56 protein-coding genes and 1 riboswitch (1 of these 57 running past the window's edge) are annotated in these 53,945 nt (G+C 62.5%); of the genes, 33 read left to right on the top strand and 23 right to left on the bottom strand.

Translation table 11 applies throughout. The annotated features are described in order from the left end of the window. On the top strand, window positions 1-379 hold the 3' end of the coding sequence (locus ACOZJV_RS22140) for an ATP-binding protein (protein WP_078470828.1). It extends 968 nt beyond the left edge of the window; the window shows 379 of its 1,347 coding nt (coding positions 969-1,347); the start codon falls outside the window, past its left edge; its stop codon occupies window positions 377-379. A gap of 10 nt (window positions 380-389) precedes the next feature. Here ACOZJV_RS22140 and ACOZJV_RS22135 read toward each other — a convergent pair whose 3' ends face one another. Then, a complete protein-coding gene (locus tag ACOZJV_RS22135) occupies window positions 390-1,388 on the bottom strand; it encodes an AraC family transcriptional regulator (protein ID WP_421548510.1) in 999 nt (332 codons plus the stop codon). A 334-nt stretch (window positions 1,389-1,722) separates the two neighbouring features. On the opposite strand from ACOZJV_RS22135, the gene ACOZJV_RS22130 reads away from it, so the two are divergent. Together ACOZJV_RS22130 and ACOZJV_RS22125 are read left to right on the top strand one after the other, a co-directional pair. Further along, complete coding sequence (locus ACOZJV_RS22130) at window positions 1,723-3,057, top strand: dicarboxylate/amino acid:cation symporter (RefSeq protein WP_020295640.1); 1,335 nt, start codon at window positions 1,723-1,725, stop codon at window positions 3,055-3,057. A 150-nt stretch (window positions 3,058-3,207) separates the two neighbouring features. Further along, entirely contained in the window at window positions 3,208-4,389 is a 1,182-nt protein-coding gene (locus ACOZJV_RS22125; RefSeq protein WP_421548509.1) for a CaiB/BaiF CoA transferase family protein, read from the top strand. Between the two features lie 13 nt (window positions 4,390-4,402). Here ACOZJV_RS22125 and ACOZJV_RS22120 read toward each other — a convergent pair whose 3' ends face one another. Both ACOZJV_RS22120 and ACOZJV_RS22115 read right to left on the bottom strand, forming a co-directional pair. Further along, window positions 4,403-4,897 (bottom strand): SprT family zinc-dependent metalloprotease, encoded by a 495-nt coding sequence (locus ACOZJV_RS22120; protein ID WP_020295638.1) that lies wholly within the window; start codon window positions 4,895-4,897, stop codon window positions 4,403-4,405. 162 nt (window positions 4,898-5,059) lie between these two features. Then, the gene (locus tag ACOZJV_RS22115; RefSeq protein WP_020295637.1) at window positions 5,060-5,662 is read right to left on the bottom strand and encodes a Yip1 family protein; all 603 of its coding nucleotides are present in this window, start codon (window positions 5,660-5,662) and stop codon (window positions 5,060-5,062) included. Window positions 5,663-5,933: 271 nt separating this feature from the next. On the opposite strand from ACOZJV_RS22115, the gene ttcA reads away from it, so the two are divergent. After that, window positions 5,934-6,758, top strand: a complete 825-nt coding sequence (gene ttcA / locus ACOZJV_RS22110) for a tRNA 2-thiocytidine(32) synthetase TtcA (RefSeq protein WP_078470824.1) — start codon at window positions 5,934-5,936, stop codon at window positions 6,756-6,758. A gap of 10 nt (window positions 6,759-6,768) precedes the next feature. Here the strand turns inward: ttcA and ACOZJV_RS22105 are convergent, their stop codons facing one another. From ACOZJV_RS22105 to arsC, 7 genes are all read right to left on the bottom strand, one after another. Continuing rightward, a complete protein-coding gene (locus ACOZJV_RS22105) occupies window positions 6,769-8,313 on the bottom strand; it encodes an ArnT family glycosyltransferase (RefSeq protein WP_421548508.1) in 1,545 nt (514 codons plus the stop codon). Window positions 8,314-8,467: 154 nt separating this feature from the next. Then, a complete protein-coding gene (arnT, locus tag ACOZJV_RS22100; protein WP_421548507.1) occupies window positions 8,468-10,120 on the bottom strand; it encodes a lipid IV(A) 4-amino-4-deoxy-L-arabinosyltransferase in 1,653 nt (550 codons plus the stop codon). A 223-nt stretch (window positions 10,121-10,343) separates the two neighbouring features. Beyond that, window positions 10,344-10,976, bottom strand: a complete 633-nt coding sequence (locus ACOZJV_RS22095) for a histidine phosphatase family protein (RefSeq protein ID WP_421548506.1) — start codon at window positions 10,974-10,976, stop codon at window positions 10,344-10,346. A gap of 499 nt (window positions 10,977-11,475) precedes the next feature. Beyond that, window positions 11,476-12,147, bottom strand: a complete 672-nt coding sequence (locus ACOZJV_RS22090; protein ID WP_078470820.1) for a DNA-3-methyladenine glycosylase I — start codon at window positions 12,145-12,147, stop codon at window positions 11,476-11,478. 117 nt (window positions 12,148-12,264) lie between these two features. Next, a complete protein-coding gene (locus ACOZJV_RS22085) occupies window positions 12,265-12,690 on the bottom strand; it encodes a DUF2069 domain-containing protein (protein ID WP_201131989.1) in 426 nt (141 codons plus the stop codon). Further along, on the bottom strand, window positions 12,683-13,288 hold the full coding sequence (gene wrbA / locus ACOZJV_RS22080) for an NAD(P)H:quinone oxidoreductase (protein WP_020295630.1): 606 nt from the start codon (window positions 13,286-13,288) through the stop codon (window positions 12,683-12,685). The genes ACOZJV_RS22085 and wrbA overlap by 8 nt, the downstream gene beginning before the upstream one ends. Next, on the bottom strand, window positions 13,285-13,638 hold the full coding sequence (gene arsC, locus ACOZJV_RS22075) for an arsenate reductase (glutaredoxin) (protein ID WP_078470818.1): 354 nt from the start codon (window positions 13,636-13,638) through the stop codon (window positions 13,285-13,287). Before arsC ends, wrbA begins: the two co-directional genes overlap by 4 nt. Window positions 13,639-13,764: 126 nt before the next feature. On the opposite strand from arsC, the gene ACOZJV_RS22070 reads away from it, so the two are divergent. Beyond that, a complete protein-coding gene (locus ACOZJV_RS22070) occupies window positions 13,765-14,229 on the top strand; it encodes a TlpA family protein disulfide reductase (protein ID WP_078470817.1) in 465 nt (154 codons plus the stop codon). 61 nt (window positions 14,230-14,290) lie between these two features. Here the strand turns inward: ACOZJV_RS22070 and ACOZJV_RS22065 are convergent, their stop codons facing one another. The 4 genes from ACOZJV_RS22065 to ACOZJV_RS22050 form a co-directional block, all read right to left on the bottom strand. Then, complete coding sequence (locus ACOZJV_RS22065; protein WP_421548505.1) at window positions 14,291-14,695, bottom strand: META domain-containing protein; 405 nt, start codon at window positions 14,693-14,695, stop codon at window positions 14,291-14,293. Continuing rightward, window positions 14,692-15,129: a hypothetical protein gene (locus ACOZJV_RS22060; RefSeq protein ID WP_078470815.1), complete on the bottom strand. Its 438-nt coding sequence runs from the start codon at window positions 15,127-15,129 to the stop codon at window positions 14,692-14,694. Before ACOZJV_RS22060 ends, ACOZJV_RS22065 begins: the two co-directional genes overlap by 4 nt. A 78-nt stretch (window positions 15,130-15,207) precedes the next feature. Then, window positions 15,208-16,197, bottom strand: a complete 990-nt coding sequence (locus tag ACOZJV_RS22055) for a 2-hydroxyacid dehydrogenase (protein ID WP_201131986.1) — start codon at window positions 16,195-16,197, stop codon at window positions 15,208-15,210. A 66-nt stretch (window positions 16,198-16,263) separates the two neighbouring features. Beyond that, complete coding sequence (locus tag ACOZJV_RS22050; RefSeq protein ID WP_078470813.1) at window positions 16,264-19,017, bottom strand: response regulator; 2,754 nt, start codon at window positions 19,015-19,017, stop codon at window positions 16,264-16,266. Window positions 19,018-19,234: 217 nt separating this feature from the next. On the opposite strand from ACOZJV_RS22050, the gene ACOZJV_RS22045 reads away from it, so the two are divergent. The 7 genes from ACOZJV_RS22045 to ACOZJV_RS22015 all read left to right on the top strand — a co-directional run bounded on the left by ACOZJV_RS22045 (window position 19,235) and on the right by ACOZJV_RS22015 (window position 27,617). Beyond that, complete coding sequence (locus ACOZJV_RS22045; protein WP_421548504.1) at window positions 19,235-19,957, top strand: response regulator transcription factor; 723 nt, start codon at window positions 19,235-19,237, stop codon at window positions 19,955-19,957. Continuing rightward, window positions 19,944-21,305 carry a histidine kinase sensor domain-containing protein gene (locus tag ACOZJV_RS22040; RefSeq protein ID WP_421548503.1) on the top strand — a complete coding sequence of 454 codons (1,362 nt, stop codon included), beginning with the start codon at window positions 19,944-19,946 and terminating at the stop codon, window positions 21,303-21,305. The genes ACOZJV_RS22045 and ACOZJV_RS22040 overlap by 14 nt, the downstream gene beginning before the upstream one ends. A 130-nt stretch (window positions 21,306-21,435) precedes the next feature. Then, entirely contained in the window at window positions 21,436-22,338 is a 903-nt protein-coding gene (gene cysM / locus ACOZJV_RS22035; RefSeq protein ID WP_078470811.1) for a cysteine synthase CysM, read from the top strand. Beyond that, the gene (rlmD, locus tag ACOZJV_RS22030) at window positions 22,338-23,690 is read left to right on the top strand and encodes a 23S rRNA (uracil(1939)-C(5))-methyltransferase RlmD (protein WP_421548502.1); all 1,353 of its coding nucleotides are present in this window, start codon (window positions 22,338-22,340) and stop codon (window positions 23,688-23,690) included. The genes cysM and rlmD overlap by 1 nt, the downstream gene beginning before the upstream one ends. A 120-nt stretch (window positions 23,691-23,810) precedes the next feature. Continuing rightward, entirely contained in the window at window positions 23,811-26,054 is a 2,244-nt protein-coding gene (gene relA, locus ACOZJV_RS22025) for a GTP diphosphokinase (RefSeq protein ID WP_421548501.1), read from the top strand. A gap of 163 nt (window positions 26,055-26,217) precedes the next feature. Next, window positions 26,218-27,051: a nucleoside triphosphate pyrophosphohydrolase gene (gene mazG / locus ACOZJV_RS22020; protein ID WP_421548500.1), complete on the top strand. Its 834-nt coding sequence runs from the start codon at window positions 26,218-26,220 to the stop codon at window positions 27,049-27,051. Between the two features lie 26 nt (window positions 27,052-27,077). Next, complete coding sequence (locus ACOZJV_RS22015; RefSeq protein ID WP_421548499.1) at window positions 27,078-27,617, top strand: DUF2058 domain-containing protein; 540 nt, start codon at window positions 27,078-27,080, stop codon at window positions 27,615-27,617. 56 nt (window positions 27,618-27,673) lie between these two features. On the opposite strand, the gene ACOZJV_RS22010 is transcribed toward ACOZJV_RS22015, so the two are convergent. The 4 genes from ACOZJV_RS22010 to purM form a co-directional block, all read right to left on the bottom strand. Further along, on the bottom strand, window positions 27,674-27,862 hold the full coding sequence (locus ACOZJV_RS22010; protein WP_020295616.1) for a hypothetical protein: 189 nt from the start codon (window positions 27,860-27,862) through the stop codon (window positions 27,674-27,676). Window positions 27,863-28,149: 287 nt separating this feature from the next. Continuing rightward, a complete protein-coding gene (locus tag ACOZJV_RS22005; protein WP_020295615.1) occupies window positions 28,150-28,863 on the bottom strand; it encodes a DUF3108 domain-containing protein in 714 nt (237 codons plus the stop codon). Between the two features lie 8 nt (window positions 28,864-28,871). Next, window positions 28,872-29,522 carry a phosphoribosylglycinamide formyltransferase gene (gene purN / locus ACOZJV_RS22000; protein ID WP_020295614.1) on the bottom strand — a complete coding sequence of 217 codons (651 nt, stop codon included), beginning with the start codon at window positions 29,520-29,522 and terminating at the stop codon, window positions 28,872-28,874. Next, entirely contained in the window at window positions 29,522-30,580 is a 1,059-nt protein-coding gene (gene purM, locus ACOZJV_RS21995; protein WP_020295613.1) for a phosphoribosylformylglycinamidine cyclo-ligase, read from the bottom strand. Before purM ends, purN begins: the two co-directional genes overlap by 1 nt. 385 nt (window positions 30,581-30,965) lie before the next feature. On the opposite strand from purM, the gene ACOZJV_RS21990 reads away from it, so the two are divergent. From ACOZJV_RS21990 to ACOZJV_RS21965, 6 genes are all read left to right on the top strand, one after another. Continuing rightward, window positions 30,966-31,997 (top strand): DUF2066 domain-containing protein, encoded by a 1,032-nt coding sequence (locus tag ACOZJV_RS21990; RefSeq protein ID WP_421548498.1) that lies wholly within the window; start codon window positions 30,966-30,968, stop codon window positions 31,995-31,997. A 35-nt stretch (window positions 31,998-32,032) separates the two neighbouring features. After that, complete coding sequence (locus ACOZJV_RS21985; RefSeq protein ID WP_078470805.1) at window positions 32,033-33,106, top strand: AI-2E family transporter; 1,074 nt, start codon at window positions 32,033-32,035, stop codon at window positions 33,104-33,106. Between the two features lie 228 nt (window positions 33,107-33,334). Then, window positions 33,335-34,039: a DnaA regulatory inactivator Hda gene (gene hda / locus ACOZJV_RS21980; RefSeq protein WP_078470804.1), complete on the top strand. Its 705-nt coding sequence runs from the start codon at window positions 33,335-33,337 to the stop codon at window positions 34,037-34,039. Window positions 34,040-34,252: 213 nt separating this feature from the next. Continuing rightward, window positions 34,253-34,873 carry a C40 family peptidase gene (locus ACOZJV_RS21975; protein WP_043228701.1) on the top strand — a complete coding sequence of 207 codons (621 nt, stop codon included), beginning with the start codon at window positions 34,253-34,255 and terminating at the stop codon, window positions 34,871-34,873. 165 nt (window positions 34,874-35,038) lie between these two features. Continuing rightward, on the top strand, window positions 35,039-35,572 hold the full coding sequence (locus ACOZJV_RS21970) for a C40 family peptidase (RefSeq protein WP_020295608.1): 534 nt from the start codon (window positions 35,039-35,041) through the stop codon (window positions 35,570-35,572). Between the two features lie 24 nt (window positions 35,573-35,596). After that, complete coding sequence (locus ACOZJV_RS21965; RefSeq protein WP_421548497.1) at window positions 35,597-36,259, top strand: class I SAM-dependent methyltransferase; 663 nt, start codon at window positions 35,597-35,599, stop codon at window positions 36,257-36,259. A 2-nt stretch (window positions 36,260-36,261) separates the two neighbouring features. Here ACOZJV_RS21965 and ACOZJV_RS21960 read toward each other — a convergent pair whose 3' ends face one another. Together ACOZJV_RS21960 and ACOZJV_RS21955 are read right to left on the bottom strand one after the other, a co-directional pair. Then, entirely contained in the window at window positions 36,262-37,581 is a 1,320-nt protein-coding gene (locus tag ACOZJV_RS21960; RefSeq protein WP_421548496.1) for a PQQ-dependent sugar dehydrogenase, read from the bottom strand. A 73-nt stretch (window positions 37,582-37,654) separates the two neighbouring features. Then, entirely contained in the window at window positions 37,655-38,236 is a 582-nt protein-coding gene (locus ACOZJV_RS21955; RefSeq protein WP_078470801.1) for a hypothetical protein, read from the bottom strand. Window positions 38,237-38,404: 168 nt separating this feature from the next. After that, window positions 38,405-38,638: riboswitch (cobalamin riboswitch) on the top strand. A gap of 80 nt (window positions 38,639-38,718) precedes the next feature. Between ACOZJV_RS21955 and cobO the strand changes: the two genes are divergently transcribed. Genes cobO through ACOZJV_RS21885 form a run of 14 tightly spaced genes read left to right on the top strand, consistent with a single transcriptional unit; the run spans window position 38,719 to window position 50,049 of the window. Next, a complete protein-coding gene (cobO, locus tag ACOZJV_RS21950) occupies window positions 38,719-39,330 on the top strand; it encodes a cob(I)yrinic acid a,c-diamide adenosyltransferase (RefSeq protein WP_020295604.1) in 612 nt (203 codons plus the stop codon). A gap of 10 nt (window positions 39,331-39,340) precedes the next feature. Then, window positions 39,341-40,690 (top strand): cobyrinate a,c-diamide synthase, encoded by a 1,350-nt coding sequence (locus ACOZJV_RS21945; protein ID WP_078470800.1) that lies wholly within the window; start codon window positions 39,341-39,343, stop codon window positions 40,688-40,690. Then, window positions 40,687-41,337: a 5,6-dimethylbenzimidazole synthase gene (gene bluB / locus ACOZJV_RS21940; RefSeq protein WP_421548495.1), complete on the top strand. Its 651-nt coding sequence runs from the start codon at window positions 40,687-40,689 to the stop codon at window positions 41,335-41,337. The genes ACOZJV_RS21945 and bluB overlap by 4 nt, the downstream gene beginning before the upstream one ends. Further along, window positions 41,334-42,242 carry an adenosylcobinamide-phosphate synthase CbiB gene (cbiB, locus tag ACOZJV_RS21935; RefSeq protein ID WP_078470798.1) on the top strand — a complete coding sequence of 303 codons (909 nt, stop codon included), beginning with the start codon at window positions 41,334-41,336 and terminating at the stop codon, window positions 42,240-42,242. The genes bluB and cbiB overlap by 4 nt, the downstream gene beginning before the upstream one ends. Continuing rightward, window positions 42,235-43,227 carry a threonine-phosphate decarboxylase CobD gene (cobD, locus tag ACOZJV_RS21930; RefSeq protein WP_421548494.1) on the top strand — a complete coding sequence of 331 codons (993 nt, stop codon included), beginning with the start codon at window positions 42,235-42,237 and terminating at the stop codon, window positions 43,225-43,227. The genes cbiB and cobD overlap by 8 nt, the downstream gene beginning before the upstream one ends. After that, window positions 43,224-44,675: a cobyric acid synthase gene (locus ACOZJV_RS21925; RefSeq protein WP_201131975.1), complete on the top strand. Its 1,452-nt coding sequence runs from the start codon at window positions 43,224-43,226 to the stop codon at window positions 44,673-44,675. The genes cobD and ACOZJV_RS21925 overlap by 4 nt, the downstream gene beginning before the upstream one ends. Before the next feature lie 42 nt (window positions 44,676-44,717). Next, window positions 44,718-45,239 carry a bifunctional adenosylcobinamide kinase/adenosylcobinamide-phosphate guanylyltransferase gene (gene cobU / locus ACOZJV_RS21920; protein ID WP_078470795.1) on the top strand — a complete coding sequence of 174 codons (522 nt, stop codon included), beginning with the start codon at window positions 44,718-44,720 and terminating at the stop codon, window positions 45,237-45,239. Beyond that, window positions 45,236-46,291, top strand: coding sequence for a nicotinate-nucleotide--dimethylbenzimidazole phosphoribosyltransferase (gene cobT, locus ACOZJV_RS21915; RefSeq protein ID WP_421548493.1), 1,056 nt, complete (start codon window positions 45,236-45,238; stop codon window positions 46,289-46,291). Before cobU ends, cobT begins: the two co-directional genes overlap by 4 nt. Continuing rightward, window positions 46,288-46,863 (top strand): alpha-ribazole phosphatase family protein, encoded by a 576-nt coding sequence (gene cobC, locus ACOZJV_RS21910; RefSeq protein WP_421548492.1) that lies wholly within the window; start codon window positions 46,288-46,290, stop codon window positions 46,861-46,863. The genes cobT and cobC overlap by 4 nt, the downstream gene beginning before the upstream one ends. A 2-nt stretch (window positions 46,864-46,865) precedes the next feature. Then, window positions 46,866-47,597, top strand: coding sequence for an adenosylcobinamide-GDP ribazoletransferase (locus ACOZJV_RS21905; RefSeq protein WP_421548491.1), 732 nt, complete (start codon window positions 46,866-46,868; stop codon window positions 47,595-47,597). A gap of 58 nt (window positions 47,598-47,655) precedes the next feature. Next, window positions 47,656-48,060: a MarR family winged helix-turn-helix transcriptional regulator gene (locus ACOZJV_RS21900; RefSeq protein ID WP_078470791.1), complete on the top strand. Its 405-nt coding sequence runs from the start codon at window positions 47,656-47,658 to the stop codon at window positions 48,058-48,060. Window positions 48,061-48,113: 53 nt separating this feature from the next. Then, window positions 48,114-49,322, top strand: coding sequence for an MFS transporter (locus ACOZJV_RS21895; protein WP_078470790.1), 1,209 nt, complete (start codon window positions 48,114-48,116; stop codon window positions 49,320-49,322). Beyond that, on the top strand, window positions 49,319-49,441 hold the full coding sequence (locus ACOZJV_RS21890; protein WP_274522640.1) for a hypothetical protein: 123 nt from the start codon (window positions 49,319-49,321) through the stop codon (window positions 49,439-49,441). The genes ACOZJV_RS21895 and ACOZJV_RS21890 overlap by 4 nt, the downstream gene beginning before the upstream one ends. A 56-nt stretch (window positions 49,442-49,497) precedes the next feature. After that, window positions 49,498-50,049: a glutathione peroxidase gene (locus ACOZJV_RS21885; protein ID WP_421548490.1), complete on the top strand. Its 552-nt coding sequence runs from the start codon at window positions 49,498-49,500 to the stop codon at window positions 50,047-50,049. An 89-nt stretch (window positions 50,050-50,138) separates the two neighbouring features. Here the strand turns inward: ACOZJV_RS21885 and ACOZJV_RS21880 are convergent, their stop codons facing one another. The 3 genes from ACOZJV_RS21880 to ACOZJV_RS21870 form a co-directional block, all read right to left on the bottom strand. After that, window positions 50,139-51,440 carry an OmpP1/FadL family transporter gene (locus ACOZJV_RS21880; RefSeq protein WP_078470788.1) on the bottom strand — a complete coding sequence of 434 codons (1,302 nt, stop codon included), beginning with the start codon at window positions 51,438-51,440 and terminating at the stop codon, window positions 50,139-50,141. Window positions 51,441-51,585: 145 nt separating this feature from the next. Continuing rightward, window positions 51,586-52,068 carry a hypothetical protein gene (locus tag ACOZJV_RS21875; RefSeq protein WP_421548489.1) on the bottom strand — a complete coding sequence of 161 codons (483 nt, stop codon included), beginning with the start codon at window positions 52,066-52,068 and terminating at the stop codon, window positions 51,586-51,588. Between the two features lie 280 nt (window positions 52,069-52,348). Beyond that, entirely contained in the window at window positions 52,349-52,573 is a 225-nt protein-coding gene (locus ACOZJV_RS21870; protein ID WP_008051046.1) for a hypothetical protein, read from the bottom strand. A 919-nt stretch (window positions 52,574-53,492) separates the two neighbouring features. Here ACOZJV_RS21870 and ACOZJV_RS21865 point away from each other — a divergent pair. Next, on the top strand, window positions 53,493-53,816 hold the full coding sequence (locus ACOZJV_RS21865) for a hypothetical protein (RefSeq protein ID WP_043228694.1): 324 nt from the start codon (window positions 53,493-53,495) through the stop codon (window positions 53,814-53,816). The last annotated feature ends 129 nt before the right edge of the window (window positions 53,817-53,945 follow it).

Here is a 53,945-nt window from a genome sequence, read left to right as displayed (position 1 = left end):
GTACCGCGACAAGCAGGTACGGGTCTCTTTCGACCTGCCGGAGCAGTGTTATGTGCCGATCGAGCACGGTGCCCTGCTGGAAATGCTCGGCAACCTGCTGGAGAACGCCTACCGCCTGTGCCTGAGCCAGGTGCGCATCAGCGTGCGCGAAACCCTCGACGGGGCCGAACTCTGTGTCGAGGATGATGGCCCCGGCGTACCACCGGACCAGCGTGCGCGGATTTTGCAACGTGGCGAACGCCTGGACCGCCAGCATCCGGGGCAGGGGATTGGCCTGGCGGTGGTCAAGGACATCATCGACAGCTACGGCGCGCAGCTGACGCTGGGGGATTCCTCCCTGGGGGGCGCGGCATTCCGGATTCACTTCCCGATTATTTGAAGCCGTGGGCTCAATGCTCCTGGGCGCGGTAGGCGCCCGGGGTCAGGCCGGTCCACTTCTTGAAGGCCCGATGAAAGGCCGAGGGCTCGGAAAACCCCAACTGCTCGGCGATCTGTTGCAACGACAGGTCGGCCCGCCCCAGGTGATAGATGGCGATATCGCGCCGCAACTGATCCTTCAACTCCTGAAAACTCGACCCTTCTTCACGCAGGTGCCGGCGCAGGGTCTGTGGGCTGATGTGCAGTTGCCGGGCCACGCTTTCCAGGTCTGGCCAATGCTCGCTGTCGCGACTGAGCAGGCGGCGTAGCTGGCTGTTCAGGCTGTCGCCAGGGTCCGGCCGCGACAGCAGGTCGGCCGGCGAGCGTTCAAGAAAATGCTTGAGGGTCCGTTCGTCCTGCAGCAATGGCAGGTCCAGGTAGCGGCTGTGGAACAGCAGGCTGCTGTGCTCGGCGCCAAACACCAGGGGGCAGGGGAACAACAGGTCGTATTCGGCACCGTGCCCGGGCCGGGGGTAGCTGAAGGTCGCCTGCTCCAGGCGAATCCGTTGGCCGACCAGCCAACTGCCGAGGCGATGCCAGATCACCAGCAGGCTTTCGCTGAGGAAGTGATCCGGGTCCCGCAGTTGACTGTCGTCCAGGCTCAGGCGGGTCATCTCGCCTTCACGACTGAGGCTCAGGCGCGGGGCCTGCGGGAATAGGCTATAAAATAATAAGCCGCGATTGAGCGCCTTCCCCAGGGTCCGGCAATGAATCAGCGCGTGGCACATCATGGCGAAGGTGCCGCGCTTGCTCGGTTCGGGCGCGAACCCCAGGTATTCATCATCCAGCGCTTGCCAGAGCAATTGCAGCAAGCCGCTGAACTGCTCGGGGGCGATGCGTGCCCTGGGCTCGTTGAGCAGTTCGGCGCTGATGCCCACCTGTTGCAGCAGCGCCGAGCAGTCATGGCCACGCCGACGCGCGCCGCCAAGAGCGGCACGGGCGAAATGACTGGCGATGGTGCGTTCGCGCATGCGGGCTGATCCGTCCATTGAGTGGCGGATGGTAGTCAGCGGGCGCAGGTCGGACAAGGCGGATATCCGCCAAATTGTAGGACGAGCGAGGGGCAATGGGCGGAAATCCGCCATGTCGAGCCCCGGCCAAGAATCCGAGTGTTGGGTTGTGACCCTGATGTCTAAAGGCCTCCAGGGCATTTTCAGCAAGGTGGCACGGGCTTTGCGATAAGGCCGATAGAGATGCCTGCGCGCAGCTCGACAAAACAAATCCCTCCAGTGCAGGAGGGTTCGCACTTTAGGCGTCGTGTGCATCGATGGATGATGTTCACCGGGGCTTTTGAGGAACTTTGCAATGACGACTCGTCAGCCACTGTACAAATCCCTGTATTTCCAGGTGATCGTTGCCATCGCCATCGGCATCCTGCTCGGTCACTTCTACCCGCAGACCGGCGTCGCCTTGAAGCCGCTGGGTGACGGGTTCATCAAACTGATCAAAATGGTGATCGCCCCGATCATCTTCTGCACCGTTGTCAGCGGTATCGCCGGCATGCAGAGCATGAAATCGGTCGGCAAGACCGGCGGCTACGCGCTGCTGTACTTCGAGATCGTCTCCACCATCGCGCTGCTGATCGGTCTGGTCGTGGTCAACGTCGTTCAGCCGGGCGCCGGCATGCACATCGACGTCGCTACCCTCGACGCTTCGAAAGTCGCTGCCTACGTGACGGCCGGTGCTGACCAGAGCATCGTCGGCTTCCTGCTCAACGTGATCCCCAACACCATCGTCGGCGCTTTCGCCAATGGCGACATCCTGCAAGTGCTGATGTTCTCGGTGATCTTCGGTTTCGCCCTGCATCGCCTGGGTGCCTACGGCAAGCCGGTGCTGGACTTCATCGATCGCTTCGCCCACGTGATGTTCAACATCATCAACATGATCATGAAGCTCGCGCCAATCGGTGCCCTGGGCGCCATGGCATTCACCATCGGTGCCTACGGTGTTGGCTCGCTGGTGCAGTTGGGTCAACTGATGATCTGCTTCTACATCACCTGCGTGCTGTTCGTGGTGGTGGTACTGGGCGCCATCTGCCGCGCTCACGGTTTCAGCGTGCTGAAACTGATCCGCTACATCCGTGAAGAGCTGCTGATCGTACTCGGTACTTCCTCGTCCGAATCGGCTCTGCCGCGCATGCTGATCAAAATGGAACGCCTGGGTGCCAAGAAGTCGGTAGTCGGCCTGGTGATCCCGACCGGTTATTCCTTCAACCTCGACGGCACGTCGATCTACCTGACCATGGCGGCCGTGTTTATCGCCCAGGCGACCGACACCCACATGGACATCACGCACCAGATCACTCTGCTGCTGGTGCTGCTGCTGTCCTCCAAAGGCGCTGCGGGCGTGACCGGTAGTGGCTTCATCGTGTTGGCGGCCACCTTGTCGGCGGTTGGTCACCTGCCGGTGGCCGGTCTGGCACTGATCCTGGGTATCGACCGCTTCATGTCCGAAGCCCGTGCCCTGACCAACCTGGTGGGTAACGCCGTGGCCACCCTGGTGGTTGCCAAGTGGGTCAAGGAACTGGACGAAGACAAGCTGCAGGTCGAGCTGGCTTCCGGTGGTCGTGGTATCTCCGACACCCGTGAAGAAGATGACCTGGGCGTGGCCGAAGGCCCGGCGCCAAGCATCCTCAAATAAAGCTGTGTGTTAATGAAAAACCCGCTGCGGCGGGTTTTTTATTGCCCGCATTTCGAGCGCAAGCGTCAGCCCGCCTGAGCGTTGCGGTAATTGCCGGGTGGGCATCGGCTGCCTACTCTGTGGGCAGTCGATCTTGAGTCAGGAGGGTTCATGCACGGTCCGTTGGCGACACTCAAAGTTCTGGATTTCTCCACCCTGCTGCCGGGGCCCTTCGCTTCGTTGCTGCTGGCGGACATGGGCGCCGACGTAGTGCGCATCGAGTCACCGACCCGCATGGACCTGCTGCGGGTGCTGCCACCCCATGATCATGGGGTCTCCGCCAGCCACGCTTACCTCAACCGCAACAAGCGCAGCCTGGCCCTGGACCTCAAGCAGCCGGAGGCGCTGGAAGTAGTCAGGCAACTGGTGCTGGATTACGACATCGTCCTCGAACAGTTTCGCCCGGGGGTGATGGAGCGCCTGGGCCTGGGGTATGAGGCATTGAAGGCACTCAACCCGAAGTTGATCTACGTCTCGATTACCGGCTACGGCCAAACCGGCCCCTACCGGGAGCGTGCCGGGCACGATATCAATTACCTGGCCCTGGCCGGTCTGGCCAGCTACACCGGGCGCCAGGACAGCGGGCCATTGCCGCTGGGGATTCAGGCGGCGGATATTGCCGGTGGTTCGCTGCACGGCGTGATCGGTCTGTTGGCGGCGGTGATCGCCCGTCAGCACAGCGGCGTCGGGCAACACCTGGATGTGAGCATGACCGACTGCGCCTTCAGCCTGAATGCCATGGCCGGCGCCGGTTATCTGGCATGTGGCGTCGAGCCGCAGCGCGAGGATCAGATGCTCAATGGCGGCAGCTTTTACGACTACTACCGCAGCCGTGACGGTCGCTGGTTGTCGGTGGGCAGCCTGGAGCCCGGATTTATGCAGGCCCTGTGCGACGCCTTGGGCCGGCCGGAATTGGCAGCTCAGGGCCTGTCGCCCAGGCCTGAGCAGCAGCAAGCCTTGAAACAGGCGCTGCAGATCGAGTTCGAGAAGCGCGACTTTGCCGAGCTCTGCGAGTTGTTTGCCGCCCTGGATGCCTGTGTCGAACCGGTCCTCAGCTTTGCGGAAGCACTGGAGCACCCGCAGTTGCAGGCGCGGCAACTGGTCAGCCAGGTGCCCCGTGGCGATGGCAGCACGCAGGCGCAGATGGCCTGTCCGCTGAAGTTTTCCCAGGGCTTGCCCGAGCCGCGGCATATCGGTGCTGCGGTCGGCGCGCATTCCGAGCAGGTGCTGCGGGAGTTGGGCTACAGCCCTGAGCGTATCGACCAGCTACGCCGGGCCAAGGTGACTCTGTAGCCGCAGCCGGGCCTCATTCCACCCGCATTTCACCGCTAAACACCAGGGTGTGCCGGCAGCGTCGGCACAGGTAGCGCCGGCCCTGGCCGACCAGGCTGTGACGTTGGGCGGAAAACGGGAAGTCGCTGTCGGCACAGGGGCAGCGGTAGATATAACGGGTCACGCGACGCCGCTGGATCTCATAGGTGTGGCAGCGGTTGGGCGGCAGTTCGTACACGCCGCGCATGATCAATTGCCATTCTTCGCCATGGGGCTGAATGCGTTCGCCGAACAATTGATGGGCGATCAGGTGCGCGACCTCATGAGCCACGGTCTGCTTGAGGAAGTCTTCGGTGTTTTCCCGGTACAGCTGCGGGTTGAAGCGCAGCAGGTTCTCGTGCAGGTGCGCCACGCCGGCCTTCTGGCCACGCAACTTGAGGCTGACCACGGGACGTTTGAAAGGTCGTTTGAAAAAGGATTCAGCGAGTTGGAAACAGTCTTCGACGCGGGTATTGAGTTGCTCGGGCATGCTTAACGGCTCTCCAGAGGTGTCGAGTATGCCGCAAAGCCCGGGGTTTCCGAATCGTTCAGGCGCCGAATGGTCATGCCGGCCCACCAATTAGAAGGCCGCCTTGCGGCGGCCTGTGTTGGCAGATCTGGTTTTAGGAAATGAATGGCGTCTGTTACTGCCTCAGTTGGTGTAGACCGGGCCGACACCCAGGCCCCAGACGATCACGGTAAACGCCATGATCGCCACCAGCACGACCAGCCCAACGGCCAGTACCGAGCTGGAAAACAGAAAACCCTCGTCCGATGGAATGTTCATGAAGGTCGGCAACCCCACATACAGCAGGTACACCGTGTAGCAGATAGCCGCCGTGCCGATGATCATGCCCAGCCACATATGCGGGTACAGCGCCGCCAGGCCGCCGACGAACAAGGGCGTCGCGGTGTAGGTGGCAAAGGCGATGCAGCGGGCCAGGCTTGGGTTGGCGTCGTAGGTGCGGGCCATCCAGTGCACGAAGGCGCCCATGACGGCCACGCCGCCGAGCATGGCCAGGTAGGACATGATGGTCATCCACAGTGCGCTTTCCACGGTGAGCATCACCGGGGCTCGACTGCCGATGACCCAACCGACCTGGGTGGTGCCGATAAACGCGGAAACGGCCGGTATGGCCGCGAGAATCAGGGTGTGGGTGAGGTACATGTGGCTGATGCTTTCTTCCTGGTCGCCACGGATTTCTCGCCATTCTTGATCAGGGTGGGTGAAGAGGCCCACGACGTGATGGATCATATTCAGTCACTCCTTTGTTATTGCCATCGCCCCCCAGCGGAGCGCCTACGGGCCAATAGGCCAAGTAAGTAAAGGTCTGTATGTGTGTGCGACCTTATGTCGCAGTATAGGAAGGACTCGCTGGCGTGGCTGCGGGGGGTTAGAGCAAATCGCGCTGTAAAGGGAATGCGTAATCGCCGAAGAGTCTTGGCCGCTGCAGCTCTTCGCCCAGCGCGGATTTTTTGCGTAAAATACCCGGCTTTTCGTCACACACTTCGCGGATTCCAGCGCCATGGGCACTCTTACGGTCAACCAGAACAAACTGCAGAAACGCCTGCGTCGCCAGGCGGGCGAAGCGGTCGCCGACTTCAACATGATCGAAGACGGTGACAAGGTCATGGTCTGCCTGTCCGGCGGCAAGGACAGCTACACCATGCTCGATGTGCTGCTGCACTTGCAGAAGGTGGCGCCGATCAAGTTCGACATCGTTGCGGTGAACATGGACCAGAAGCAGCCGGGCTTTCCCGAGGATGTGCTGCCGGCCTACCTCAAGACCCTGGGCGTGGAGTACCACATCGTCGAGAAAGACACCTATTCGGTGGTCAAGGAGCTGATCCCGGAAGGCAAGACCACCTGCTCGCTGTGCTCGCGCCTGCGTCGCGGCACGCTGTACACCTTTGCCGATGAAATCGGCGCGACCAAGATGGCCCTCGGTCATCACCGCGACGACATCATCGAGACCTTCTTCCTCAATATGTTTTTCAACGGCTCGCTCAAGGCCATGCCGCCCAAGTTGCGGGCCGATGACGGGCGCAATGTGGTGATCCGGCCCCTGGCCTACTGCAACGAGAAGGACATCCAGGCCTACTCCGACCTCAAGCAATTTCCGATCATCCCCTGCAACCTCTGCGGCTCCCAGGAGAACCTGCAGCGCCAGGTGGTCAAGGACATGCTTCAGGAGTGGGAGCGCAAGACCCCGGGCCGCAGCGAAAGCATCTTCCGCAGCTTGCAGAATGTGCAGCTGTCGCAGTTGGCCGACCGCAACCTGTTCGACTTCACCAGCCTGCGCATCGATGAAACCGCCGCCTCGCGTTTCGTCAATGTGCTGAACCTCTGAACCCCAGCCGTCAAGGCCGGGCTCGGGGCGCGGCGTCGGGGATGTATGCCAGGCTGCCGAAATCCCGGGCATTGAACAGGCGTTCACCGTTGTCCGGCAGCGTGCGCAGCACCTGGTGATCGGCCTGCAGGTAGCCCAGGGGCAGGGGCTCGCCATTGTGGTACTGGGCCAGGATCAAGGTGCGTTGCGGGTCCCAGTGCTGGCCGCTGGTTTTCTCCAGCCAGGCCATGAACCCTGCGCTATCGCCGTCGCGGGGGAAATCCTGGGTGTCCTGTAGGTAGTAGAACGGCGCGCCGTGATTCTGCAGGTACAGCGGCAGTTTGTTATCGACCTCCACCATCACCACTCGCCATTGGGCCCAGGGTGCCTGTTTGTCGGCCTCGGCCCGCACCGCCTGGGCGAACTGCATCACTCCGCCACCGCCATTGGTCCAGGGGTAGAGCACCCCCAACACCAGCAGCATGACCCCGGCAGCCGCCGCAAAGCCTTTGCTCCAGCCACGCCCGCCGACCTGTCCGGCGGCTCGGCGCTGGGCAAGGCGTCGGCTCAGCCACCAGGCCGCGAGTAACTGGGCAAAGGGCACCAGCGGCAATACGTAGTAGCTGCGGCGACTGCCGCTGGCGGTGAAAAACAGCATCAGCAGGCCCAGGCCCCACACCAGCCAGCGCGCATTGGGCTCGATCTGCCGCCAGTGGCGCAGGGCGACCCATAGACCGAGGATCCAGCACGGCGCCCAGGGCAGGGTGTAGACCGGCAGGTAGATCAGGTAGGTGTAGAGCGGGCCGACATGGTCGAACGGGTCGAAAAAACGCACCAGGTTTTCCCGCAGCACCAGGCTCAGGCCGCTGTCGCCCACGGTCGGCTGGCCATACAGATGCGAGAGCAGGAACGGCAACATATAGACCAGCCCGGCCAGCAGCAGGGCCAGGCACAGCCGCAGATTGAGGTGACGCTTCCAGCGCCCGGCGCTCATCAGGTGTGGCAGCAGCACCAGCCCGGGCAAGATGAAACCGATCAGGCCCTTGCACAGCGAAGTGGCCGCCAGTATCAGGAAAAACCCGCAATAGCGACTCAGGCGGGTGTCGTCCGGCCCCCGCCAGTACCACCAGACCGCCGCCAGCACCCCGAACAGGGTCAGAATGTCGGCCGTCGCCACCCGGGCCCAGAAGGCAAAGTAGAAGGTGGTCGCCAGCATCCAGCCGGCAATCAGCCCGGTGCCCTGGCGAAACAAGCGCTCGCCAAGCGAATGGATCAGCCACACGCTCAGCCACGCCGCGATCACCGACGGCAGGCGCAGCGACCAGTTATCCAGCCCGCCGAACAGCCCGCTGCTGGCGGTAATCAACCAGTAGGAAGGCAGCGGCTTGTCGTAATAGGGCATGCCCTTGAGGTACGGGTCGAAGTAATCGCCGCTTTGCAGCATTTGCAGGGCAATGTTCGCCCAGCGGGTTTCCGGCCCCCACAGCTCGCGGCTGCCCAGGCCGAGCAGCAGGATCAAAGCGCTCACACCCAGCAGTAGCGCCAGGGCCTTGTGCTGATTAAGGCTGCGTTGCATGGGGATCGCTCCGTGGTTGGACCCGCGCCAGTTTCAGTGGCTCACAGGCGAATGCCGTCCGGCCGGTTATGGCAAGCAGGGGATTGTGCTCAGTGAGACGAGTGATCAGGCGGTCAGCGCCGTTGGGCAGGCGCTGACCGTGGGACGACCGGGCTTATGGCGGGCTCTGGGGGAAGATCAGGATCACCAGGTTGCCTTGCTCGTAGCGTTTGCCGCCCAGGGGCAGGCGCTCGACTTCCTGGATCTCCTGCACGTCGTTGACCCGCATGACCACGCCTACCGAGCCTCGCTTCAGGGCTTGGCTCATCCAGGGCTGGATCTGATCCAGATCGATCTTGCGCGGGCTCGAATCCGGGTAGTCGAGGCCGTACCTGAGCTCACCGGCGGTGTTGTACAGCGCCACGTCCGGACGTTGCAGGCGCCAGGCCAGGGCCGACGCCGCCCCCAGGTCATTACTCAGCAGGGTGCTGGTCTGGCGCAGTTGCTCCAGGTGCTGGTTGATGAACTGGTCCGGCATCTTGTTGTGCACCACGCTGGCGGGCATGCCGGGCGGCAGCAGGGCCACCAGCAGCAAGGTCCCCAGGGCCGGCGCAGCCCACAGCGCCAAGGGGCGCGAGGCGGCCAGCAGGTTGGCGATGATCCAGCCCATCAGCATGATGAACACCAGCGACAGGGCGAGCATTTCGTCATGGCCATACAGCGGTTTGCTGACCTGGATGTAGATCAGCCCCACCAGGGCGCCGACACCGATCACCAGGTTGAGCAAGGCATTGATACGCAGCGCCCGGCCTCGGGCCTGATTGAGCCGATCAATCAGGGTCGCCCCCATCAGCAGGGCCAGTGGCAGCAGGCAAGGCATGATGTAGGTCGGCAGCTTGCCGCGGCTCAGGCTGAAAAAGGCCAGGGGCAACAGCAGCCACAGCAAAAGAAAGCCAATGCCGGCCTGGCGTTTGTCTTTCCATGCCTGCAGCAGGGTGTTCGGCAGCAACGCTGCCCAGGGCAGGCTGGAGACCACCAGCAGCGGCAGGTAGAACCACCAGGGGCGGGTGTGCTGCGCGTCCTCGGCGGCGAAGCGGCGAATATGTTCATGCCAGAAGAAGAACCGCCAGAAGTCCGGTTCGTGGGCGTGGATGCTCAGCACCCATGGCAGGCAGACCAGGGCCGCCACCAGCACCGCCAGCGGACCGAAGCGCAGCAGCTCGGTGAAGCGCCGCTGCCAGACCATGTACGGCACGGCGATCAGCACCGGCAGCAGCCAGGCCAGAAAGCCCTTGGTCAGAAATCCCATGCCGCAGGCAAACCCCAGCGCTGCCCAGGCCGACAGGCGTTCGCGCAGGGTGGGGCCCTGGAGGGCAAACCACAGAGCCACCAGGCTCAGGTTGACCCACAGGGTGAACTGCGGGTCGAGGTTGGAGTAGCCGGCCTGCCCGGCAATCAGGCCGAAGCTCATGTACAGCAGCGCCGCCGCGAAACTCTTGCGCGGGTCATTCCACAAGCGCCGGGCAAGCAGATAGGCCAGCAGGATGCTCAGCCCGGTACTCAGCGCCGAAGCGATGCGCACCCCGAACAGGTTGTCGCCGAACACGGCCTGGCCAATGGCGATAAACCAATAGCCGGCAATGGGTTTTTCAAAGTAGCGGATGCCCATGAAATGCGGGGCGATCCAATCACCCTTGAGCAGCATTTCCTGGCTGATCTGGGCATAACGGGTTTCGTCCGGAATCCACAGGCCATGGGTGGTCAATGGCAACAGGTAAAACACGGCGAAGGCTAAAAACAGCAGCGGTAGCGCCCAACGTCTGGTCATGCCCCGCACTCCTGTCGCTGGAGGTGGGGTGATGCCCGTTCCTTGGGCCTGGGGCGTAGAGTCATGCGCATGTCTGTCCTCGGTGTTGGGGGGCAGGTGATGGATCTGAGGTGCATTGGCTAATAAAGTACACGCCGCGAAAAAAGCAACTAAATACCAGTGGCTTCAAACAAAGCTGTCGATTGGCTGAATAACACTTCGAATGTTTAAAAAGTTCTGCAAGTTACTGCTGGACGTTGTTGAGTGTCGGCGGCCAGTGTTCACTGTTCATTATTCCCAGTACTTTCAACTGTCCATCGGGCTCCACTGCAAGAAACAACGAACAGCTGTACTCGCTGGCCAGGGCGTGTTCGTAACCCAGTTGTTTTTCCAGGTCGCTGATACAGCCGCTGTGAGTGATCAGTATCAGGTTGTGCCGCGGCTGTTTATGCGCCAGCACATCGCTTTTCAATGTCGGGCCGCAACTGGACAGCCATGGCTGGGCCTGCGCGGGCTTGCCGAACATGTACTGCGAGGTCTGCAAGGTGCGGGTCAGGGGGCTGCTCAGGATCTCGGCATTGGCCATGCCCAGCGCGCGGTAAGCGTGGCCCAGCGCAATGGCGGTCGATTGGCCGATCAGGGTGATACCGTCCTCCGGGCCCAGGCAGGGGTGGCTGGAGCGATCGCAGCGCTCGGCATGCCTGACCAGGACGATGACGTTTCCGGCCTGCCAATGCAGGTACAGATGGCTGTTGCTCATCTGCCTGGGGTCGCCGAGGTTGACCGGAGTCCGGGGCCACACCACAAACCCGGTGACCAGTATCACCAGTAATACGCAGAGGCTGCCCAGCAGTGACCGCTTAACCCGGGAGTTCATCTTGGGCTTCTCTGGAATAGGGGCAGTGGCTCGAGTAGGTCACGCTGTTCGCCTGGTATGGAAGTTGTCGAAAGTTCACGGTTGCGCCGAGCAGTAGTTATGACTTAGTTGGCGGTTTCACCCAGGCGCGGTGTCTGTAAAGCAATCTAAGGCGCTGCAGGTGGGGGATTGGTGAAAGCAATGTGAAAAAATCGAATGCCGATTGCCGGTGGTAAAACCCTCAGAGAGTTGGCGCATCGGCGATGGCCGTTCAGGGCATCGGCGGGCTGGTTTTTTATTGTGTGCAGCGGCGGGCCATGACGTGCCGGCCCCGGCCGTCCATTGCGAAAGCCCGGCAAAAGTAACGTATTAAAAAGTCGCCATGGCGTTTTAATGCGATCAGTTCAGCTGACTGTCAGCTAGGCCGGCAGCGGGGGGGACACAGGGGGAGCAGATAGGCGCGGCCCTCGACAAAGGGCCACGCCTGGTGCGGTCGTCAACGAGTGGGGATTGCCCCTTGTCAGTGGTTGACGGTGAAGGCCAGCATGGCCGAAAGCTGGCACAGCGGGCGCCCGCTTTGCTCCTGCCACTGGTTGAACACGTCCTGCACCAGGGCCTGATCGCGTTTGCTGCTGGGCACCTTGTCGACGATCTTCTGCGCGTTCAACGCGGCCACCACATCCCAGGTCGGGATAAAGGTGTCCTTGCCCACCATCCGCAGGAACCGCGGTGCCGAAAGGCCACCCATTTGGTTGCCGTGCTTGGCCAGGTACTGCCACAAGCCGACGATGTCGCTGCTCGGCCAGTCGGCAATGAAGTTGCCGAAGCTGCCGTGTTCATGGGCCACATCAAGAATCATCTGCGCATTGCGCGGCACACTCTTGAGCTTGCCCAGGTGGCGGATGATCCGCGCATCCTGCATCAGGCGCTCCAGGTGCTCGGCCCCCATCAGCACCACTTTTTCCGGGTCGAAGCCGAAAAACACCTGTTCGAAGGCCGGCCACTTGGCATCCACCAGGCTGTGTTTGAGCCCGGCGCGAAATACCCGCAAAGCCAGCGTCGACAGGTAGCGATCGGCGCTCAGCGAACGCAGGTAGGCGTCGGAGGCCGGGGTGGGCAGGTGGTCTTCCAGGGCTTTGGCCGAACCGAAGCGGTTAAGACAATATTCGTTCAGCCATTTGTAATCGTGCATGCCTTCTCCATATCGGTTCGAGGGGGCTGGGGCGTTGTACGCGGGCGATGGGACTTGAGGCAGCTCGATGGCCTCCAAGGTTCAATCCTTTGCGGGAGGCCGTGCTGCGAGCTTGAATCAGGCGGGGCTGGCAGTGCCTTCGCCCGCCAGTTTGCGGTTGAGCTGAAAACGCCAGCGCACATACAGCAGGGCCGAGCAGAACAGCGCCAGGCTGGCGAGCATTTCCAGTACGCCGAACAGCTGGCGGTTGGGATCGTAGGCCGCCAGGGCACCCTTGATGAAGTACAGGTTCACCACAAAGCACATCCACGAGTGCCCGCGGGCACTGCCACTGAGCATGCCCGGGGCCATCAAGAGCAGCGGCACCAGTTCGATCAGCAGGATCACCCAGGGGCGCGCGCCGTGCAGGTCGGCCACCAGCAGGTAATAACCGCACAGCAGGCCGACCAGGCCGAGAAAGCACAGCAGGCTGAGGACGCGCGCCAGGCGCACCCGAGGCTCCAGCCATTCGACGGCGGGCAGGATTTTCGGCTTTTTAGCCACGGTTGCTCTCCAGTTGCCGGGCGGTTTTCGCCAGACGCAGGCCCAGGGCCCGGCACAGGGTGACTTCGTGCTCGTTCAGCGGGCTCTTGCCGTCGGCCCCGGCGTGATGGCTGGCGCCATAAGGCGTGCCGCCGCCACGGGTGTCCAGCAGGGCCGATTCGCTGTAGGGCAGGCCGGTGATCAGCATGCCGTGGTGCAACAGCGGCAGCATCATCGACAACAGGGTGGTTTCCTGGCCGCCGTGCAGGCTGGCGGTGGAGGTGAAGACCCCGGCAGGTTTGCCCACCAGGGCACCGGTCAGCCACAGGTTGCTGGTGCCGTCGAGGAAGTACTTGAGCGGCGCCGCCATGTTGCCGAAACGGGTCGGGCTGCCCAGGGCCAGGCCGGCGCAGTTTTTCAGGTCATCGAGGCTGGCATACAGCGCGCCATCTTCGGGAATGCTCGGCGCCACGGCTTCGCATTCGCTGGAGATCGCCGGCACGGTACGCAGGCGGGCTTCGAGGCCGCCCTGTTCGATGCCCCGGGCAATCTGCCGGGCCATCTCGGTGGTCGAGCCGTTGCGGCTGTAATACAGCACCAGGACGTAGGAGTCGCTCACGGCAGGATCTCCAGCACTTTTTCCGGCGGTCGGCCGATGATGGCTTTGTCGCCGGCTTCGAGAATCGGCCGTTCCATCAGTTTCGGGTGTGCGGCGATGGCATCGATCAACTGCGCCTCGGTGAGGCTGCTGTCCGCCAGGTTGAGGCTCTTGTACTCGTCTTCACCGGTGCGCAGCAGTTGGCGTGCGCCGATGCCTAGCTTGCCCAGCAGGCGTTGCAATTGCGGGGCGTCGAGTGGGGTTTCCAGGTAGCGCACCACGGTTGGAGCCAGGCCACGGGCCTCCAGCAGTTCCAGCGCACCGCGGGATTTCGAGCAGCGCGGGTTGTGATAAAGCGTCAGATCGGTCATGTGCGGGTCGCATCTTGCCTTAGGTGGCGGCTATTCTACCTGCGCCGCGGGCTGTCCTGAACCTTGAGAGGCGATGGGTCGCAGGCAACAGCGGTTTCAGATGATTTTTCAGACAAGGATCAAGGCATGGCAAGGCGACTGGCAGCGGCATTGGCACTCTGCACCACGGTGTTGCTCGGCGGCTGCGGCAACGACTACGGCGTTGACCAATATGGCCAGAAAGTGGCGGGTGAGCGTATTGATAAACAATGGCTGGTGCTCAATTACTGGGCTGAGTGGTGTGGGCCGTGCCGCACCGAGATTCCCGAACTGAATGCGCTGGCCGAGCAGCTCAAGGGGCAGCCGGTGAGTGTACTGGGGGTCAATTTCGATAATGTGCAGGGCGATGAACTGAAAGCCGCCAGCGACAAGCTGGGGATCAAGTTCACCGTGCTGGCCCAGGACCCGGCGCCGATCTTCGACCTGCCGCGCAGCGAGGCGCTGCCGGTGACCTACCTGATCGACGACAAGGGCAAGGTGCGCGAACAACTGATGGGCGAGCAGACCGCAGCGGGTGTTATCGCCAAGCTGCAAGCCCTGCGCGGTCAGTAACCCGTAGCCCGATAACGTCTGCAGGGCATCTGTAGCCGCTGCCGAAGGCTGCGGCTACAAGTCAGCCTTCTTCCAGCCACAAGCGCAGCGGTTTGCCTTCAGCCGGCCAGAAGCGCACTTGCTCGATCGGCGACACATCCCAACGCTCTACGGTTTCCAGCGCTTGCAGGAAGCGCCGCTCCTGCTCCATCAACGCCGGCGCGCAGAGTTTGCGGGTGTTGCCGACCTTGCCGAAGCTGAGCTTGTCGCCGTCCAGGGTATAAGGCGCGAACCAGTGGTTGCAGCCGCCGTTGCCGTAGGCGCGACCGTCTTCACCCAGGGTGATGGTCAGGTGGCTGTTGTCGATCAACGGCCGCTCGCCAATCCATTCCAGGACGTAGCTGCGGTCGTGCTGGAGTTTCAGCGGCTCGGCGGCGCAACCCAGCAACCCTGCGGCCACTGCGGCGCTCATTGCCAGGCGTTTCATTGCGCGGCCTGCTGGCATTTCGGGCAGCGATGCTTTTCACCTTCGCTGACCCAGCCCAGTTCGGCGATGCGCGCACTGGCGGCCGGTTTCTCAGCCTTGTTGCCGAGCTTGGCGTCGACCGCGAACTCAAAGCTCAATTCGCTGGCGCAGCTGTCGCAATTGACTTGCCACTGATGAATGGCCAATTCGCCGAACACCGGGCCTCGGGCGACGGCGACCCATTGACCAAGGGGGTTGATCAGGTGGCGCACGGTTTCCACGGTCAGGCGCATGGACAAGTCCTTGCTGCCCTTGAGCGTGACGATCAACACGTCATCGTTGCGAATCGAGCCACCGTTGCCAGTGACCTGATACCGCCCCGGCACCAGGGCGCGGCACTCGATCAGGGTGTGTTGCGGGTTCATCAGGGTGTAGCGGAAATCGTGTTCGACCATGGGTCCTCCAAGTAGGCGGCTATGCTAGCACGCGACTTTGCAGCGAGCCGACCTTCACGCCACCGTCGGTCCGTCGATTCAGTTCTGTACCAGGTTCTGCGGGGTGCCGGCGGCCCAGGCGGCGATGTTGTGCAGGGTGGTGGCGGCAATCGCGCCCAATGCCTCGCGGGTCAGAAACGCCTGGTGGGCGGTGATGATCACGTTGGGAAAGGTCAACAGCCGTGCCAGCACATCATCCTGCAGCGGCAGGTCGGAACGGTCCTCGAAAAACAGCTGGGCCTCCTCTTCATAGACATCCAGCCCCAGGTAGCCCAACTGGCCGTTTTTCAGGGCGTCGATCAGCGCCGGGGTATCCACCAGGCCACCACGGCCGGTGTTGATCAGCATGGCGCCGGGTTGCATGTGCGCCAGGCTGCGGCTGTTGATCAGGTACTTGCTGTCGGCCGTGAGCGGGCAGTGCAGGCTGATGATCTGCGATTCGGCCAGCAACTGCGGCAGCTCCATATAGCGGGCGCCGAGGGCTTCGACCTGCGGGTTGGGGTAGGGATCATAGGCCAGCAGTTGGCACCCGAACCCGGCCATGATCCTGGCGAACGTCGCGCCGATCTGCCCGGTGCCGACCACGCCGACAGTCTTGCCCACCAGGTCGAACCCGGTCAGGCCGTGCAGGCTGAAGTCGCCCTCGCGGGTGCGGTTGTAGGCGCGGTGCAGGCGCCGGTTCAGGGCCAGGATCAGCGCCACCGCGTGTTCGGCCACGGCATGGGGCGAGTAGGCCGGTACCCGCACCACCGCCAGCCCCAGGCGCTTGGCTGCCACCAGGTCGACGTGGTTGTAACCGGCCGAGCGCAGGGCGATCAGGCGTGTGCCGCCAGCCGCCAGTTGTTCCAGCACCGGTGCGCTCAGGTCATCGTTGATAAAGGGGCAGACTACTTCATGCTGTTCGGCCAGGGCCACGGTATCCAGGCTGAGCCTGGCGGGCTGGAATTGCAGCTCGATGCCCGGTGGCAGGTCGGCGCCCAGGAAGCTGTCGCGATCGTAGGTCTGGCTGCTGAAGAGAATCGTGCGCATGGAGTGATCCTGATTAAAGGGGTGGCACAGCATGGCGGCTCGGGGCGAGCCGGGCATTGCCTTGGGTCAGGTGTTGAAACGCGCCTCGCTGGCCAGGCGGGTTATCGCCCTATCCAGTTCGTCGAGTGCGGCGAAGGCCTTGACATCTTCCTGCTTGAGCAAGGTTTCGCTGCGTTGGCAGGTGGCGCGCAATTGCGGCACGCCGCAGTAACGGGTGGCGCCGTGCAGGCGGTGGACCCGCTCGATCAGCGCGTTGCGGTCATTGGCTTCGCGCGCGGCACGGATCGCTTCGCGGTCGGCCTCCAGGGACGCGAGCAGCATGGCCAGCATGTCGGCTGCCAGATCAGCCTTGCCAGCGGCCAGGCGCAGGCCTTCATCGTGGTCCAGCACCTGCAGTTCGATGCTCTTGCCATGAAACTCGCTGGAGCGTTCGGGACCCTGGTTACGCAGGGCCAGGCCGGTCCACTTCAACACCACCTGGGCCAATTGGCGTTCGCTGATGGGTTTGGTCAGGTAATCATCCATGCCGCTTTGCAGCAGCGCGCGTTTTTCGTTGGCCATGGCGTGGGCGGTGAGGGCGACGATGGGCAGCGGCGAACCATGGCGCTCGCTTTCCCACAGGCGGATCGCCTCGGTGCTTTGTCGCCCGTCCATGCCGGGCATCTGCACGTCCATCATCACCAGGTCGAACGATTCGTTCTGGATCGCCTTGAGCGCGGCATAACCACTTTCGACCGCCAGCACCTTGGCACCCATGTCTTCGAGCAGGGTCTGCACCAGCAGCAGGTTGGCCGGGTTGTCATCGACACACAGCACCCGCGGTGCGCGGCTCGACAAGGGTTCGCCGGGCTCGTTGCGCACCTGGCGCGGGTTGACCAGGTCGGACAGGGCGCGGCGCAGTTTGCGGGTACAGGCCGGCTTGGCCTGCAACTGGCTGTGGGGATTGGGCACCGATAGCTGGAACAGCGTCTGCTCGGTGGTCGGGCACAGCACCAGGACCTTGCAGCCGAGGTGCTCCAGGTCCCAGATATATTGGTTGAGCCGCTCGGGCGGCATATCGTTGCTGGTGATGCCCAGCACCGCGAGGTCGATCGCCTGATCGGTCTGGTGCACTCCGGTAATGCCGTTGGTTAGGGCTTCCAGGGTGTTGAACGGGGTCACCTCCAGGCCGCAGTCTTCCAGTTGGTGCTGCAACGCCTGGCGCGCCAGTTCGTGATTTTCCACGATCGCCACCCGGCGCCCGAGCAAAGGCGGGCCCGGCAGGTCTTCGGCGTCGTCGCGGGTCTTGGGCAGGCTGAGGCTGATCCAGAACTCCGAGCCTTCGCCCGGCGTGCTGTCGACCCCGATCTCGCCGCCCATCTGCTCGATCAGGCGCTTGGAAATCACCAGCCCCAGGCCAGTGCCGCCGGGTTGCCGCGACAGCGAGTTGTCGGCCTGGCTGAAGGCCTGGAACAACGCCCGCACGTCCTGGTTCGACAAACCAATGCCGGTGTCCTGGATGCTGATCCGCAACTGCACGCTGTCTTCGTGTTCCTCTTCAAGCATGGCGCGGGCGACGATGGTGCCTTCGCGGGTGAACTTGATCGCGTTGCTCACCAGGTTGGTGAGGATCTGCTTGAGCCGCAGCGGGTCGCCGAGCAGCGCCAGTGGCGTATCGCGATAGACCAGGCTGACCAGCTCCAGCTGTTTGGCGTGGGCCGCCGGGGCGAGGATGGTCAGGGTGTCTTGCAGCAAGTCCCGCAGGTTGAATGGAATACTGTCGAGCACCAGCTTGCCGGCCTCGATTTTCGAGAAGTCGAGAATTTCGTTGATGATGCCCAGCAGGCTGTCGGCGGACTTTTCGATGGTCCCCAGGTAATCCAGCTGACGTGGGGTCAGCTCGCTTTTCTGCAGCAAATGGGTGAAGCCGAGAATGCCGTTGAGCGGGGTACGGATCTCGTGACTCATGTTGGCCAGGAACTCGGACTTGATCCGGCTGGCCTCCAGGGCCTCCTTGCGGGCCAGGTCCAGCTCGATGTTCTGGATCTCGATGGTTTCCAGGTTCTGGCGCACGTCTTCGGTGGCCTGGTCGATGCTGTGCTGCAATTCTTCCTGGGCGTTCTGCAGGGTGCCGGCCATGCGGTTGATGCCCGAGGCCAGTTCGTCCAGTTCCTGGCTGCCCAGTGGTGGTAGACGGGTTTCCAGGTTGCCGTCCTTGAGCTGGGCCACGGCCTGCTTGATCTGGCTCAGCGGGGTGTTGATGGTGCGGCTCATGCGCAGGGCCAGCAACGTGGTGCCGGCCAGGCCTGCGGCGATCAACAGCAGGCTGGCGAACAGGCTGCGGTAACCGCGCAGCAGCATGCCGCTGTGGGACAGCTCCAGTTCGACCCAGCCCAGCAGGCGGTCGGCTTCATCGGGTATCAGGTCGCCGGCCAGGTTACGGTGGCGCCCGAAGACGGGCAGCAGGTAGCGGGTCGCATCGTTGCCGGTGCGTTGCAGCATATGGTTGCTGTTACCGATCGGCGGCTGGTTGAGCATGCTCGGGCCGGCGTGGGCCAGGAGGGTACGATCCGGGGCGAGAAACGACACTGCGCGTACATCCGACTGCTCCAGGGACTGGGTGGCGATGCGCTCCAGCAGGTCGTTGTCCTTGTGTCCCATGGCCGGGGCCACCAGGGGTGCCAATTGCTCGGCGATCATTTCGCCACGTTGCAGAAGTTGGGTTTGCAGGTCCGCTTGCTGCATCCAGGTGAAATACCCACCCAGCACCAGGGCCATCAGGCTCGTCGGTAACAAGGTCAGCAGCAGTACGCGACCTTTGATTCCCAGTTTCTTAAGCACCTGACTCTCCTGCCAACCTGTTGTTTTGAATGAACGACGCGCACTTCCGTGAGGCGCCACTCGCGCAGTGTAGCGATTTGCGAGTCAGCGATCTTGGCAAATTGCGCGGGGCCCGAAACAACCGTTGGGCGTTTATCGGGCCCGAATCCAGGCATTGGTTGCTCGTGGTCGGGCAATCTTTAATAATTGCATGATTGAGAATTACTTGCAGAAGCTAATGACTCCCGTATCTGTTGGCCATCCGCGCATCCTGGCGATTGAAGATGATCTTGTGCTTGGCGCTTATGTGCACGAGCAATTGGGCCGTTCCGGTTTCGAGGTGACCTGGTGCCAGAATGGCTGGGAAGGCCTGGAGATGGCGCGCGAGCGTTCATTTGACGTGGTGTTGATGGATATTCTGCTGCCCGGCATGGACGGCTTGTCGGTGCTGACCCATCTGCGCCAGAGCCACTCGACACCCGTGGTGCTGATGTCGGCCCTGGGCGCCGAGGCCGATCGCATCAGTGGCTTTCGCCTGGGGGCTGACGACTACCTGCCCAAGCCGTTCAGCATGGCCGAGTTGCGGGTGCGCATCGAAGCCATCCTGCGACGCGTGGCCCTCGACCGGCGTCCGGTGGCTATTCCTTTGAACCGCGACAGTCACAGCCTGCGTTTCGACGATGAACTGTGCGATGTGTATTTTGGCCAGCAATGGGCCGGGTTTACCCGCAGCGAGTACCGGCTGCTGGAGACCTTGAACCGCAGCGCCGATGAAGTCCTCAGCAAAGCCTTCCTTTATCAGCATGTCCTGCAGCGCGGTTATGCCCCCCATGACCGCAGCCTGGACATGCATGTCAGCCAGATCCGCCGCAAGCTCAAGGCCATCGGCTACGCCGAGCGCGAGGTGCGCACGGTCTGGGGCAAGGGCTATGTACTGAGTGCCATCGATGAAGTGGTCTGACGTGCCGGGTCGGCACTCACTGTTCTGGAAATTGGCGTTGTTGTTGGTTGCCTTCTGCCTGCTGATGATCTGGCTCAGTTGGTCCTGGGGCCGCTACATGGAACAGAAGAACCTGTTCCTCTCCCATGAGGCGCGCAGCACCTTGCTGGAGTACGCCGCCCAGGCCGAACAGGCCTGGGCCCAGGGGCAGAACGAAGGTGTCGATGCCTGGCTGCAGGACATGGGCACGCGTGAATCGACCTGGATCGGGGTCATAGGCGAGGACTTGCAGTCACTGAGCAGCAAGCCCCTGAGCACCCGGGAAAACCAGCGCCTGACCTTTCTGCGCGGCCTTGATTGGCCGGTGAGCCTGCACACCCGTGGCTTGCCCTGGTTGCGGATTCCCTTTCCTGGCGACACGGATGCCGGCAGCCTGGTGATCGAGTTGCCGCAGCGTTTCATGCCCGGGCAGTACCGGTTGCTGTGGCGGGTGCTGACCAATGGCGTGATCCCCGGTTTGTTCACCCTGTTGCTGTGCGTCGGTCTGTACCGGTTGCTGGTGGTGCCCCTGAACCAGTTGCGGGAACAGGCCAACGCCTGGAGCGCCGATCAATTGAATGCACGTGTCTCCAGCCAGACCACCAGCCGCCAGGATGAATTGGGCGAACTGGGCCGGGCCTTCGATCAAATGTCCGAGCGCCTGCAAGGCACCGTGTCCCTCCAGCAACAACTGCTGCGCGACCTTTCCCATGAACTGCGCACGCCCCTGAGTCGCCTGCGCGTGGCGTGCGACAGCGAACACAGCCTGGCCGCTCTGCGCGAACGTTTGTCTCGGGAGGTCGACGGAATGCAGCGCTTGGTGGAAGACAGTCTGCAACTGGCCTGGCTCGACACCGAGCGCGCGCCCCTGGCGGCGGAAGAAATCCAGGTGCAGGCGCTGTGGGAAATGCTCACGGAAAATGCCTGCTTTGAAAGTGGCTGGTCGGCGCAGCAGTTGCAATGCGAACTGACGGCGGCGTGCTGGGTGCGCGGTAACCTCAATACCCTGGCCCAGGCCCTGGAAAATGTCCTGCGCAATGCCATCCGCCATTCGCCGTTCGGTGCGGTGGTCAGCCTTGATGGCTGCCGCGAGGGGGAATACTGGCACTTGTGGCTGGAAGATCAGGGAGGCGGGGTGGACGAAGCGGACCTGGAGCGGATTTTCGCGCCCTTTACCCGCCTCGACGGTTCGCGGCCTGGCAACGGTGGCTTCGGCCTGGGCCTGAGCATCGCGCGCAATGCGGTGCAGCGCCAGGGCGGCCAGATCTGGGCGGAAAACACCGAGCGCGGCTTGCGCCTGCACATGCGCCTGCTGGCTGCCAGCGTATAAGCCCTAAGGTCGCGATGGGTCTGAGTGGGGCTTATGCCTTTATGCCATAAGCCCCGCACTTTGCGTGATATGGCCTGCGCACGTTTGCCGGTATGATAGGCGCCCCCGCAGTCTGGATTGCGAATACGTCATGACCTTGCAGTACCCAACCATCGCCGATTGCGTCGGCAACACCCCGCTGGTGCGCCTGCAGCGCCTGCCCGGAGCCACCAGCAACACCCTGCTGCTCAAGCTTGAGGGTAATAACCCGGCCGGCTCGGTCAAGGACCGTCCGGCGCTGTCGATGATCACTCGCGCCGAGTTGCGTGGGCAGATCCACTCGGGCGACACCCTGATCGAGGCGACCTCCGGCAACACCGGGATTGCCCTGGCCATGGCAGCGGCGATCAAGGGTTACAAAATGATCCTGATCATGCCCGACAACTCCAGTGCCGAGCGCAAGGCCGCGATGACAGCCTACGGTGCCGAGTTGATTCTGGTCAGCCAGGAAGAGGGCATGGAAGGCGCGCGCGATCTCGCTGAGCGGATGCAGGCCGAAGGCCGTGGCAAGGTGCTCGACCAGTTCGCCAACGGCGACAACCCCGAGGCGCATTACACCGGCACCGGCCCGGAAATCTGGCGTCAGACCGAGGGCGGGATCACCCACTTCATCAGCTCCATGGGGACCACCGGTACCATCATGGGCACCTCGCGCTACCTGAAAGAACAGAACCCCAATGTGCAGATCATCGGCCTGCAGCCGATGGAAGGCTCGGCCATCCCCGGAATTCGCCGCTGGCCCGAGGAATACCTGCCTAAGATCTACCAGGCCAGCCGCGTCGACCGCATCGTCGACATGGCCCAGAGCGAAGCCGAAGACGTAACCCGGCGCCTGGCCCGTGAAGAGGGCATTTTCTGTGGCGTCTCTTCAGGCGGTGCGGTGGCGGCGATGCTGCGCCTGTCCCGGGAAGTGGAAAACGCGGTGATGGTCGCGATCATTTGTGACCGTGGCGATCGTTACCTGTCGACCGGCATCTTCGATGCGCCCAACTGATGGCCAAGCACGAGAGAGGCCTGCGCTTTCAGCCCACGGGCGGTAGCCGGGCCCCACAGATACCGACCGGTAAAAAGCAGCGCCTGAGCATCGAGCGCCTGGCCAATGACGGCCGGGGGATTGCCTTTCTCGACGGACGCACCTGGTTTGTCACCGGGGCGCTGGCGGGGGAGGAGGTCGAGGTGCGGGTACTGGGTGCCCACGGCAAGGTCGTAGAAGCGCGCACCGAGCGTGTGTTCCAGGCCAGCGAGCTGCGTCGGCCGATGCCGTGCGCCCATGCCGGCCGCTGCGGCGGTTGCAGTGTCCAGCATCTGCCCCACGACGAACAGCTGGCCCTGAAACAGCGCATGCTCGCCGAACAATTGTCGCGGGTTGCCGGCGTGCAGCCCGATGAATGGGCGGCGCCGCTGAGCGGTCCCGAGTTTGGCTATCGGCGTCGCGCGCGGATCGCCGTGCGCTGGGATGCCAAGGCGAAAAAACTTGAAGTGGGTTTCCGCGCTGCCGGTAGCCAGGACATCGTTGCCATCAGCGAGTGCCCGGTGCTGGTACAGCCCTTGCAACCGATCATGAGCCGCTTGCCGGCCATGTTGCAGCGCTTGAGCAAGCCTCAGGCCCTGGGGCACGTGGAGCTGTTCAGCGGCTCGGCGATTGCCGTGTTGCTGCGGCACATGGCGCCGTTGTCCGAGGCTGACCTGAGCATTCTCAAGGAATTCTGCACCTTCCATGACGCCCAGTTGTGGCTGCATGGCGAAGGCGATCCACAGCCCCTGGAGCCGAACCAGGCACTGGGCTTTCGCCTGGAATCCTGGAATTTGCACCTGGCGTATCGACCAGGGGACTTCGTCCAGGTCAATGCCGGCGTCAACGAGGCGATGGTGGCCCAGGCCCTGGAGTGGCTGGCACCGAAGGCTGATGAGCGGGTCCTGGACCTGTTCTGCGGCCTGGGCAATTTTGCCTTGCCCCTGGCGCAGCAGGTTCGCCAGGTGGTGGCGGTTGAAGGCGTGGCGAGCATGGTGGCTCGCGCGGCTGAAAACGCAGCCAGCAACAATTTGCATAACACGCAGTTTTTTCAGGCCGATTTATCGCAGCCTCTGGGTGCTGTCGAGTGGGCGGAAGAGGGCTTTTCTGCGGTACTCTTGGACCCACCCCGTGACGGTGCTTTCGAGGTGGTCCGCAAGCTTGCGAGCCTCGGCGCCCAACGGTTGGTCTATGTGTCATGCAACCCTGCAACTTTGGCGCGTGACACGGTCGAATTGGTCAAACAGGGCTATCGGTTAAAACGTGCCGGGATCCTCGATATGTTTCCTCAGACGGCGCATGTCGAAGCCATGGCGTTATTTGAAGCGAGCTAGGATGGCTCGTCTAATCCGACTGGCCGCCAGGCACCGCTCGCTGGCCCTGCGAGCAGGCCCTGGCACCTAAGGTCAGCGATTTGACGCATTGAATGTGCGTCGTAGGGAAGGTAAAGCAAGATGGTACAGGTGAGAGCGCACCAGCCGATCAACACCGACGGCAGTATCAATCTCGAGGCATGGCTCGATCATGCGGTCAGCGTCGATCTGGCACTTGACCGTGAAGCCTTGAAAGAAGCCTGCGAGTACGCTCGCGAGGCTGAGCAACAACACAATGCGGCGAAGAACCTGTGGGCCGAAGGCACCTCGAGTTTTCGCACCGGCCTTGAGATCGCCGAGATCCTCGCCGACCTCAAGCTGGACCAGGATTCGCTGGTGGCGGCGATACTTTATCGTGGCGTCCGCGAAGGCCAGATCCAGTTGCCTGCGGTCAGCCAGCGCTTCGGCTCGGTCGTGGCCAAGCTGATTGACGGCGTGCTGCGCATGGCGGCGATCAGCGCCAGCCTGAGCCCGCGCCAGTCCCTGGTGCTGGGCACCCAGGCGCAGGTCGAGAACCTGCGCAAGATGCTGGTGGCCATGGTCGACGACGTGCGCGTGGCCCTGATCAAGCTGGCCGAACGCACCTGCGCGATTCGTGCGGTAAAAACCGCCGACGATGAAAAACGCAACCGGGTTGCCCGCGAAGTCTTCGATATCTACGCACCCCTGGCTCACCGACTCGGTATCGGCCATATCAAGTGGGAGCTCGAAGACCTGTCGTTCCGTTACCTGGAGCCCGAGCAATACAAGCAGATCGCGACCTTGCTCCACGAGCGGCGCCTGGATCGCGAGCGGTTTATCTCTGACGTGATGAATCAGTTGCAGATTGAATTGCAGGCCACCGGTGTCGATGCCGACATCAGCGGCCGGGCCAAGCACATCTATTCGATCTGGCGAAAAATGCAGCGCAAGGGTCTGGAGTTCAGCCAGATCTACGACGTGCGTGCGGTGCGGGTGCTGGTCCCGGAAATGCGCGACTGCTACACCGCGCTGGGGATCGTCCACACCCTGTGGCGGCACATTCCCAAAGAGTTCGACGACTACATCGCCAACCCCAAGGAAAACGGCTACCGCTCCCTGCACACCGCAGTGATCGGGCCCGAGGGCAAGGTGCTGGAAGTGCAGATCCGCACCCACTCGATGCATGAGGAGGCGGAATTGGGCGTCTGCGCCCACTGGCGCTACAAGGGCACTGACGTCAAATCCGGCTCGAACCATTACGAAGAGAAGATTTCCTGGCTGCGCCAGGTGCTCGAATGGCATGAAGAACTGGGTGATATCGGCGGCCTGGCCGAGCAGCTGCGGGTCGATATCGAGCCGGACCGGGTGTACATCTTCACCCCGGACGGTCACGCCATCGACCTGCCCAAAGGCGCGACGCCACTGGACTTCGCCTACCGGGTGCACACCGAAATCGGCCATAACTGCCGCGGTGCGAAGATCAACGGGCGTATCGTTCCGCTCAACTACAGCCTGCAGACCGGCGAGCAGGTGGAGATCATCACCAGCAAGCACGGTACGCCGAGCCGCGACTGGCTGAACCCGAACCTGGGCTACGTGACCACGTCCCGGGCGCGGGCGAAGATCGTGCACTGGTTCAAGTTGCAGGCTCGCGATCAGAACGTCGCCGCCGGCAAGACCTTGCTCGAGCGTGAGCTCAATCGCCTCGACCTGCCCCAGGTGGATTTCGACAAGCTGGCCGAAAAGGCCAACATGAAAATCGCCGAGGACATGTTTGCTGCTCTCGGGGCTGGCGACCTGCGCCTGGCGCAACTGGTCAACCTGGCCCAGCAGCTGGTGGAGCCGGAGCGCGGCAACGAGCAACTGGAGCTGATTCCACGCAAGGCCACTGGCTACAAGCCGGGCAAGCGCGGCGATATCCAGATCCAGGGCGTGGGCAACCTGATGACCCAGATGGCCGGCTGCTGCCAGCCGCTGCCCGGGGATGCGATCGTCGGTTACATCACCCAGGGCCGGGGGGTGAGCATTCACCGCCAGGATTGCGCCTCGGTGCTGCAACTGTCCGGGCGCGAGCCGGAGCGGATCATCCAGGTCAGCTGGGGCCCGGTACCGGTGTTGACCTACCCGGTCGACATCATCATCCGCGCCTACGACCGCTCCGGTTTGCTGCGCGATGTTTCCCAGGTGCTGCTCAACGAGCGGATCAACGTGCTGGCGGTCAACACCCGCTCGAACAAAGAGGACAACACGGCGTTGATGTCCCTGACCATCGAGATCCCGGGGTTGGACGCGCTGGGGCGGTTGCTGGGGCGGATTTCCCAGTTGCCGAACATCATCGAAACCCGCCGCAACCGGACCCCATGACCTGTCGTGGGCCCCCGGGGGGGGCCCGGGGGGGGGGGGGGGGGGGGGTTTTTTCCCCTTTCCCCAAAAAACACCAACCCCCCCCCCACCCGCCCCCATTCCCGGGGCGGCGCCGCGGTTTCCCCCGGGCGGCGGCCATGGCCTGTGTGAAATGGATGAATTGATGTACAGCCTTGAAGATTTGTTGCACCTGATGGCCCGGCTGCGTGACCCGCAATACGGTTGCCCCTGGGATATCAAGCAGACCTACGCCAGCATCGTCCCGCATACCCTCGAAGAAGCCTATGAAGTGGCCGACGCCATCGAGCGCGGCGACTTCGATCACTTGCAGGGTGAATTGGGCGACCTGTTGTTCCAGGTGGTGTATTACAGCCAGCTGGCGCGGGAGGAGGGTCGTTTTGAATTCGACGGCGTGGTCGACAGCATCACCCGCAAGTTGATCCGGCGTCATCCCCACGTATTCCCTACCGGTGACCTGTACGCACCGCTGGACACGCCACGGCTCGATGAAGAGCAGGTCAAGCGCCGCTGGGAAGAGATCAAGGCCCAGGAGCGCGCCGAGCAGTCGGCGGCCCCGTTGCAGTTGTCCCTGCTCGATGATGTACCGGCAGTCCTGCCGGCGTTGTCGCGCTCCGCCAAGTTGCAAAAACGCGCAGCCCAGGTTGGGTTCGATTGGCCGGACGCGCTGCCGGTGGTGGAGAAGGTCCGTGAAGAGCTCGACGAAGTGCTCGAAGCCATGGTCGACAACGACCCGGCGGCGATCACCGATGAAATCGGCGACCTGCTGTTTGCTGCGGTCAACCTGGCCCGGCATCTGAAGGTCGACCCCGAAACCGCCTTGCGCGGGGCCAATGCCAAGTTCGAGCGACGCTTCCGATTTATCGAGCAGGCATTGCGCGAGACCCACCGTCCCATGGAAGATTGCACCCTCGAAGAGTTGGACGCCTTGTGGGGCGAAGCCAAACGTCAGGAAAAGAATTTGCCCAGCTGTGGCTGAGGCTGTTGCCTAAGTGAGTAAGCACCATGAGCCTTTCCCTTCGCGACCAGTTGCTCAAAGCAGGGCTGGTCAACCAAAAGCAGGCCAAACAGGTCGGCAAAGACAAGCAGAAGCAGCAACGCCTGGCCCATAAAGGCCAGATTGAACTGGACGATTCGCAGCAACGTGCGGCTCAGGAAGCGATGGCCGAAAAGGTCAAGCGTGATCAGGAGCTGAACCGTCAGCAGCAGGAGAAGGCCGAGCAGAAGGCCCGTGCGGCTCAGATCAAGCAGTTGATCGAGGTGTCACGCCTGCCCAAGCTGACCACCGAGGACTACTACAACTTCGTCGACGACAAGAAGGTCAAGCGCTTGTCGGTGAACGCGCTGATGCGCAACAAGTTGAGCAGTGGTTCGTTGGCCATCGTGCACCACGGCGGCGGCTACGAGGTGATCCCTCGTGAGGCGGCGCTGAAGATCCAGGAACGCGATCCGCAGCGCATCGTCCAGCTCAATACGCCGACCGAGGCGCCGGATGAGGATGATCCGTACGCCGCCTACCAGATCCCTGACGATCTGATGTGGTAAGGCCGCAGTAAACGACAAACCCCGCTCATGGCGGGGTTTGTCGTTTTTCAAGTCGGTCAGGAGGCCTGAGTCGTTCGGCCCTGCTCCTGCTTTTCAAGTTCAGCTTTATAGCTGTGGGCGTCGGTTTCGGAATGAAACATCCCCACCAGCATGTCTTGTTGATGCACGTCCCAGATCCGTATACCTGCGGCTACGCCTTCATGGGACATATGTGAATCGTCGCGTTCAGTTACTTTTACAGTCATCTGCTAGCTCCAATCTCTGTTGATCTGCAGCAAGGCGTGTGCAGGCCTTCGTTATATATTTTGTTAGCTTGCTAAGTAAACGCTCTTGAGCTGCAACAGATATTTGCAGAATCGGCAAAAGTCCTGCAGGCCGCGGAAACCGTGACATTTCGCCGCAGGCCGCTGAGTTTTATGACAAAAGTTTCATCTTCGCCGGCTTGCGGGTTAGGCCTGTCGAAGGGGATCTTCGGAAAGGCAGGCGAAAAAAAGCCCCGCATGAGCGAGGCTTTTTATCGGGTGAAGTCGGATCAGCTGCCTTTGACAGCCTTGCCGTTGACGGTGCCGTTGAGGAGCATGATGTTGTACTCCTTGCCGTCGGTTTCAACCTGTTGCAAGCGGACCAGCAGGTAGTCCCAGTCCTTGGCGAACCACATCACCGTGGTGCGCTTGCTTTGCGTCGGATCACGCACGCGCTCGACCTTGATCGCTTCGATCTGGCCGGCCTTGGTATCGACCTTCTCGGCACCCAGGACACGGAAGTCATAGGTGTCGACTTCGCCACCGTCGACGACCTGGTAGCTCATGCTCTTCTTGCCGGCGGCTACATCGTGCTGCAGGGCCAGTTGATAGGTGGACTTGTCGACCATGCCGCGATTGAGCGACAGCTTCACCGGATCGCCACGGTCGGTGCCGGTGACCATCTTGGCGGTCCAGTCGAAGTCCAGGTCAGCCTTTTTGGCTTTGCCCAGGCCGCCACGTTCGAAGTGGTAGGACTGAGGCAGCAAGGTGTCCTTGTCTAGAGTCAGGGTGCTTTCTTCGGTGAGGCTGGCAATCATCATGGAGGCCTTGAAGCTCAGCTTCCAGGCGCCATTGCTGGTTTTTTCAAGGCTGCGTTCAGCGGTACCGCTCATTGGAAGCTGTTTCCAGTCGGCGGTATAGCTGGCGGAGAAAGGTTGAAGGTCAGCCGCCTGCACAACGGGCAGGGCGAGCAGAGCGCAAGCGAAGAGCAGGGCACGACGCATAAAATCTCCTAGGTTCGAATCAAATAGCCGCTGGCGGCAAGTAGCTGACCATCCAGTAAAGCACCCTGTTCGCCGAGCGTCAGCCGACCTTCGGCAAACCAGCGCACGGCCAGCGGGTAGATCTGGTGTTCCTGGGCATGTACTCGCTGCGCCAGGCTGTGCGGCGAGTCGTCCAACTCTACCGGGATCACTGCCTGTACGACCAGAGGTCCGCCATCGAGTTCCTCGGTGACAAAGTGCACGCTGCAGCCGTGCTCAGTGTCTGCGGCCTCCAGCGCGCGCTGGTGAGTATGTAACCCTTTGTATTTGGGTAGCAGCGAGGGATGGATATTGAGCAGGCGGCCCTGGTAGTGGCGCACGAAGTCCGCGCTGAGAATGCGCATGAAACCGGCCAGTACCACCAGTTTGGGGTGGAAGGCGTCGATCAGTTCGATCAGCGCGGCATCGAAGGCTTCGCGGCCTTCGAAGGCCTTGTGATCCAGGGCGCGGGTCGCGATCCCCGCGTCCTTGGCGCGTTGCAGGCCGTAGGCGTCGGCGCGGTTGGAGATCACCGCAGCGATGCGCACCGGGCTGTCGCCGGTGCGCGTGCTGTCGATCAGGGCCTGCAAGTTACTGCCGGTGCCGGAGAGCAGCACCACGACATCACAGGTTGCAGGCATCAGTGCGCCTTAAGGTTCTTCAGTTCAACCTGAGCCGCGCCTTCAGGGGCGGTGGCGATCTGGCCGATGACCCAAGGCTGCTCGCCGGCTTCACGCAGTACGTTCAGCGCGGTTTCAACGTGCTCTTGAGCCACGCAGATGACCATGCCCACGCCGCAGTTCAGCACGCGGTGCATTTCGGTTTCATTGACGTTGCCTTTCTCTTGCAGCCAGTCGAATACCGCAGGACGCTGCCAGCTGGCCACGTCGACAATCGCCTGGGCGCCTTTTGGCAGGACGCGCGGAATGTTGTCCAGCAGGCCGCCGCCAGTGATGTGGGCCATGGCCTTGACTGCGCCGGTGTCCTTGATCAGCTTGAGCAGCGGTTTGACGTAGATGCGGGTCGGAGCCATCAGCAGGTCGGTCAGCGGTTTGCCGTCGAGCTGGATGTTTTCGATGTCGGCACCCGACACTTCGATGATCTTGCGGATCAGCGAGTAGCCGTTGGAGTGCGGGCCGGACGATGGCAGGGCCAGCAGGGCGTCGCCGGCAGCGACTTTCGAGCCGTCGATGATTTCGGATTTTTCCACGACGCCGACGCAGAAGCCGGCCAGGTCGTAGTCTTCGCCTTCGTACATGCCAGGCATTTCAGCGGTTTCGCCGCCGACCAGGGAGCAGCCGGACAGTTCGCAGCCAGCGCCGATACCGGTGACCACTTGGGTGGCGGTTTCAACGTTGAGCTTGCCGGTGGCGTAGTAGTCGAGGAAGAACAGCGGCTCGGCGCCACAGACCACCAGGTCGTTGACGCACATGGCTACCAGGTCGATGCCGATGCTGTCGTGCTTGTTCAGGTTCAGCGCCAGGCGCAATTTGGTGCCCACGCCGTCGGTGCCGGAGACCAGCACGGGCTGTTTGTAGCCGGCCGGGATTTCGCAGAGGGCGCCGAAACCGCCCAGGCCGCCCATGACTTCCGGGCGCGCAGTGCGCTTGGCGACGCTCTTGATGCGTTCGACCAATGCTTCACCGGCGTCGATGTCTACACCGGCGTCCTTGTAGCTCAGGGAGGGTTGCTTGCTCATGATCCAGGCCTTTAGGGGGGATTCAGGGGTATCGACCGAGTCCAGTGAGACCGCCAAGACACTGCGAGCGGGTTTGCCGTCGGAGTATTTCAGGGTGCCCAGCTATAGCCGGTCTGCGAAGGCGCGCGATTTTATCAGGCTTGAGAGGCAGCGGCCATCCTCGGGCCGACGGGCAGGGGTATATCGCGTTAAAAAAACCATTACGGCGCATGTTGGTGGCCGTGTACATGGCTGTATAAGGTATAGCCTCTAAGCGGCTATCGTTATGGCAGTACGAAAACTTACCCGGGACCTGTGAATGTTTTGCCGGAGTCAGTGGTCACAGCCTTGCGCGATCTGCTTCACAGGTTCTGTTTCAACCGTTTTTTGTCGTCGGGAATCTTCCATGCGTCTGTGTAAATTTCTTTTTGTGGGCTGTTTGTCGTTGGTCAGCCTGGCGAGTCATGCCGAAACCCTCAATGGCCTTTATCAAGTTCGCGAACCGGTCAGCAGCCAAACTCCGGAAGAGCGTGAGCAGGCCACCCAGCGTGCGCTGGAGACCCTGGTATTGCGCTTGACCGGCGACGCCAAGGCGGCCCAGGGCCCTGGGCTGGCGGCGGTGCGCAAGGACCCGCAGCAGATCATCAGCCAATACGGTTATGACGCCGGGCCGCCGGAGAGCCTGCAGGTCGATTTCGACCCGGTGAGTACTGATCGCGCGCTGCGCCAGGCGGGTTTGTCGTTGTGGGGCACTAATCGCCCCTCCATCCTTGGCTGGTGGTTGAGCGACTCGGTCGAGGGCTCGAGCCTGGTGGGGGATGGCCAGGCCAGCGCCTTGCCGCTGCGGCGCGCGGCGCAGCATCGCGGTTTACCACTGCGTCTGCCGCTGGGCGACCTGGAAGAGCAACTGGTGGCCACTGCTCCGAACCTGGAGGGGGCGGACCCGGCGCCGTTACGCGCGGCATCCGAACGTTATGGGGCCGATGCCTTGCTGGCCGTGCATGCCCGGGAAGAGGGCGGTCAGTGGCAGGCCAAATGGCGCCTGTGGCTGGGGGATCAAAAAGAGCAGGGCAGCGTCCAGGGGGCCGATACCGCGGCGCTGGCCGATGCCGTGTTGCTGGCGGTCAGCCAGCGCCTGGCGCCGCGTTTTGTCAGCAAGCCGGGAACGGCCAGCGAACAGTTGCTCGAAGTGCAGGGCATGAACCTGGAACGCTACGCGGCGCTGGAGCATTTGTTGGAGCCTTTTGGTGCGCAGTTGCAGAGCGTCGAGGGTGATCGCGTGGTCTACCGGGTCAATGGCAGCCCGGAGCAGGTGCGGGCGCAGTTGTCCCTGGCCAAGCTGGCGGAGGTAGCGCCTGGCGAGGCCCAGGCCCCGGCTCAGCAAGGGGTCGAAGGTGCTGTAGCGGCACCGACTCCGCAGTTGCGCTTTCGTTGGTAAGCAGTTCTTTCCTTATATAGAAGATGGAGTGGTTCATGGCCGATTCGCGTCGTTGGGTCTGGTTGGGCGGGTTGGCCCTGTTGTGTGCGTTTGTGTACCTGTTGCATCCGATCCTGACGCCGTTCCTGGTGGCCCTGCTGCTGGCGTATCTGTTCGACCCGCTGGTGGATCGCCTGGAAAAACATGGCCTTTCGCGCACCTGGGGCGTGGTGGCGGTGTTCGCGCTGTTTACGCTGATCGTCATGGCGCTGTTGCTGATCCTGGTGCCGATGCTGGCCAAGCAACTGTTCCGTCTGTACGAGCTGGCGCCGCAGATGCTCGATTGGTTGCAGCACACGGCCATGCCGTGGGTGCAGTCCAAGCTCGGGCTGGCCGATGGCTTCTGGAAGTTCGACAAGGTCAAGGCCGCGATCAGCGAGCATATGGGGCAGACCACCGACATTGTCAGCGTGGTACTGAGCCAGGCGACTGCGTCGAGCCTGGCGCTGATCGGCTGGCTGGCCAACCTGGTCTTGATCCCGGTTGTCAGCTTCTATCTGTTGCGTGACTGGGACCTGATGATGGCCAAGATCCGCAGCCTGCTGCCCCGCGATCGCGAAGAGCGCGTGGTGGCCCTGGCCGGCGAGTGCCATGAGGTGCTGGGGGCGTTTGTCCGCGGACAGTTGTTGGTGATGCTGGCGCTGGGGGTGATCTACGCTGCCGGCCTGATGCTGGTAGGGCTGGAGCTGGGGCTGTTGATCGGCCTGATCGCCGGCCTGGCGGCCATCGTGCCTTATATGGGGTTCGTCATCGGTATTGGTGCGGCGTTGATTGCCGGGTTGTTCCAGTTCGGCGGCGACCTGTATCCCATGATCGGCATCGTCGCGGTGTTTATGGTCGGCCAGGCCCTTGAGGGCATGGTCCTGACGCCGCTGCTGGTGGGTGATCGCATTGGCCTGCATCCGGTGGCGGTAATCTTCGCGATCCTGGCGGGCGGCGAACTGTTCGGCTTTACCGGGGTGCTGCTGGCCTTGCCGGTGGCGGCGGTGATCATGGTGCTGGTGCGCCATATGCACGACTTGTACAAGGACTCTGACATCTACAGTGGTGTCGAAGACCCGGATTTGTAGCCGCTCATGGGACAGCGCCAGAGCGGCCCCGGCAGGATCGGGGTCGCCCTGGCGCTTGTTCTGGCTGTCACATTTGCCGTCAAAGCCGCGCCCCTGATTCCCTCCGGTTAACGCAAACCTTTGATTTTGCTTGTGGTCTGCTGCATTGTGCGGCCGGCGTCACGGGTATAAACTTTGCAAACTTTACACAGAGGCCACTAACGGTTCATTTCGAACTGTTCAGTCAGCATGAAACCGATTCAGCTGCCCCTAGGTGTGCGTCTGCGTGATGACGCCACCTTCATCAATTACTACCCAGGCGCCAATGCCGCTGCACTCGGCTATGTCGAGCGGCTTTGCGAAGCCGACGCCGGCTGGACCGAAAGTCTGATCTACCTGTGGGGCAAGGATGGGGTTGGGCGTACCCATCTGCTGCAGGCGGCCTGCCTGCGTTTCGAGCAAATGGGTGAGCCGGCGGTCTACCTGCCATTGGCGGAGCTGCTCGATCGCGGTATCGAGATCCTCGACAACCTTGAGCAATACGAACTGGTGTGCCTGGATGACCTGCAGGCGGTCGCAGGCAAGGCGGATTGGGAAGAGGCGCTGTTCCACCTGTTCAATCGCTTGCGTGACAGTGGCCGGCGGTTGCTGATCGCGGCCTCGACCTCGCCTCGGGAATTGCCGGTCAAGCTGGCGGACTTGAAGTCGCGCCTGACCCTGGCGCTGATTTTTCAGATGCGGCCCTTGTCCGATGAGGACAAATTGCGTGCCTTGCAGTTGCGCGCTTCCCGTCGCGGACTGCACCTGACCGACGAAGTCGGGCATTTTATTTTGACCCGCGGCACCCGCAGCATGAGCGCGTTGTTCGAGCTGCTTGAGCGTCTCGATCAGGCCTCTTTGCAGGCCCAGCGCAAGCTCACAATCCCCTTCCTCAAAGAAACCCTGGGCTGGTAAAACTGCGGCCTGCAGCGGGTTTTGGCATATTCCAGGCGCCAAAAAAATCGCTTCCTGAAACGCTTCAGGACGCGCGCAGCTTTTAAATTGGGCTTAAGGCCTTAGATGTAAAGGAGAAACCCATAAGTCACATTTGGATCGATTGAATTTGCAAATGAGGACGATAGAGGGCATAGTCTCGGCTTCTTTACAACTTCAGCCACGGTCGTGCCCATGCTAAATCGCTTCGCACCCCTCGTGCCTCTCGCACTCGTCACCCTGTTGTTTGGTTGCGCCGCTCACTCTCCAGTGACCCAGCAGCAACAAGTGCAGCAGGTTCAACACTCTGTTAAGGCTCAGTCTTCCGTTGTTTACCAGGAAGAGCTGGCCACCGAAAAAGAACTGGCCGAGTTCGCTGATAGCAAGCCTTATCAGCTGCCTGTTCTGGCCGACAGCATCCTTGAACGCGGCATGTCCCTGATCGGTACCCGTTACCGTTTCGGCGGCACCTCTGAAGCCGGTTTCGATTGCAGCGGTTTTATCGGTTATCTGTTTCGTGAAGAGGCCGGCATGAACCTGCCGCGCTCCACCCGCGAAATGATCAACGTGAATGCCCCTCTGGTCGCTCGCAACAACCTCAAGCCTGGTGATCTGCTGTTCTTCAGCACCAATGGTCGTGGCCGTGTCAGCCATGCCGGGATCTACCTGGGCGATGATCAGTTCATCCACTCCAGCAGCCGCCGCAGCGGTGGTGTTCGAGTCGATAGCCTGGGCGATCGCTACTGGAGCAAAACCTTTATCGAAGCCAAGCGTGCACTCGCCATGGCGCCGACCACGGTCACTGCTCGCAAGTAAGCATACTTTTTGTAAGGCGAACTTAAAGTCTTACTTGAAGTTTGGCGCGTAGCCGCTAGAATCCTGATCTATTGTTGATGACTAACCGCGTAAGCCTTGCTTACGCGGTTTTGTTTTCAGCCTCACGGCAGAGAAAGCCGCATCCGGATCAGGGTTGTTCTGCTTATGTCGACGTCGGCCCGCCTCACCCTCATTGTTCTCGCAGCGCTGCTCAGCGCCTGCGCCAGCCGTACTCCACCGCCTGCGCCGGTAGTACGCGCCCCTGTCTTCAATACCACTCAGACCTTTTCCCCTGCTGCCGAAGATGTGCTGTTTCGTGCCTTGGGCCTGGTGGGTACGCCGTATCGCTGGGGTGGCAATACCCCGGATGCCGGTTTCGATTGCAGTGGCCTGATCGGCTACGTCTATCGCGACGCCGCGGGCATTTCCCTGCCGCGTTCGACCCGCGAGATGATCGGCATGCGCGCCCCGGATATCAGCAAGGATTCGCTGCAAACCGGTGACCTGATCTTTTTCGCCACCAATGGCGGTTCCCAGGTCAGTCATGCCGGGATCTATGTCGGTGAGGGGCGTTTCGTCCATGCCCCGGCCACCGGCGGTACGGTCAAGCTGGACAGTCTGTCCAAGGCCTATTGGCAAAAGGCCTACCTCAGCGCCAAGCGCGTCCTGCAACCCGGGCAGTTGGCCCACAACCCTTAGTTTCCCGCCTGCGTCGAGGTGTTGATGACTGCCCGTAGCCTCAATCTCGACGATGCCCTCTACCACTATCTGCTGGACGTCTCCTTGCGCGAGACGCCCCTGCTGCGCCGTTTGCGCGAAGAAACCCAAGCCCTGCCCATGGCGCGCTGGCAGGTGGCGCCGGAGCAGGGTCAGTTCCTGGCGTTATTGGTGCGCCTCATGGGCGCACGGCGTCTGTTGGAGGTTGGCACCTTCACCGGCTATAGCGCGTTATGCATGGCGGCGGCGCTGCCGGATGATGGGTCACTGATCTGTTGCGATATCCCGGGTGACTACAACGCCACCGCGATCCGCTACTGGCAGGAAGCCGGCTTGGCGGGGCGCATCGAGCTGCGGCTGGCACCTGCCCTGGAAACCCTCGGTCAACTGCTGGGGGCGGGGCATCAGGGCAGTTTTGACCTGATCTTTATCGATGCCGACAAGGCCAATTATCCGGCTTACCTGGAAAGTGCGCTGAGCCTGCTGCGAGTGGGCGGGCTGGCGGTGTTTGATAACACCTTGTGGAGCGGCAGGGTGCTGCAGGTCGAGGCGGACAGCGCTGACACCCGGGCTATCCAGGCGCTCAATCGCGCCTTGAAGGATGACCCGCGTGTCGATCTGTCGCTGTTACCCCTGGGGGACGGTCTGACCTTGTGCCGCAAGCGCTGAGGTTATTGCGCCTTGGCGGGTGATACGCGCCAGATCTTATTGCCGACATCGTCGGCCACCAGCAGGCTGCCCTGCTGATCGATCACTACGCCGACCGGGCGGCCCATGGCTTTTTCGTCATCGCTGAGAAAACCCGTGAGTACATCCACCGGTTGTCCCTGAGGCCTGCCGTCGCTGAACGGGACGAAAATCACTTTGTAGCCACTGTGGGGCTTGCGGTTCCATGAGCCGTGCTGGCCGATAAACGCGCCCTGAGTGAAGGCCGGCAACTTGCTGCCTTCGGCAAAGGTCAGGCCCAGTGAGGCGGTGTGCGGCCCGACTGCATAATCCGGCGCGATGGCTTTGGCCACCAGGTCGAGATTCTGTGGCGAGACCCGCACGTCCACGTGCTGCCCGTAGTAGCTGAATGGCCAGCCGTAGAAGGCGCCGTCCTTGACAGAGGTGATGTAGTCCGGCACCAGGTCGCTGCCGATTTCATCGCGCTCGTTGACCGCGGTCCAGAGTTTTCCGCTGTGTGGTTCCCAGGCCAGGCCGTTTGGGTTGCGCAGGCCCGAGGCGAAGATCCGGTGGTTGCCCGTAGCGCGATCCACCTCCCATATCGCTGCCCGTCCCTGCTCCTGGTCCAGGCCGTTTTCGCCGACGTTGCTGTTGGAGCCGACCGTGACGTAAAGCTTGCTGCCGTCCTTGCTGGCAATCACGTTCTTGGTCCAGTGGTGGTTGAGGGTGCCGCCCGGCAGGTCGACGACTTTGGTCGGCGGCGCGCTGATGGAGGTTTCACCGTCTTTATAGGGGAAGCGCAGCAACTGATCGGTATCGGCCACATATAGATCGTTGCCGACCAGGGTCATGCCGAACGGCGAGTTCAGGTTCTCGAGGAATACGGTGCGGGTTTCCGCCACCCCGTCGTGGTCCTGATCGCGCAGCAAGGTGATGCGGTTGGCGCTCGGCACGCCGGCACCGGCCCGACCCATGACCTTCTCCATGACCCAGCCACGGATGCCTTTACTGTCATCGGGCTTGGGCGGGGCGTTGGTCTCGGCCACCAGCACGTCGCCATTGGGCAGCACATAGAGCCAGCGTGGATGATCGAGCTTTTCGGCGAAGGCCGCGACCTGGGTGCCTGGCGCGGCGATGGGCGTAGCGCCATCGGGCCAGCCGATGGCCGGCGCGATATTCACCGTAGGGATCAGGGTTTTATTTGGCTCCGGCAATTGCGGTGACGGGCCGGTGCCGTCCGACACTTGCAGAGTGGAGGTTTCGCCGCAGCCGGCAAGGCCCGCGGCGACGGCGATCAGAAGAGCGAATTGGGGCTTGATGAGCATGCCGATGTCCCTGTGAATGCACTGGAGTCGTTGTATTCATAGAGGAGCATAGCCAGCCGATGGTTCAACCTGATCAGCGGGCCTCTTTGAACAGCACGGCGACCCCGGGGTGGTAGTTGCCGCTGTCGTTGTGCAACTTGCGGTAAGCGTAGGGGAAGTACCAGGCAACGGCGCAGGTGTGTTCCTTCTGCAAGTCGTCGAGCATGTCCTGGAGTTCTTCCGGTGTGGCGCTGTGCTGGGCCTTGAGCGGGGCGATAAACAGACAGCCCAGCCGCAGCTCATTGGGGTAGGCGATGCTTCTGGCATCACTGCTGGCGTCCAGCAGGGCCTGGGTCAGTTGCAGGTTGTTGACCCGTGGCCAGCGCTGGCTGACCTGGAGGAAGGCGCGTTCCTCCCGGGTGGCCACGTATAGGTCGGCGCGGCCATTGCGATTGCCTTCTTCGAGCTGCTTTTTGCTCGGGCTGTGCTGCAAGGTGACCATTTCTGCCATCCAGGCGGCGGCCGACAGCAGGCCGAGGTTGGCCTGCTCATCAAACCAGTACGGGCATTCGTTGTCGCCGCGTACCTCGTTGTAGCGGTCAATGCAATCAAACCAGCGCTCCAGCATCGGGCGCAGAAACTCCAGTTTCGGATTGCTGATGATCATGCCTTGCATTGAACTCACCCTTGTTTTTGTCAGATAGATTTGGGTAGCCGAACTGTGGCTATTTGATATCACTGCTTGCAGTGTGGCACAAGATTGGCGTCATTTTATTGATCTGGTGCAGTTCTTCGCGCTCACGCAGGGCCGGCTTTAATTGACGCTCCACCCCCAACCCTCTAACCTTCGCGACTTGTTTCAGGTGCTCTGTGGCCATGGGTCGACAGGGTGAAACAGGGAAGCCGGTGAGTGCGTGTTCCGAACAGGAACGGGCGACGATTCCGGCGCTGCCCCCGCAACGGTAAGTGAGTCAAGACTGCGTTTGGTGCCACTGTGTCGAACCGACATGGGAAGGCGCGCGGTTCGGCATTAGTGCTGCTCACAAGCCCGGAGACCGGCCTGATCCATCCAACGGCATCACGGTGGGCGATGCCAGGCTTGCGCCGTCTATTTCTATTCCTGCCCCCCGTTATCCAGCCCCAACGGAGAGCTGCCCCATGACCCAATCCCCCGATCGTGACGAGCGCCATCTGGCGCGCATGTTGCGCAAAAAAGCCGTGATCGATGAACGCATCGCCAACTCGCCGAACGAGTGCGGGCTGCTGCTGGTGTTGACCGGCAATGGCAAAGGCAAGAGCAGCTCGGCCTTTGGCATGCTCGCTCGCTCCATGGGCCACGGCATGCAATGCGGCGTTGTGCAATTCATCAAGGGCCGCAACAGCACCGGGGAAGAATTGTTTTTCCGGCGCTTCCCCGAACAGGTGCGTTTTCATGTGATGGGCGAGGGCTTCACCTGGGAGACCCAGGATCGCCAGCGCGATATCGCCGCCGCCGAGGCTGCCTGGGAAGTGTCCCGTCAGTTACTGCGCGACCCGGCCATCGGCCTGGTGGTGCTCGATGAGCTGAATATCGCCCTCAAGCACGGTTACCTCGACCTGGACCAGGTGCTCAGCGACCTGCAGGCCCGTCCACCCATGCAGCACGTGGTGGTCACCGGTCGCGGCGCCAAGCCGGAAATGATCGAACTGGCGGACACCGTCACCGAAATGGGCGTGGTCAAACACGCGTTCCAGGCCGGGATCAAGGCGCAGAAAGGGGTGGAACTGTGAGTGCCCGAGCATGAGTGATGCTCGTCATTGCCCGGCGGTATTGATCGCCGCCCCGGCTTCCGGCCAGGGCAAGACCACCGTGACCGCCGCCCTGGCCCGCTTGCACCGCAATCAGGGGCGCAAGGTCAGGGTGTTCAAGTGCGGCCCGGACTTTCTCGACCCGATGATCCTCGAACGTGCCAGCGGCGCGCCGGTGTATCAGCTGGATATGTGGATGGTCGGCGAGCAAGAGAGCCGGCGCCTGTTGTGGGAGGCCGCCGCCGAGGCGGATCTGATTCTGATCGAAGGGGTCATGGGCCTGTTCGACGGCACGCCGTCCAGCGCCGACCTGGCGCGGCATTTCGGCGTGCCGGTGCTGGCGGTGATCGACGGCACGGCCATGGCCCAGACCTTCGGCGCCCTGGCTCTGGGGCTGGCACGCTACCAGCCGGACTTGCCATTCGCCGGCGTGCTGGCCAATCGGGTCGGCACCCTGCGCCACGCCCAGTTGCTCGAAGGCAGCCTGACCGAAGGCTTGCGCTGGTATGGCGCCTTGTCTCGGGAGACCGGCATCGAACTGCCGAGCCGCCACCTGGGGCTGGTGCAGGCCAGCGAACTCAACGACCTCGACCTGCGCCTGGACGCGGCGGCGCAGGCCCTGGCCGGCAGTTGCGAAGTGGCGCTGCCACCAGCGGTCACCTTCGCCGCCCCCGAGGTAGTGAGCGCCGAGCCGTTGCTGGCCGGGGTGCGCATCGCCGTGGCCCGGGACGAGGCCTTTGCCTTCACCTATGGCGCGAGCCTGGACCTGCTGCGGGCCATGGGCGCCGAGTTGTCGTTCTTTTCGCCGATTCACGACCGCGAGCTGCCACCTGCCGACAGCCTGTACCTGCCCGGTGGCTACCCGGAACTGCATCACCAGGCCCTGGCCGAAAACAGTGCGATGCTCGCAGCGATCCGCGCCCACCACGGCGCCGGCAAACCCTTGCTCGCCGAATGTGGCGGCATGCTCTACCTGCTGGATTCCCTGACCGATGTCGAGGGGCACAGTGCCCGTCTGCTGGGGCTGCTGCCCGGTGATGCGGTGATGCAAAAGCGCCTGGCGGCCCTGGCCCTGCAAGATGTGCAGTTGCCGGAAGGAACCTTGCGCGGCCACACCTACCACCATTCGCTGACCAGTACCGAACTGACGCCGATTGCCCGTGGCGTGAGCCCCAATGGCGGGCGCGGTGCCGAAGCGGTGTATCGCGATGGGCGGATGACCGCCTCGTATGTGCACTTCTATTTCCCGTCCAACCCGGTGGCGGTGGCGGCGCTGTTCGCCCCGGAGCCGTCGCTGGCGACTGTCGGCAAGCCGGCGCCAGCGGTAGCTGAACCTTCATGACCGACAATGCTTTTTCGGCTGCCGAACGGGCCGCGGTCTATCGGGCCATTGCCGAGCGGCGTGATATGCGCCACTTCGCCGGTGGCAGCGTCGAGCCGGTGCTGTTGCAGCGCCTGCTCGAGGCCGCGCACCAGGCGCCCAGTGTCGGCTTGATGCAGCCGTGGCGTTTTATCCGCATCAGCAACCCTGAGCTGCGCGGCGAGATCCAGCAGTTGGTGGAAGAAGAGCGGGTGCGCACGGCCGAGGCCCTGGGCGAGCGCTCCGATGAGTTCATGAAACTCAAGGTCGAAGGCATCAACGATTGTGCCGAGGTGCTGGTGGCGGCCTTGATGGATGGGCGTGAGCGGCACATCTTCGGCCGCCGTACGCTGCCGGAAATGGACATGGCCTCGTTGTCCTGCGCGATCCAGAACCTGTGGCTTGCGGCGCGGGCCGAGGGCCTGGGCATGGGCTGGGTGTCGCTATTCGAACCCCAGGCCCTGGCTGACTTGCTGGGATTGCCGCCAGGGGCCAAACCGCTGGCGGTGCTGTGTCTGGGGCCGGTCACCGAGTTTTACCCGGCGCCGATGCTGGCGCTGGAAGGCTGGGCGCAACCGCGTCCGCTGAGTGAATTGCTGTATGAAAACTTCTGGGGAGTGAGTCAATGAGTGTGGCGTTGCTGAGTGTCGCCGGGGTTGCGCTGGATGCGCTGCTGGGCGAGCCCAAGCGCTGGCATCCGCTGGTGGCGTTCGGCCGTTTTGCCGATCGCATCGAGCAACGTTTCAATTCTGCCGGACGCGGCTGGCGCAGCCATGGGGTGACGGCCTGGGTACTGGCGGTGCTGCCGCTGACCCTGTTGGCCACGGCGCTCTCATGGCTGCCTTATATCGGCTGGCTGGTGGAGATTCTGGCGTTGTATTGTGCCCTGGGCCTGCGCAGCCTGGGTGAGCATGTCGAGCCGGTGGCTCAGGCGCTGCGCAGCGATAACCTGGAGCAGGCGCGGCAGCGGGTCGGTTACCTGGTCAGTCGTGAGACCAGCGAGCTGGACGCCACCGCCGTCGCTCGCGCCGCCACCGAATCGGTGCTGGAGAACGGCAGCGATGCGGTGTTCGCGGCGTTGTTCTGGTTTGCCGTGGCAGGCGCGCCGGGGGTGGTGCTCTATCGCCTGAGCAACACCCTGGACGCGATGTGGGGCTATCGTAATGAACGCTTCGAACGCTTCGGTTGGGCGGCGGCAAAAATCGACGATGTGCTCAATTACATTCCGGCGCGGCTGGTGGCTCTGACCTACGCGCTGCTAGGCAAGACCCGCCTGGCGCTCAAGTGCTGGCGGCGCCAGGGCCCGACCTGGGACAGCCCGAATGCCGGCCCGGTCATGGCGGCGGGCGCCGGAGCCCTGGGGGTGGAACTGGGCGGCGCGGCGATCTATCACGGTGAGCTGCACCAGCGCCCGCCGTTGGGTGAGGGCGTGCCGGCGGATGCCGCGTCCATCGATCGCGGCTGGCAATTGGTGCAGCGCGGGGTGTGGTTATGGCTATTGATCCTGTGTGTGGGGGCTGAGTTTTATGCTTGAGCACGGCGGACGGCTGCGCAAGGCCGCGGCGCAATACGGCATCGCGGAGAATGCCTGGCTGGACCTGTCCAGTGGCCTGGCACCCTGGCCATTTCCGATTCCGGAGATCCCCGAGCGCGCCTGGGCACGCCTGCCGGAAACCGATGACGGCCTGGAGCGCGCGGCGTGTGACTACTACGGTGCCAGCGAGGTATTGCCGGTCGCCGGGTCGCAGGCGGCGATCCAGTTGCTGCCGCGTTTGCGCCGCGCCGGCAAGGTCGGGGTGTTGTCGCCCTGTTACGCCGAACACGCCGAGGCCTGGCGCCGCAGTGGCTATATCGTGCGCGAGGTGCTGGAGCAGGAGGTCGACTTCTTCCTCGACAGCCTCGATGTGCTGGTGGTGGTCAACCCGAACAACCCCACCGGCCTGAGCCTGACTCCGGAGCGCCTGCTCGACTGGCATGGGCGCCTGGCCCAGCGCGGTGGCTGGCTGGTGGTGGATGAAGCCTTCATGGACACCACCCCGCAACTGAGCCTGGCGTCCCACGCGCATCAGGTGGGGCTGATTGTGCTGCGTTCGTTTGGCAAGTTCTTCGGCCTGGCCGGTGTGCGCCTGGGTTTTGTCCTGGCTGAACGCAAGCTGCTCAAACTGCTGGCCGAGCAGGTGGGGCCGTGGGCAGTGAGCGGCCCGACCCGGGTGGTGGGCCAGGCCTGCCTGCAGGATGCCCCGGGGCATGCCCGCCAGCGTTTGCGCTGCGACGCGGCCAGCCTGCGCCTGGCGGCCATTCTTGAGCGCCACGGCCTCAAGCCGCAGGGCGGCTGCGCGCTGTTTCAATGGTTGATCGTGGCCGATGCCGAGAACCTCTACGAGTTCATGGCGCGGCGCGGCATCCTCCTGCGGCTGTTCGTGCACAACAGCAGTCTGCGTTTTGGCCTGCCGGCCGAGGAAGCCGACTGGTCGCGCCTGGAGCAAGCGCTGCAGGCCTATTCCAAGGACACTCCATGACCACCCTGATGGTGCAAGGCACCACATCGGATGCCGGTAAAAGTACCCTGGTCACCGCCCTGTGCCGCTGGCTGATCCGCCAGGGTGTCAGCGTGGTGCCGTTCAAGCCGCAGAACATGGCGCTCAACAGCGCGGTCACCGCCGATGGCGGCGAAATCGGTCGGGCCCAGGCGGTCCAGGCCCAGGCTGCCAACCTCGAACCGCACACTGACATGAACCCGGTGCTGCTCAAGCCCAACAGCGATACGGGGGCCCAGGTCATCATTCATGGGCGCGCCGTGACCAGCATGAATGCGGTGGCCTATCACGACTACAAGGCCATCGCCATGCAGGCGGTGCTGGCGTCCCACCAACGGCTGAGCGCGGCTTATCCGGTGGTGATGGTGGAGGGCGCCGGGTCGCCGGCGGAGATCAATCTGCGGGCCGGCGACATCGCCAATATGGGGTTTGCCGAAGCGGTGGACTGTCCGGTGCTGTTGATTGCCGACATCAACCGCGGCGGGGTCTTCGCCCATCTGGTGGGCACTCTGGAGCTGCTGTCGGCCACTGAGCAGGCGCGGGTCAAGGGTTTCATCATCAATCGTTTTCGCGGCGATATCGCCTTGCTGCAACCGGGCCTGGACTGGCTCGAGGCGCGCACCGGCAAACCGGTGGTCGGGGTCCTGCCGTATGTGATGGACCTGCACCTGGAGGCCGAGGACGGCATCGACCAGCGCCAGGCCGTCAAGGTCGAACACGTATTGAAGGTGGTGGTGCCGGTGTTGCCGCGGATCAGCAATCACACCGATTTCGATCCCCTGCGCCTGCACCCCCAGGTCGATCTGCAGTTCGTCGGGCCGGGCCAGGCGATTCCGTCGGCCGACCTGATCATCCTTCCCGGCTCGAAAAGCGTGCGCAGCGACTTGGCCTACCTGCGGGCCAATGGTTGGGAGGAGGCCATCGCCCGGCACCTGCGTTACGGCGGCAAGCTGCTGGGCATTTGCGGTGGCTTGCAGATGCTCGGCGAGCAGGTCCATGACCCGCTGGGGCTCGAAGGACCGCCGGGTTCAAGCCCGGGCCTGGGTTTGCTGGCGTTTGCTACCGAGCTTGAGGCGCACAAGCAACTGCGCAATGTGCGTGGTCGCCTGACCCTGGAGAACGCCGCCGTCAGTGGCTATGAAATCCATGCCGGAGTCACCACCGGGCCGGCCCTGGAGCGGGCGGCGGTGCTGCTGGACGACGGCCGCAGCGATGGCGCCTGCAGCGCCGATGGGCAGATTCTCGGCAGCTACCTGCACGGCCTGTTCGAGGCCCCGGCGGCTTGTACGGCGCTGTTGCGCTGGGCGGGCCTGGCGGACGTGCAGGAAGTCGATTACCACGCCCTGCGCGAGCGCGATATCGAGCGCCTGGCCGACCTGGTGGAGCAACACCTGGACACCGCCTACTTGCGTGAACTCTGTGGGCTTTAACTGGCGATCCGGTTCGCCCTTCAACCTCTAAGGTGTCCAAGCATGCTGCAACTGATACTCGGCGGTGCCCGTTCCGGGAAAAGTCGCCTGGCTGAGAAGCTCGCTGCCGACAGCGCCCTGGCCGTGACTTATATCGCCACCAGCCAGCCGCTGGATGGCGAGATGAACCAGCGCATCCTGCATCACCGCGAGCGACGTCCGGCGCACTGGGCATTGATCGAAGAACCCCTGGCCCTGGCCCGGGTGCTGCGGGAAAACGCCGCGCCCGAGCGTTGCCTGTTGGTGGATTGCCTGACGCTGTGGCTGACCAACCTGCTGATGCTCGATGACGCCGAACGCCTGGCGGCCGAGCGCGAAGCGCTGTTGCAGTGCCTGGAGGCATTGCCTGGGCAGATTATTTTTGTCAGCAACGAGACCGGTATGGGTGTCGTGCCGCTGGGCGAATTGACTCGCCGCTATGTCGATGAAGCCGGTTGGTTGCATCAAGCCCTGGCCGAGCGTTGTCAGCGAGTGATCCTGACGGTCGCCGGCCTGCCCCTGACTTTGAAAGGAACTGCGTTATGAATGACTCCTGGTGGCTGCAACCGTGCAAAGCGCTGGACGCCCAGGCCCTGGAACAGGCGCAAGCCCGTCAGCAGCAGTTGACCAAGCCGGCCGGGTCTCTGGGTCGCCTGGAGCTGGCAGCGGTGCAACTGGCCGGGCTGCAAGGGCGGGTCAAGCCCGAGCTGAGCCAGCTGTGGATCGCCATTTTCGCCGGTGATCACGGGGTGGTGGCCGAAGGCGTTTCGGCTTATCCGCAGGCCGTCACCGGGCAGATGTTGCTCAACTTCGTTAGCGGCGGCGCGGCGATCAGCGTGCTGGCGCGGCAACTGGGTGCGCAGCTGGAAGTGGTCGATCTGGGCACCATCAACCCGGGCTTGGATCTGCCAGGCGTGCGCCACCTCAACCTCGGCCCCGGCACCCATAACTTCGTGAATGGCCCCGCCATGACCCGGGCCCAGGGTGAGCAAGCCTTGCAGGCCGGTCGCGATAGTGCGCGACGGGCCCTGGCCGCAGGCAGCCAGTTGTTTATCGGTGGCGAAATGGGCATCGGCAACACCACCTCGGCCAGTGCCATTGCCTGCGCGCTGCTGGAGATTCCGGTGGCGGATCTCGCCGGGCCCGGCACCGGGCTCGATGCGGCGGGTGTCAGCCACAAGGCGCAGGTGATCGAGCGCGCCTTGCAGCTCCACGGCGCCCAGCGTGAAGACGTTCTGCAGACCCTGTTCAGCCTCGGCGGGTTTGAAGTGGCGGCCCTGGTCGGGGCCTACTTGGCGTGCGCCCAGGAAGGGATCGCGGTCCTGGTGGATGGTTTTATCTGCAGTGTGGCCGCCCTGGTGGCGGTACGCCTCAACCCGGGTTGCCGGCCGTGGCTGTTGTTCGGTCATCGCGGTGCTGAGCCGGGTCATCGGCATGTCCTCGACATCCTTGGCGCCGAGCCGCTACTCGAACTTGGCCTGCGCCTGGGTGAAGGCAGTGGTGCCGCGCTGGCGGTGCCGCTGTTGCGCCTGGCTTGCGACCTGCACGGGCAGATGGCGACCTTTGCCGAAGCCGCCGTGGCGGATCGTCCGGCATGACCTTGCGCCTTGACCTGCTGCGCCACGGCGAAACCGAACTCGGTGGCGGCTTGCGCGGCAGCCTGGATGACGCCCTGACTGCCAAGGGCTGGCAGCAGATGCGCCTGGCGGTCGAGGCCCAGGGGCCCTGGGATCGGCTGGTCAGTTCGCCGTTGCAGCGCTGCGCGCGGTTTGCCGAGGAACTGGGGGCTCGCCTGGGGTTGCCGGTGACCCTGGAGAAAGACTTGCAGGAGCTGCATTTCGGCGCCTGGGAAGGTCAGAGTGCCGCCGCGCTGATGGAGACCGACGCCGAGGCCCTGGGGCGGTTCTGGGCTGACCCTTACAGCTTCACGCCGCCTGCGGGCGAGCCGGTGCTGGCATTTTCCGAGCGTGTATTGGCGGCTGTCGAGCGTCTGCACGGGGCGTACGCCGGGCAGCGTGTGTTGTTGATCAGCCATGGTGGAGTGATGCGCCTGTTGCTGACCCGGGCACGGGGCTTGCCCCGCGAGCAGTTGCTGAATGTCGAGGTGGCTCACGGCGCCTTGTTTGCGTTGCGGGTCGAGGCGGATCGGCGCCTGAGCGAGGGTTGCTGAATATGCTGCCGTTCTGGATCGCCTTGCAGTTTCTCAGCAGCTTGCCGATTCGTCTGCCCGGCATGCCGCAACCCCAGGAGCTGGGGCGTTCGCTGCTGTTCTATCCCCTGGTGGGGGGGCTGTTTGGCGTTGTGTTGTGGGGGCTCAACGGGCTGCTCGACGGTACGCCGTTGCTGCTGCATGGGGCCTTGCTGCTCAGTGCCTGGGTGCTGCTCAGCGGCGGCCTGCATCTGGACGGATTGGCGGACAGCGCCGATGCCTGGCTCGGCGGTTTTGGCGATCGTGAACGGACGCTGACCATCATGAAGGACCCGCGCAGCGGGCCGATCGCGGTGGTGACCCTGGTGTTGGTGCTGTTGCTCAAGTTCGTCGCGCTGGTGGCGTTGATCGAGCAGCATCACGGTGTGGCTCTGTTGCTGGCGCCGCTGATCGGACGTGCCTCGCTGCTGGGTCTGTTCCTGTGCACGCCTTATGTGCGTCCCGGGGGGCTGGGTCAGGCGCTGGCCGATCATCTGCCACGGCGTGCCGGGCGCCAGGTGCTGGCGGTGGTGGCGCTGGGGTGCGTGTTGCTTGCCGGTTACCTCGGCGTGTTCGCACTGCTGTTGTCGGCCGTGCTGTTCTTCTGGCTGCGCCAGCTGATGCTGCGCCGTCTGGGCGGCACCACGGGCGACACCGCGGGGGCCTTGCTGGAATTGTTGGAAGTGGCGGTGCTGGTGGGCCTGGCGTTGTTCTGAGCCGGGCCTTGAATGCAAAATTCTTGCTTTACATGAATCGCGGGTATATACACGCACCATGCTTCCTTCTCAATGTTTGTGCACCAACCTGCGTCGTGCCGCCCGTGGCGTCAGCAGGTATTACGACGGCGCCCTCGACGGCTTCGGGATCAACGTTGCCCAGTATTCCTTGCTGTGCAATCTGCAACGCCTGGATCAGCCGAGTATTTCCAGCCTGGCTGAAGCCATGGGCCTGGATCGCAGCACCCTGGGGCGCAATTTGCGGGTCCTGGAAGGCGAGGGCCTGGTGACGCTGGTGGAGGGTGAAGATCAGCGCAATCGCCTGGTGTTGCTGACCGAAGCCGGCTGTGAGCGCTTGGTGGCGGCGCTGCCGGCCTGGGAAGCCGCGCAGCAGCGTTTGATCGATCGCCTGGGTGCAGAGAAGCGCGAAACCTTGTTGGCCTTGCTCAACGAATTGGCTTGAACGCCATTCGTTCGCTTATAAGCGGGTAGATACCCGCAATTTGGAGAATAAAAATGTCATCGATGTGGCGTACCAGCGGTTGGGTGCTTCTGGGCAGTGCGTTGATTCTGGCGCTGTCCCTCGGGGTGCGTCACGGCTTTGGCCTGTTCTTGCCGCCCATGAGTGCGCAGTTTGGCTGGGGGCGTGAGGTGTTTGCCTTTGCCATCGCCTTGCAGAACCTGATCTGGGGCCTGGCGCAACCCTTCACCGGCGCCTTGGCTGACCGCTTTGGCGCGGCCAAGGTGGTGCTGATCGGCGGCGTGCTCTATGCGATTGGCCTGGTGTTCATGGGGCTCTCGGATTCGCCGTTGTCGCTGTCCCTGAGCGCCGGCCTGCTGATCGGCATCGGCCTGTCGGGGACCTCGTTTTCGGTGATTCTCGGCGTCGTCGGCCGTGCCTTGCCAGCGGAAAAACGCAGCATGGGCATGGGCGTCGCCAGTGCCGCCGGTTCGTTCGGCCAATTCGCCATGTTGCCGGGCACCCTGGGGCTGATCGGCTGGCTGGGCTGGTCCTCGGCCCTGCTGGTACTGGGCCTGCTGGTGGCGCTGATCGTGCCGCTGGTGAGCATGCTCAAGGACAAGCCATTGCCGGTGCTCGGTCATGAGCAGAGCCTGGGCCAGGCGCTGCGCGAGGCGTGCGGGCATTCCGGGTTCTGGCTGCTGGCCTTCGGCTTTTTCGTCTGTGGCTTTCAGGTGGTGTTTATCGGCGTGCACTTGCCGGCCTACCTGGTGGATCAGCACCTGCCGGCCACGGTGGGCACCACGGTGCTGGCGCTGATCGGGCTGTTCAATATCTTCGGTACCTACACCGCCGGCTGGCTCGGCGGGCGGATGTCCAAGCCGCGCTTGCTGACCGGGCTCTATCTGCTGCGGGCGGTGGTCATCGGGTTGTTCCTGTGGCTGCCGGTGACCCAGACCAGTGCCTACCTGTTCGGCATGGCGATGGGCTTTCTCTGGCTGTCGACTGTGCCCTTGACCAACGGCACGGTGGCGACCTTGTTCGGCGTGCGCAACTTGTCCATGCTCGGCGGCATTGTGTTTCTCTTCCACCAGTTGGGTTCGTTCCTGGGTGGCTGGCTGGGAGGCGTGGTGTATGACCGAACCGGGAGTTATGACTTGATCTGGCAGGTGGCGATTCTCTTGAGTCTGTTGGCGGCCGCTCTCAATTGGCCCGTGCGGGAGCGCCCGGTGGCACGCCTGCAAGCCCAGGCAGGCGCGGTGTGAGCCGTATAGGCTGGCTTGGCTTGGGCCTGGTGCTCGGAACCGGGTTGGTGCTGCTGGCCTGGTGGGGCTGGCAGCGCGGTGGGCTGGCGCTGATGGAGTTGGGCATGGGCGCTTGCTAGGGGCGACGGCAGGCGAGTAACGTCGCAGTCTGACGATTTGATCAAGGACGCAGAATATGTTGATGCGCTGGCTTGCGGTTCCAGCTCTATTCGTTGCCCTGGGGAGTTCGGCCTGGGCCGCAGACTGCCCAACCCTGTTGCAAGGCTCGTTGCCCAAGCTCCACGCCAAGGAGTCCATCGACCTGTGCCAGCGCTTTGCTGGCAAGCCGTTGATCGTGGTCAACACCGCGAGCTTCTGCGGTTTTGCCCCGCAGTTCAAAGGTCTGGAAGCCTTGTATCAGCGCTATAAGGAGCAAGGGTTGGAGGTGCTGGGCGTGCCCTCCAATGACTTCAAACAGGAGGCCAAGGACGGCGCGGAAACCGCCAAGGTCTGCTACGTCAACTACGGCGTGACCTTCACCATGAGCGAGCCGCAGAAAGTCCGGGGCCCGGACGCCGTGCACCTGTTCAAGGTCCTGGCCGAACAGAGCAGCGCGCCGAAATGGAATTTCTACAAGTACGTGGTCGACCGCCAGGGGCGGGTGATTGCCAACTTTTCCAGCTTGACCAAGCCCGACAGCCCGGAGTTGATCGAGGCGGTGGAAAAAGCCCTGGCTTCCCAACCCTGAGTTCAATGCACTGAATAAAAAAGCCCCGGATCCTGTTGGATGCGGGGCTTTTTCGTTTCTCAGCGCGGGAGTTGGCCCGGCGATGATGCTTAGAAGCGGTAGGTAGCACCTACACCGAAACCGTGGGCGCTGTTTTCGTATTCGGCGTTGTAGCTACGTGCCAATGGCGAAGCGGTCGGGCTGGTGTTGCTGCGGTTGATGTTGACCTTTTCTTCCTTGAGGTAGGAGTAGGCCACATCGATGGTCAGGTCTTCAGTTGGCGACCAGCCAGCACCGAGGCTGAAAATCGTCCGGTCGCCGGTAGGAATGCGTGGCGAGCGATCGGTGTTGTTGGTTGGCGACTGGTCAAAAGTCAGACCGGTACGCAGGACCCATTGCTTGTTCAACTGGTACGAAGTACCGATCGCATAGGCCCAGGTGTCATGCCAGTTCTGGTCTTCCTTGATGGTGGTGAAGGCGCCTGGGGCTGCGCCGCCGCCAGCAGCTACGGTTACACCTTCGTTATCCACGGTGATGTCTTTCAGGCGGCTCCAGCGAGTCCAGGTAGTACCTGCATACAGGGTCCAGGCGTCGTTGAGTTCCTGGGTTACGGACAGGTCGAGGGATTCCGGCGTCTGGATTTTCAGCGACGCGTCGTAGCGTGCGCCTTTCATGACCGGAGTCGGAGTGCCTGCGCCTGGAGAGACCGTAGTGTGGCCTTCAAGCTTGTAATCAACCTTGGAGTGGTAGGTCAGGCCGACACGGGTGGTGTCAGTGGCTTGAACCAGAACGCCAATGTTGTACCCGTAGCCGATATCGTCGCCTTTGATCTGCACTTGGCCATCGGTCGCGGTGAACGGCGTGTTAAGCGTGGATTCCAGCACACCGGAAATGCGGTTGATGGTTGGACCGAAACCGATCGAAACCTTGTCGTTGAAGGCGTAGCTGACGGTTGGCTGGAAGGTCACCACCTTGACTTCACTTTTGCTGCCGAAGTTACGGCCCTGGAAGGAGCTTTCGTAGTCGGTGATCAGACCGAAAGGAGCGTATACGCCCAGACCGAAGGCCCACTGGTCATCGATTGGCTTGACATAGAAACCCATTGGTACGGCGGTGAAAGGCACCATGTCGCCTTTGTTGGTCCCGCTGCGGCTACCGCTGGTGTCCTTGATGTCGGTCGAGGCATCAATCGCGGCCATCCCGCCGGTGACTTGCTGGCGCTTGAGGCGCGACATGCCGGCAGGGTTACCAAATACAGTGCTTGCATCATCGGCAGAAGAAGAGCGACCTGCGAAACCAGTACCCATCCCGCTGATGCTCTGTTCGTTGAGGGCAAAGCCACTCGCGAAAAGTTGGCTGGATGCCATGGCAACGGCGAGGCTGATGGTTGTTTTGAGCATTACTTTTTTCATTATTAGAACTCCTGGTGATCACCGGGGCGAAAATTACCAACATTTTCGTCCTAGCGCTATAGGCTGTATGCCTTGATTTAGAGCGGTTTTGTAGGACAATCCGACCAAAAATGGCGTTTCTTCGCCGATCGTGCAAAAAGCGCGATCAGCAGGGGAGGAGGTTCAGCGGGGAGACATGGGTTTTCCAGGCGCAGGTGAAATCCCGCAACCGTCCTTGGGGTTGGAAAGTCTGTCTCCAGAGGCGGGCCATGCCGAGCAGGTCGTCGGCAGCCGGCAGTGCGGTTTGTTGTTCTTCGATCAGCAGCCAGGCTATGGCCGTGGCATAGCGCAGATTTACCGTGAGTTCCAGGTGAGGGCTGCTCAGGAAAGCATGCTGGCTGGCCAGGCCCCGGACTCGGCTGGCGAGTTCGGGGTCGAGGGCCAGGTACAGGTCCCAGAGTGCCGCGTGGCGGCGTTCGGCAATGCAGTAGAGGCCATGGCCGCGGCGGTCGTGCAGGGCTGAGCCCAGGTCCGATTGGCTGGCGGCGATGCCCAGCAACAACGATTCTGCGCATGGACTGTGGCGACCCAGATACTGCAGGGTCGGACGAAACACATACAGACGCAGTTCCCTGGCCGCAATCCCCATAACACCCTCGACACTCCGGTTTGTTATTGGTCGGCGATGCCTGGCATCGGGCTTGGCAGCAGTGGATCGGGTCAGGTTCGCCGGAAGCGGATCATGCCGCTTGAGTTGAAGTGTAGTGTTATATGTTTGATGTAAAGGACTGTTTTTAAAATATTTTCGGCTTCCCGTTATAACCGTTATATCTATTCGTACTTTATTCGGCCGGGGATAAACAGAAACAACAGGCAATAAAAAGCCCCGCGTTCAGGCGAGGCTTTTGGGGTTGCGACGTTCTGGCGTTTCAGGCAACCAGTGCCTGACGGGTACGCTCGATCACTGCCTGCAGCGGTTCTGCGCTGGAGTATTGATCGGGGTACAGGCGTTCGCTGTGACGAGCGATGCCGTGTTCGTTGACCAGGGTGAAGCTGAAGCAGCCTTTGCGAGCGGCCATGATCAGGCAGTTCATTGGTGCAAAGGCGTTGGTTAGGGTGCGAATGGCATCCTGAGTCTGGATTTGAGTAGACATAGTTATTAGGTGTTCCTACAAATGACACGGTTAAGAACCGTGCAACGTTAAAACGTTCCAGTAACGTCGACCACCATTGGTCGAACGACGAACCCGACTGGAACAAAGCAGCCAGTTGCAAGCGCTTTTGATATGAATGCGCTAAGGCTGGCAGGTAGGTACTTAGGAGGGCAGGCAACACAACAAGGGCAAAGGTTCTGGGCCCGGGGTGAAGATCCTGATCAATTTGCAGGTTGGTTCGGTCAGAGTAAATGTGCTTCGCGACACCCTTTGCTTTCGATTCAAAGGCCGTGCCGTCGTAAGTTTTACCTGGAAACCATCGAGGTGGTCGATCCCATGTTGTCGGTGGCAGCTGCGCTTGAGGGCAGCGTTACCGGGGGACTTGTTCGACCAGAATTGACTTTCAGCTTGGTACTAACGCCGCGGATAGTATCGTGTTGAATGCGAGGATGCAAGTGTGTTAGGAAAAAATATCTATCATGGCCAGCAATGGGGCTCAGGCCAGGGGATGCAGGGCCGTCGCCCAGGTGCCGGTGTGTCGTAGCCACTTTTCTCCACAGGTGTGTCCGGGTCTGGTGCGGCGATATAACCCCGAACAAGGTACTTGTGCACATTAGTTGCGCGGCATGTCACCGCGCTGTCACTTGGGTCGTTGGGCCGGCCATTGCCTGTGATGAAAATTTAAGTCAATGAAAAACATCGGTTTTTTTTACTGGTGAAAAAATCGTCAGTTTGAGCGTGAGCCCCGTCCCATGGGGCTTTCGGCGAGTTGTGGAGGGGTTGTCCACTGACTTATCCACAGCTTCTGTGGATTGTCCCAAGCGCTTGCTCTAGCACGGGCATGCAGGCTTTTTTAAGCTTTACCCCTGCGAAAAAAGGAGTAGAGTGGCGCGCCTTCCGATCTGCCCCACAGTGTTTTATGAAGTTTCGCTCAGTATCACCTGCTGTTACCGCCGCACCTGCGAGTGTTACCGCCCCCAAGCGCTTTTCCATGCGCGTGGCCCTGTGGCTGCTCGACAGCCCACGCCTGGGCGACAACCCCAACGTCAAGCATTTCGCCGGACGCCTGCTCAAGCAGCCGGCCCGTGAAGGGGTCGTGGCCGCGCAAAGCCGCCTGGGCCAATTGATGTGCCGCGAGTGCGGCAATGCCCGAGATCGTCGGATCGGCCAGGACCTGCTGCGCCAGGCGGCGCGCGCGGGTGATCGGCGTGCACAGCGCGAGCTGGGTCAGATCGACGACTGAGCTGTCCAAGGACCTGCGCCTTGGTTAACCTTCAGGCTTTATTTCAAGGGCGGGAGCCGCTATGGCGATGGACTTGACCAGCCTGTTGCTCGGCCTGGCAGCGGCGGCGGTACCGCTGCTGGCGCTGGC

The sequence above is a fragment of the Pseudomonas sp. QD4 genome (assembly GCF_049199125.1).
In the GTDB taxonomy this organism is placed as follows: Bacteria; Pseudomonadota; Gammaproteobacteria; order Pseudomonadales; family Pseudomonadaceae; genus Aquipseudomonas.
The sequence above is the reverse complement of the archived record's forward strand: the minus strand, read 5'-3'. Positions and strand labels throughout refer to the sequence as shown.

What these genes read in the sequence shown, in the direction of transcription:
- relA (WP_421548501.1), top strand. Translation starts at nt 23,811, where the DNA reads ATGGTACAGGTGAGAGCGCACCAGCCGATCAACACCGACGGCAGTATC.
- cobC (WP_421548492.1), top strand. Translation starts at nt 46,288, where the DNA reads ATGACCTTGCGCCTTGACCTGCTGCGCCACGGCGAAACCGAACTCGGT.
- ACOZJV_RS21900 (WP_078470791.1), top strand. Translation starts at nt 47,656, where the DNA reads ATGCTTCCTTCTCAATGTTTGTGCACCAACCTGCGTCGTGCCGCCCGT.
- ACOZJV_RS21955 (WP_078470801.1), bottom strand. Translation starts at nt 38,236, where the DNA reads ATGCAAGGCATGATCATCAGCAATCCGAAACTGGAGTTTCTGCGCCCG.
- purN (WP_020295614.1), bottom strand. Translation starts at nt 29,522, where the DNA reads ATGCCTGCAACCTGTGATGTCGTGGTGCTGCTCTCCGGCACCGGCAGT.
- ACOZJV_RS22125 (WP_421548509.1), top strand. Translation starts at nt 3,208, where the DNA reads ATGCACGGTCCGTTGGCGACACTCAAAGTTCTGGATTTCTCCACCCTG.
- ACOZJV_RS21885 (WP_421548490.1), top strand. Translation starts at nt 49,498, where the DNA reads ATGTTGATGCGCTGGCTTGCGGTTCCAGCTCTATTCGTTGCCCTGGGG.
- purM (WP_020295613.1), bottom strand. Translation starts at nt 30,580, where the DNA reads ATGAGCAAGCAACCCTCCCTGAGCTACAAGGACGCCGGTGTAGACATC.
- ACOZJV_RS21990 (WP_421548498.1), top strand. Translation starts at nt 30,966, where the DNA reads ATGCGTCTGTGTAAATTTCTTTTTGTGGGCTGTTTGTCGTTGGTCAGC.
- arsC (WP_078470818.1), bottom strand. Translation starts at nt 13,638, where the DNA reads ATGACCGATCTGACGCTTTATCACAACCCGCGCTGCTCGAAATCCCGC.
- ACOZJV_RS22045 (WP_421548504.1), top strand. Translation starts at nt 19,235, where the DNA reads ATGACTCCCGTATCTGTTGGCCATCCGCGCATCCTGGCGATTGAAGAT.
- ACOZJV_RS21880 (WP_078470788.1), bottom strand. Translation starts at nt 51,440, where the DNA reads ATGAAAAAAGTAATGCTCAAAACAACCATCAGCCTCGCCGTTGCCATG.
- ACOZJV_RS21875 (WP_421548489.1), bottom strand. Translation starts at nt 52,068, where the DNA reads ATGGGGATTGCGGCCAGGGAACTGCGTCTGTATGTGTTTCGTCCGACC.
- ACOZJV_RS22130 (WP_020295640.1), top strand. Translation starts at nt 1,723, where the DNA reads ATGACGACTCGTCAGCCACTGTACAAATCCCTGTATTTCCAGGTGATC.
- cbiB (WP_078470798.1), top strand. Translation starts at nt 41,334, where the DNA reads ATGAGTGTGGCGTTGCTGAGTGTCGCCGGGGTTGCGCTGGATGCGCTG.
- ACOZJV_RS22055 (WP_201131986.1), bottom strand. Translation starts at nt 16,197, where the DNA reads ATGCGCACGATTCTCTTCAGCAGCCAGACCTACGATCGCGACAGCTTC.
- cobT (WP_421548493.1), top strand. Translation starts at nt 45,236, where the DNA reads ATGAATGACTCCTGGTGGCTGCAACCGTGCAAAGCGCTGGACGCCCAG.
- ACOZJV_RS22060 (WP_078470815.1), bottom strand. Translation starts at nt 15,129, where the DNA reads ATGGTCGAACACGATTTCCGCTACACCCTGATGAACCCGCAACACACC.
- ACOZJV_RS22090 (WP_078470820.1), bottom strand. Translation starts at nt 12,147, where the DNA reads ATGCACGATTACAAATGGCTGAACGAATATTGTCTTAACCGCTTCGGT.
- ACOZJV_RS22065 (WP_421548505.1), bottom strand. Translation starts at nt 14,695, where the DNA reads ATGAAACGCCTGGCAATGAGCGCCGCAGTGGCCGCAGGGTTGCTGGGT.
- arnT (WP_421548507.1), bottom strand. Translation starts at nt 10,120, where the DNA reads ATGACCAGACGTTGGGCGCTACCGCTGCTGTTTTTAGCCTTCGCCGTG.
- ACOZJV_RS21925 (WP_201131975.1), top strand. Translation starts at nt 43,224, where the DNA reads ATGACCACCCTGATGGTGCAAGGCACCACATCGGATGCCGGTAAAAGT.
- mazG (WP_421548500.1), top strand. Translation starts at nt 26,218, where the DNA reads ATGTACAGCCTTGAAGATTTGTTGCACCTGATGGCCCGGCTGCGTGAC.
- ACOZJV_RS21975 (WP_043228701.1), top strand. Translation starts at nt 34,253, where the DNA reads ATGCTAAATCGCTTCGCACCCCTCGTGCCTCTCGCACTCGTCACCCTG.
- ACOZJV_RS22115 (WP_020295637.1), bottom strand. Translation starts at nt 5,662, where the DNA reads ATGATCCATCACGTCGTGGGCCTCTTCACCCACCCTGATCAAGAATGG.
- cobO (WP_020295604.1), top strand. Translation starts at nt 38,719, where the DNA reads ATGACCCAATCCCCCGATCGTGACGAGCGCCATCTGGCGCGCATGTTG.
- ACOZJV_RS21870 (WP_008051046.1), bottom strand. Translation starts at nt 52,573, where the DNA reads ATGTCTACTCAAATCCAGACTCAGGATGCCATTCGCACCCTAACCAAC.
- hda (WP_078470804.1), top strand. Translation starts at nt 33,335, where the DNA reads ATGAAACCGATTCAGCTGCCCCTAGGTGTGCGTCTGCGTGATGACGCC.
- ACOZJV_RS22070 (WP_078470817.1), top strand. Translation starts at nt 13,765, where the DNA reads ATGGCAAGGCGACTGGCAGCGGCATTGGCACTCTGCACCACGGTGTTG.
- ACOZJV_RS21985 (WP_078470805.1), top strand. Translation starts at nt 32,033, where the DNA reads ATGGCCGATTCGCGTCGTTGGGTCTGGTTGGGCGGGTTGGCCCTGTTG.
- ACOZJV_RS22135 (WP_421548510.1), bottom strand. Translation starts at nt 1,388, where the DNA reads ATGCGCGAACGCACCATCGCCAGTCATTTCGCCCGTGCCGCTCTTGGC.
- ACOZJV_RS22040 (WP_421548503.1), top strand. Translation starts at nt 19,944, where the DNA reads ATGAAGTGGTCTGACGTGCCGGGTCGGCACTCACTGTTCTGGAAATTG.
- ACOZJV_RS22010 (WP_020295616.1), bottom strand. Translation starts at nt 27,862, where the DNA reads ATGACTGTAAAAGTAACTGAACGCGACGATTCACATATGTCCCATGAA.
- cobD (WP_421548494.1), top strand. Translation starts at nt 42,235, where the DNA reads ATGCTTGAGCACGGCGGACGGCTGCGCAAGGCCGCGGCGCAATACGGC.
- ACOZJV_RS21970 (WP_020295608.1), top strand. Translation starts at nt 35,039, where the DNA reads ATGTCGACGTCGGCCCGCCTCACCCTCATTGTTCTCGCAGCGCTGCTC.
- ACOZJV_RS22005 (WP_020295615.1), bottom strand. Translation starts at nt 28,863, where the DNA reads ATGCGTCGTGCCCTGCTCTTCGCTTGCGCTCTGCTCGCCCTGCCCGTT.
- ACOZJV_RS22015 (WP_421548499.1), top strand. Translation starts at nt 27,078, where the DNA reads ATGAGCCTTTCCCTTCGCGACCAGTTGCTCAAAGCAGGGCTGGTCAAC.
- ttcA (WP_078470824.1), top strand. Translation starts at nt 5,934, where the DNA reads ATGGGCACTCTTACGGTCAACCAGAACAAACTGCAGAAACGCCTGCGT.
- ACOZJV_RS21960 (WP_421548496.1), bottom strand. Translation starts at nt 37,581, where the DNA reads ATGCTCATCAAGCCCCAATTCGCTCTTCTGATCGCCGTCGCCGCGGGC.
- rlmD (WP_421548502.1), top strand. Translation starts at nt 22,338, where the DNA reads ATGGCCAAGCACGAGAGAGGCCTGCGCTTTCAGCCCACGGGCGGTAGC.
- bluB (WP_421548495.1), top strand. Translation starts at nt 40,687, where the DNA reads ATGACCGACAATGCTTTTTCGGCTGCCGAACGGGCCGCGGTCTATCGG.
- cysM (WP_078470811.1), top strand. Translation starts at nt 21,436, where the DNA reads ATGACCTTGCAGTACCCAACCATCGCCGATTGCGTCGGCAACACCCCG.
- ACOZJV_RS21865 (WP_043228694.1), top strand. Translation starts at nt 53,493, where the DNA reads ATGAAGTTTCGCTCAGTATCACCTGCTGTTACCGCCGCACCTGCGAGT.
- cobU (WP_078470795.1), top strand. Translation starts at nt 44,718, where the DNA reads ATGCTGCAACTGATACTCGGCGGTGCCCGTTCCGGGAAAAGTCGCCTG.
- ACOZJV_RS22120 (WP_020295638.1), bottom strand. Translation starts at nt 4,897, where the DNA reads ATGCCCGAGCAACTCAATACCCGCGTCGAAGACTGTTTCCAACTCGCT.
- ACOZJV_RS22105 (WP_421548508.1), bottom strand. Translation starts at nt 8,313, where the DNA reads ATGCAACGCAGCCTTAATCAGCACAAGGCCCTGGCGCTACTGCTGGGT.
- ACOZJV_RS21905 (WP_421548491.1), top strand. Translation starts at nt 46,866, where the DNA reads ATGCTGCCGTTCTGGATCGCCTTGCAGTTTCTCAGCAGCTTGCCGATT.
- ACOZJV_RS21895 (WP_078470790.1), top strand. Translation starts at nt 48,114, where the DNA reads ATGTCATCGATGTGGCGTACCAGCGGTTGGGTGCTTCTGGGCAGTGCG.
- ACOZJV_RS22095 (WP_421548506.1), bottom strand. Translation starts at nt 10,976, where the DNA reads ATGAACTCCCGGGTTAAGCGGTCACTGCTGGGCAGCCTCTGCGTATTA.
- ACOZJV_RS21965 (WP_421548497.1), top strand. Translation starts at nt 35,597, where the DNA reads ATGACTGCCCGTAGCCTCAATCTCGACGATGCCCTCTACCACTATCTG.
- ACOZJV_RS21945 (WP_078470800.1), top strand. Translation starts at nt 39,341, where the DNA reads ATGAGTGATGCTCGTCATTGCCCGGCGGTATTGATCGCCGCCCCGGCT.